The 57,671-nt window shown below is 51.5% G+C and carries 52 protein-coding genes and 4 pseudogenes (2 of these 56 running past the window's edge); 19 read left to right on the top strand and 37 right to left on the bottom strand.

Features of this window, described 5'->3' with window-relative positions; translation table 11 throughout:
* Both IAI47_RS19425 and IAI47_RS19420 read right to left on the bottom strand, forming a co-directional pair.
* Positions 1–1,130 carry the 5' portion of an autotransporter domain-containing esterase gene (locus tag IAI47_RS19425; protein WP_008924565.1) on the bottom strand. 844 nt of this gene lie to the left of the window's left edge, so 1,130 of the gene's 1,974 nt are visible here — the first part of the coding sequence; the start codon lies at positions 1,128–1,130; its stop codon lies off the left edge, out of view.
* A 206-nt stretch (positions 1,131–1,336) separates the two neighbouring features.
* On the bottom strand, positions 1,337–2,227 hold the full coding sequence (locus IAI47_RS19420) for a MurR/RpiR family transcriptional regulator (protein WP_008924564.1): 891 nt from the start codon (positions 2,225–2,227) through the stop codon (positions 1,337–1,339).
* Between the two features lie 471 nt (positions 2,228–2,698).
* Here IAI47_RS19420 and IAI47_RS19415 point away from each other — a divergent pair, with 471 nt between their 5' ends.
* Positions 2,699–4,819 (top strand): TonB-dependent siderophore receptor, encoded by a 2,121-nt coding sequence (locus IAI47_RS19415; protein ID WP_008924563.1) that lies wholly within the window; start codon positions 2,699–2,701, stop codon positions 4,817–4,819.
* 34 nt (positions 4,820–4,853) lie between these two features.
* Complete coding sequence (locus tag IAI47_RS19410; protein WP_143756056.1) at positions 4,854–5,948, top strand: ABC transporter substrate-binding protein; 1,095 nt, start codon at positions 4,854–4,856, stop codon at positions 5,946–5,948.
* Here the strand turns inward: IAI47_RS19410 and IAI47_RS19405 are convergent.
* The 11 genes from IAI47_RS19405 to IAI47_RS19355 form a co-directional block, all read right to left on the bottom strand.
* Positions 5,937–6,920 carry an XdhC family protein gene (locus tag IAI47_RS19405; protein ID WP_008924561.1) on the bottom strand — a complete coding sequence of 328 codons (984 nt, stop codon included), beginning with the start codon at positions 6,918–6,920 and terminating at the stop codon, positions 5,937–5,939. The two genes, IAI47_RS19410 and IAI47_RS19405, sit on opposite strands and share 12 nt — an antisense overlap.
* Positions 6,917–7,483 (bottom strand): NTP transferase domain-containing protein, encoded by a 567-nt coding sequence (locus IAI47_RS19400; RefSeq protein ID WP_008924560.1) that lies wholly within the window; start codon positions 7,481–7,483, stop codon positions 6,917–6,919. Before IAI47_RS19400 ends, IAI47_RS19405 begins: the two co-directional genes overlap by 4 nt.
* 95 nt (positions 7,484–7,578) lie before the next feature.
* The gene (locus tag IAI47_RS19395) at positions 7,579–9,888 is read right to left on the bottom strand and encodes a xanthine dehydrogenase family protein molybdopterin-binding subunit (RefSeq protein ID WP_008924559.1); all 2,310 of its coding nucleotides are present in this window, start codon (positions 9,886–9,888) and stop codon (positions 7,579–7,581) included.
* Positions 9,885–10,877 carry a xanthine dehydrogenase family protein subunit M gene (locus IAI47_RS19390; protein WP_003848134.1) on the bottom strand — a complete coding sequence of 331 codons (993 nt, stop codon included), beginning with the start codon at positions 10,875–10,877 and terminating at the stop codon, positions 9,885–9,887. Before IAI47_RS19390 ends, IAI47_RS19395 begins: the two co-directional genes overlap by 4 nt.
* Positions 10,874–11,362 (bottom strand): (2Fe-2S)-binding protein, encoded by a 489-nt coding sequence (locus IAI47_RS19385; RefSeq protein ID WP_008924558.1) that lies wholly within the window; start codon positions 11,360–11,362, stop codon positions 10,874–10,876. The genes IAI47_RS19390 and IAI47_RS19385 overlap by 4 nt, the downstream gene beginning before the upstream one ends.
* A 674-nt stretch (positions 11,363–12,036) precedes the next feature.
* Positions 12,037–12,600 (bottom strand): hypothetical protein, encoded by a 564-nt coding sequence (locus tag IAI47_RS19380; RefSeq protein WP_008924557.1) that lies wholly within the window; start codon positions 12,598–12,600, stop codon positions 12,037–12,039.
* Positions 12,601–12,848: 248 nt separating this feature from the next.
* Positions 12,849–13,787 carry an omptin family outer membrane protease gene (locus tag IAI47_RS19375; protein ID WP_008924556.1) on the bottom strand — a complete coding sequence of 313 codons (939 nt, stop codon included), beginning with the start codon at positions 13,785–13,787 and terminating at the stop codon, positions 12,849–12,851.
* Positions 13,788–14,326: 539 nt separating this feature from the next.
* The gene (locus IAI47_RS19370; protein WP_008924555.1) at positions 14,327–15,577 is read right to left on the bottom strand and encodes an MFS transporter; all 1,251 of its coding nucleotides are present in this window, start codon (positions 15,575–15,577) and stop codon (positions 14,327–14,329) included.
* 415 nt (positions 15,578–15,992) lie between these two features.
* A complete protein-coding gene (locus IAI47_RS19365; RefSeq protein ID WP_008924554.1) occupies positions 15,993–16,250 on the bottom strand; it encodes a YdgH/BhsA/McbA-like domain containing protein in 258 nt (85 codons plus the stop codon).
* 162 nt (positions 16,251–16,412) lie between these two features.
* The gene (locus IAI47_RS19360) at positions 16,413–17,729 is read right to left on the bottom strand and encodes an ATP-binding protein (protein ID WP_008924553.1); all 1,317 of its coding nucleotides are present in this window, start codon (positions 17,727–17,729) and stop codon (positions 16,413–16,415) included.
* Positions 17,726–18,466 carry a response regulator gene (locus IAI47_RS19355; RefSeq protein ID WP_008924552.1) on the bottom strand — a complete coding sequence of 247 codons (741 nt, stop codon included), beginning with the start codon at positions 18,464–18,466 and terminating at the stop codon, positions 17,726–17,728. Before IAI47_RS19355 ends, IAI47_RS19360 begins: the two co-directional genes overlap by 4 nt.
* 276 nt (positions 18,467–18,742) lie before the next feature.
* On the opposite strand from IAI47_RS19355, the gene IAI47_RS19350 reads away from it, so the two are divergent.
* Complete coding sequence (locus IAI47_RS19350) at positions 18,743–19,171, top strand: DUF305 domain-containing protein (RefSeq protein WP_008924551.1); 429 nt, start codon at positions 18,743–18,745, stop codon at positions 19,169–19,171.
* Positions 19,172–19,220: 49 nt separating this feature from the next.
* Positions 19,221–20,678 (top strand): YncE family protein, encoded by a 1,458-nt coding sequence (locus IAI47_RS19345; RefSeq protein WP_008924550.1) that lies wholly within the window; start codon positions 19,221–19,223, stop codon positions 20,676–20,678.
* Positions 20,679–20,728: 50 nt separating this feature from the next.
* On the opposite strand, the pseudogene IAI47_RS19340 reads toward IAI47_RS19345, so the two are convergent.
* A pseudogene (locus IAI47_RS19340) lies at positions 20,729–21,366 on the bottom strand (transposase); the annotation flags it as partial.
* Positions 21,367–21,870: 504 nt separating this feature from the next.
* Between IAI47_RS19340 and dapC the strand changes: the two are divergent.
* Entirely contained in the window at positions 21,871–23,073 is a 1,203-nt protein-coding gene (dapC, locus tag IAI47_RS19335) for a succinyldiaminopimelate transaminase (RefSeq protein ID WP_008924548.1), read from the top strand.
* 282 nt (positions 23,074–23,355) lie between these two features.
* Here dapC and IAI47_RS19330 read toward each other — a convergent pair whose 3' ends face one another.
* Positions 23,356–23,703: a hypothetical protein gene (locus IAI47_RS19330; protein WP_050540826.1), complete on the bottom strand. Its 348-nt coding sequence runs from the start codon at positions 23,701–23,703 to the stop codon at positions 23,356–23,358.
* Between the two features lie 506 nt (positions 23,704–24,209).
* Between IAI47_RS19330 and IAI47_RS22230 the strand changes: the two genes are divergently transcribed.
* Positions 24,210–24,494 (top strand): integrase core domain-containing protein, encoded by a 285-nt coding sequence (locus IAI47_RS22230; protein WP_085980543.1) that lies wholly within the window; start codon positions 24,210–24,212, stop codon positions 24,492–24,494.
* A gap of 654 nt (positions 24,495–25,148) precedes the next feature.
* Positions 25,149–25,781: a LysE family translocator gene (locus IAI47_RS19320; protein WP_008924546.1), complete on the top strand. Its 633-nt coding sequence runs from the start codon at positions 25,149–25,151 to the stop codon at positions 25,779–25,781.
* A 190-nt stretch (positions 25,782–25,971) separates the two neighbouring features.
* Here IAI47_RS19320 and IAI47_RS19315 read toward each other — a convergent pair whose 3' ends face one another.
* From IAI47_RS19315 to IAI47_RS22105, 3 genes are all read right to left on the bottom strand, one after another.
* Positions 25,972–26,142 carry a type II toxin-antitoxin system Phd/YefM family antitoxin gene (locus IAI47_RS19315; protein ID WP_008924545.1) on the bottom strand — a complete coding sequence of 57 codons (171 nt, stop codon included), beginning with the start codon at positions 26,140–26,142 and terminating at the stop codon, positions 25,972–25,974.
* Positions 26,143–26,672: 530 nt separating this feature from the next.
* The gene (locus tag IAI47_RS22225; RefSeq protein WP_008924544.1) at positions 26,673–27,251 is read right to left on the bottom strand and encodes a putative transcriptional regulator, GntR family; all 579 of its coding nucleotides are present in this window, start codon (positions 27,249–27,251) and stop codon (positions 26,673–26,675) included.
* Positions 27,248–27,379 (bottom strand): hypothetical protein, encoded by a 132-nt coding sequence (locus tag IAI47_RS22105; protein ID WP_008924543.1) that lies wholly within the window; start codon positions 27,377–27,379, stop codon positions 27,248–27,250. The genes IAI47_RS22225 and IAI47_RS22105 overlap by 4 nt, the downstream gene beginning before the upstream one ends.
* A gap of 188 nt (positions 27,380–27,567) precedes the next feature.
* Between IAI47_RS22105 and IAI47_RS19305 the strand changes: the two genes are divergently transcribed.
* Positions 27,568–28,245 (top strand): alpha/beta fold hydrolase, encoded by a 678-nt coding sequence (locus IAI47_RS19305; RefSeq protein ID WP_008924542.1) that lies wholly within the window; start codon positions 27,568–27,570, stop codon positions 28,243–28,245.
* 12 nt (positions 28,246–28,257) lie between these two features.
* Here IAI47_RS19305 and IAI47_RS19300 read toward each other — a convergent pair whose 3' ends face one another.
* The 5 genes and pseudogenes from IAI47_RS19300 to IAI47_RS19280 form a co-directional block, all read right to left on the bottom strand.
* Positions 28,258–28,737, bottom strand: a complete 480-nt coding sequence (locus IAI47_RS19300; RefSeq protein WP_255348846.1) for a LysR substrate-binding domain-containing protein — start codon at positions 28,735–28,737, stop codon at positions 28,258–28,260.
* Positions 28,738–28,780: 43 nt separating this feature from the next.
* A complete protein-coding gene (locus IAI47_RS19295) occupies positions 28,781–28,942 on the bottom strand; it encodes a hypothetical protein (protein WP_153574583.1) in 162 nt (53 codons plus the stop codon).
* An 83-nt stretch (positions 28,943–29,025) separates the two neighbouring features.
* Positions 29,026–29,289: an AzlD family protein gene (locus IAI47_RS19290; RefSeq protein ID WP_223296434.1), complete on the bottom strand. Its 264-nt coding sequence runs from the start codon at positions 29,287–29,289 to the stop codon at positions 29,026–29,028.
* 29 nt (positions 29,290–29,318) lie between these two features.
* On the bottom strand, positions 29,319–30,035 hold the full coding sequence (locus tag IAI47_RS19285; RefSeq protein WP_008924539.1) for an AzlC family ABC transporter permease: 717 nt from the start codon (positions 30,033–30,035) through the stop codon (positions 29,319–29,321).
* A gap of 85 nt (positions 30,036–30,120) precedes the next feature.
* Positions 30,121–31,416 (bottom strand): annotated as a pseudogene (locus tag IAI47_RS19280) (PLP-dependent aminotransferase family protein); the annotation flags it as partial.
* A 304-nt stretch (positions 31,417–31,720) separates the two neighbouring features.
* Between IAI47_RS19280 and IAI47_RS22220 the strand changes: the two are divergent.
* The 6 genes from IAI47_RS22220 (at position 31,721) to IAI47_RS19250 (ending at position 38,641) form a co-directional block, all read left to right on the top strand.
* Positions 31,721–32,035 carry an EamA family transporter gene (locus tag IAI47_RS22220; RefSeq protein WP_008924537.1) on the top strand — a complete coding sequence of 105 codons (315 nt, stop codon included), beginning with the start codon at positions 31,721–31,723 and terminating at the stop codon, positions 32,033–32,035.
* A 116-nt stretch (positions 32,036–32,151) separates the two neighbouring features.
* On the top strand, positions 32,152–32,916 hold the full coding sequence (locus tag IAI47_RS19270) for a S9 family peptidase (RefSeq protein ID WP_008924536.1): 765 nt from the start codon (positions 32,152–32,154) through the stop codon (positions 32,914–32,916).
* 709 nt (positions 32,917–33,625) lie between these two features.
* Positions 33,626–35,074: a xylulokinase gene (xylB, locus tag IAI47_RS19265; protein WP_008924534.1), complete on the top strand. Its 1,449-nt coding sequence runs from the start codon at positions 33,626–33,628 to the stop codon at positions 35,072–35,074.
* Positions 35,071–36,096 (top strand): ABC transporter permease, encoded by a 1,026-nt coding sequence (locus IAI47_RS19260; RefSeq protein WP_008924533.1) that lies wholly within the window; start codon positions 35,071–35,073, stop codon positions 36,094–36,096. Before xylB ends, IAI47_RS19260 begins: the two co-directional genes overlap by 4 nt.
* 34 nt (positions 36,097–36,130) lie before the next feature.
* Positions 36,131–37,111, top strand: coding sequence for a substrate-binding domain-containing protein (locus tag IAI47_RS19255; RefSeq protein WP_008924532.1), 981 nt, complete (start codon positions 36,131–36,133; stop codon positions 37,109–37,111).
* Between the two features lie 21 nt (positions 37,112–37,132).
* Complete coding sequence (locus tag IAI47_RS19250) at positions 37,133–38,641, top strand: sugar ABC transporter ATP-binding protein (RefSeq protein WP_008924531.1); 1,509 nt, start codon at positions 37,133–37,135, stop codon at positions 38,639–38,641.
* 272 nt (positions 38,642–38,913) lie between these two features.
* Here the strand turns inward: IAI47_RS19250 and hxlB are convergent, their stop codons facing one another.
* The 7 genes from hxlB to IAI47_RS19215 form a co-directional block, all read right to left on the bottom strand.
* Positions 38,914–39,474, bottom strand: coding sequence for a 6-phospho-3-hexuloisomerase (hxlB, locus tag IAI47_RS19245; protein ID WP_008924529.1), 561 nt, complete (start codon positions 39,472–39,474; stop codon positions 38,914–38,916).
* Between the two features lie 14 nt (positions 39,475–39,488).
* Positions 39,489–40,241, bottom strand: a complete 753-nt coding sequence (locus IAI47_RS19240; RefSeq protein WP_008924528.1) for an SDR family NAD(P)-dependent oxidoreductase — start codon at positions 40,239–40,241, stop codon at positions 39,489–39,491.
* Positions 40,242–40,352: 111 nt separating this feature from the next.
* Positions 40,353–40,997 carry a ribulose-phosphate 3-epimerase gene (rpe, locus tag IAI47_RS19235; protein WP_008924527.1) on the bottom strand — a complete coding sequence of 215 codons (645 nt, stop codon included), beginning with the start codon at positions 40,995–40,997 and terminating at the stop codon, positions 40,353–40,355.
* Between the two features lie 25 nt (positions 40,998–41,022).
* Positions 41,023–42,276: a PTS transporter subunit IIC gene (locus IAI47_RS19230; protein ID WP_008924526.1), complete on the bottom strand. Its 1,254-nt coding sequence runs from the start codon at positions 42,274–42,276 to the stop codon at positions 41,023–41,025.
* 24 nt (positions 42,277–42,300) lie between these two features.
* A complete protein-coding gene (locus IAI47_RS19225) occupies positions 42,301–42,594 on the bottom strand; it encodes a PTS sugar transporter subunit IIB (RefSeq protein ID WP_008924525.1) in 294 nt (97 codons plus the stop codon).
* An 18-nt stretch (positions 42,595–42,612) separates the two neighbouring features.
* Positions 42,613–43,062 (bottom strand): PTS galactitol transporter subunit IIA, encoded by a 450-nt coding sequence (gene gatA / locus IAI47_RS19220; RefSeq protein ID WP_008924524.1) that lies wholly within the window; start codon positions 43,060–43,062, stop codon positions 42,613–42,615.
* Positions 43,063–43,557: 495 nt separating this feature from the next.
* The gene (locus IAI47_RS19215) at positions 43,558–44,529 is read right to left on the bottom strand and encodes a sugar-binding transcriptional regulator (protein WP_008924523.1); all 972 of its coding nucleotides are present in this window, start codon (positions 44,527–44,529) and stop codon (positions 43,558–43,560) included.
* A gap of 314 nt (positions 44,530–44,843) precedes the next feature.
* On the opposite strand from IAI47_RS19215, the pseudogene IAI47_RS19210 reads away from it, so the two are divergent.
* A pseudogene (locus IAI47_RS19210) lies at positions 44,844–45,104 on the top strand (tyrosine-type recombinase/integrase); the annotation flags it as partial.
* Between the two features lie 135 nt (positions 45,105–45,239).
* Here the strand turns inward: IAI47_RS19210 and IAI47_RS19205 are convergent.
* The gene (locus IAI47_RS19205; protein WP_008924521.1) at positions 45,240–46,025 is read right to left on the bottom strand and encodes a transporter substrate-binding domain-containing protein; all 786 of its coding nucleotides are present in this window, start codon (positions 46,023–46,025) and stop codon (positions 45,240–45,242) included.
* Between the two features lie 827 nt (positions 46,026–46,852).
* Between IAI47_RS19205 and IAI47_RS19200 the strand changes: the two genes are divergently transcribed.
* The gene (locus tag IAI47_RS19200; RefSeq protein WP_008924520.1) at positions 46,853–47,293 is read left to right on the top strand and encodes a GNAT family N-acetyltransferase; all 441 of its coding nucleotides are present in this window, start codon (positions 46,853–46,855) and stop codon (positions 47,291–47,293) included.
* Between the two features lie 286 nt (positions 47,294–47,579).
* Entirely contained in the window at positions 47,580–48,023 is a 444-nt protein-coding gene (locus IAI47_RS19195) for an acetyltransferase (RefSeq protein ID WP_008924519.1), read from the top strand.
* Between the two features lie 20 nt (positions 48,024–48,043).
* Here IAI47_RS19195 and IAI47_RS19190 read toward each other — a convergent pair.
* Positions 48,044–48,363, bottom strand: a pseudogene (locus IAI47_RS19190) (cupin domain-containing protein); the annotation flags it as partial.
* A 133-nt stretch (positions 48,364–48,496) separates the two neighbouring features.
* Positions 48,497–48,934, bottom strand: a complete 438-nt coding sequence (locus IAI47_RS19185; protein ID WP_008924517.1) for an N-acetyltransferase — start codon at positions 48,932–48,934, stop codon at positions 48,497–48,499.
* Between the two features lie 382 nt (positions 48,935–49,316).
* Between IAI47_RS19185 and IAI47_RS19180 the strand changes: the two genes are divergently transcribed.
* A complete protein-coding gene (locus tag IAI47_RS19180; RefSeq protein WP_008924516.1) occupies positions 49,317–51,254 on the top strand; it encodes a methyl-accepting chemotaxis protein in 1,938 nt (645 codons plus the stop codon).
* Between the two features lie 200 nt (positions 51,255–51,454).
* Here the strand turns inward: IAI47_RS19180 and IAI47_RS19175 are convergent, their stop codons facing one another.
* Positions 51,455–52,003, bottom strand: a complete 549-nt coding sequence (locus tag IAI47_RS19175) for a GNAT family N-acetyltransferase (protein WP_008924515.1) — start codon at positions 52,001–52,003, stop codon at positions 51,455–51,457.
* A 272-nt stretch (positions 52,004–52,275) separates the two neighbouring features.
* Between IAI47_RS19175 and IAI47_RS19170 the strand changes: the two genes are divergently transcribed.
* A complete protein-coding gene (locus IAI47_RS19170; RefSeq protein ID WP_008924514.1) occupies positions 52,276–53,454 on the top strand; it encodes a DUF4236 domain-containing protein in 1,179 nt (392 codons plus the stop codon).
* Positions 53,455–53,673: 219 nt separating this feature from the next.
* Here the strand turns inward: IAI47_RS19170 and IAI47_RS19165 are convergent, their stop codons facing one another.
* The 3 genes from IAI47_RS19165 to IAI47_RS19155 form a co-directional block, all read right to left on the bottom strand.
* Positions 53,674–54,309 carry a DUF2268 domain-containing protein gene (locus IAI47_RS19165; protein ID WP_033742887.1) on the bottom strand — a complete coding sequence of 212 codons (636 nt, stop codon included), beginning with the start codon at positions 54,307–54,309 and terminating at the stop codon, positions 53,674–53,676.
* 184 nt (positions 54,310–54,493) lie between these two features.
* Positions 54,494–56,134: a methyl-accepting chemotaxis protein gene (locus IAI47_RS19160; protein WP_008924512.1), complete on the bottom strand. Its 1,641-nt coding sequence runs from the start codon at positions 56,132–56,134 to the stop codon at positions 54,494–54,496.
* A 989-nt stretch (positions 56,135–57,123) separates the two neighbouring features.
* A protein-coding gene (locus tag IAI47_RS19155) for an O-methyltransferase (RefSeq protein ID WP_008924511.1) crosses the window boundary here: on the bottom strand, positions 57,124–57,671 show its 3' portion. The gene runs 136 nt beyond the window's last position; only the last 548 of its 684 coding nucleotides appear in the window; the start codon falls outside the window, past its right edge — the gene reads right to left on this strand; its stop codon occupies positions 57,124–57,126.

The following is a 57,671-nucleotide window of genomic DNA, read 5'->3' as shown; positions in this document are numbered from 1 at the left end:
CGCTGCTGCTGCAGATGACCGTCGAGCGTGTTATGCGCATCGCCCACCAGCATCGACGGTGCCTGAGCTAGCGCCGCCACCTGCAGCGGCGCATTCAGCACCGACTTAATATAATCGGCGATCAGCGCATGCACTGCCGGGCTGGGATGCAGCCGGTCGGCGAACAGATATTGCTGTGACTGAGAAAATCCAGGCGTCGAGGAGGTGCAGTCCATTGATGAGACACCTGGCGGGCAAGCCATGCCCGCCGTATTGCTGAGTCCATACAGACGCGGATTATCAATCACCTCATTAAACAGGCCATTGATATCCACCCGCGCGATGTTCCCGCGTGCTGTCAGCAGACCCTGCTCTTCAGCCTGATTGTAACGATCGGTCAGTGTCGCAGCCTCCTGACTCAGTAATTGCCAGGCAGCAATCAGCTGTTGCGCAAGAGCATCCCGGATAAGTGGAATCGAAGAGACCTGTCCTGCCGCCTCGTTTAGCGCGGTTTCAATCGCCTGCTCTCTTGCGGCCCGGTCAGGCGTGGTGGTGGTGCTCAGCGACTGAAACAGCGCCGCCGTCGCGGGTTGCGCAGCCGGGCCAAGTACCTGCAATATCGCCTGCAACAAAGCAGGCGTTGCTCCCACATTCGGCACCGTCGGCACAATCACCGTTCCGGCCCCGGCATTCAGCAACCGGCTGACCTGTGAGGCCGCTGCACTGGCACTGTTATCCACAATCTGCTGTGCAGCCAGCGGCGCCAGGGCTGCTGCCGCCAGATCATTACCACCAATCCAGTGAATGTAGAGACCGTTCGGGTCAGCCCGTCCCCCACGCGCCGCAAGATAGCTATCAAGTTGATCCTGGGTATTAAACAGCGGATTGATCGCCGGCACTGCAACCGCGCCACCCTCGGCATAGTTGTTACCACCCAGGGATGAGGGACGCAGGGTATCGCCCAGCGACTGCGCCAGAATCTCGTCATAAAGCGGATGAGTCGCGCCATCGTAGGTAAAGCGGCCTACGTTGCCGCCATCACTCAGGCTATCGCCAAACACGGTGAGATCGCTCCATGCCGCAGCAGGTAACGGGGACAACAGGCTCAGGGTCGCACAGCAGAAAAGGTATTGCGCGTGAAGGGGTTTCATCAGCAGCTCCGCACAAATCAAAATTTTGAGAAAAAAAGCGTCGTAACCGCACCCACTGGCGCAGCAAGCTGTAAGCGTAGTCGTCTCAGAAAATGGGCGGCAGAAAAGACGCGATCGCGGTCGCAAAGCCGAAAAATTTGGCTTAAAGATGAGCCGGAAAATCCGGTTAACCTGAAAGGCATACCGCTTCGGCTCAGTAGTGATGACTACTTTTTGCTGACGGGTTTCAACCCGCGATTGAGTTCCTGTAAACGCTTCATAGTTTTCACCGTGCGCTGCGGCAGCGTGGAAGCCACCGACAGGATTAGCATCTCCAGGCAAACCATAATCGTGCCGTGCAGGGGAATGCGTCCCTTCTCACCGCCACGGGGCACATTGATCACTACATCCGCTTCTCTCGCAAAAAAGGAGTCGGTGGCATTAGTCAGCAGAATAACCGGGATGTCGAGCCGCTTTGCTTCTCGCACCACGGCCGTGCCTTCGCGGTGTGCAGACTGCTGGGCCATCATCACCAGCACATCGCCGCGCTGAAGCGCCAGCATTTGTTCTGCCAGTGCAATACCGGCGCGATTCAGGGAGAAGGCGGGGAGACCAATACGGTTTAGCAGCCGCACGCTGTAGTCCGCAAGAATCCCAGAGGCATTAATGCCAAAGATAGCGACTTCCCGCGCTTCGCCCAGCAGCGCGACGGCATCCGCTACCGCCACCCGATTATGCGGTTGCGACAGCACCTCACAGGCATAACGATGACCATCCAGCACAAAGTCGATGGCGCTGTTCACATCGCTGGTCACCTCACTGACGGTGGTGATCATCTTATCTTCTGAAGTCAGCGAGGGACCAAACCAGGCCTTAAGCGTCTGTTTGAGGTCGCGCAGACCGCTAAAACCCAGAGCCTGAATAGCGCGGATCACAGTGGCATCAGAGGTGTGATTCGCTACGGCGATCTCAAGCGCGGTGCTCTCCAGTACCGTTTCCCGCTGTTGATCGATATAGCGCGCTACGGCCAGCAGACGCGGAGAAAGCTGTTTTTCGCGGGCACGAAGGCGTTCAGCGACCACATCCACTCTGTTTTTAACGGGTCTGTTCTGTTTCATGCTGCTCCTGCTGCTGACCTTACAAATCTGTAATGCTCACTCCCGGCCTGATCCAGGCGTGACAATTTCAGGCCTCAAAAATGTAGTGAAAGCCTCATTACGCTTTACATTTCACCTGAAAAAGCCAGGGTTTAAACACTACTCCTACATCCCATAACGAATAAATAATCATTATTATCAATGATATAAAATCATATCTGAACTGTTTTTTTATAAAAAGTGACGCGATAAAAATGTAGTAAAAACTCTTCAAATTTTGTTTACTACTACATTACCTGATGTTTGAATGATTCTCAATTACAGATGAGAAGTGTTGTCGTCCGGGCAACGTCATGATGTCTGAACGCTGATGTGCTTCTCCTCTGCTTAAAGCGCTGCATATTGCAGACCACCTCCAGGGAAGCCCTGCATGACCGACAGCCATCAGGGCGTATTAGCTTCAGAAACTGCCAGTAACAGACACGAAAAAAAATGAAAAACAAAGACACACGATATCCGGCCCGACACCCTGCTCTGGTCATGGCGATTTTCGGCAGCATTATGCTGCCACAGGTCAGTGCAGCAACCGACAGCGCACCGGATATGACCGTGACCGCGGATGCCAGTCCAGAGGGAAATTACAGCGCCAGCGAGACCAGCGTTGCCAGCAAAATGCCCACCGCGCGACTCGATGAGGTGCAGTCGGTCAGCGTGGTCACGCAGCAGCAACTGGAGGATTTTCAGGCCAGCTCACTGGCAGATGCGATGCGCTTTGTCAGTGGCGTCTCGGAGGCGAACACGCTGGCAGGCACCGAAGATGGCTTTGTACGGCGCGGTTTTGGCAGCAACGCCGATGGGTCGATTTACCGGGATGGTATCCGCAGCAGCCAGGGTCTCAATTTTGATGCGACGACTGAAAGGGTTGAGGTGCTGAAAGGTTCCTCTTCCCTGCTGTATGGCATTCAGAATCCGGGTGGCGTTATCAATGTGGTCAGTAAAAAGCCGCAGTATAACTGGCACTCCAGCGTCACCGGACGGTATGCCAGTGAGGGTGGCGGTGCTGGCACGGTGGATGTCACCGGTCCGTTGGGCAACGGTTTTGCCTTCCGGCTAATCGCCGAAAAGCAGAATCAGGATTACTGGCGCAACTTTGGCAGTGAAGAGCACACACTACTTGCGCCATCGCTGCAGTGGTTCGGCGAGCAGGCCAGCTTTCTGATCAGCTATGCGGACTATCGCTATGATATTCCCTACGATCGCGGCACCGCGTTTATCGACGGCAAGCCGATTGATATTGGCTACAAAGATCGTCTGGATGATAAAGCTAACCATGCCTGGGGCCATAACAGAACCCTGAATGCCCATTATGACTGGCAGTTTAATGATGAGTGGCGCACCCGGTTAACGCTTGGCTGGAACCAGCGGCAATATGATAATAATGAAGTGCGCGTAACGGCGGTGAATGCCACCAGCGGCGTGGTGACACGTCGGGCCGATGCCAATCGCGGGTTTAACCACAAAACCAAATATGTAAGCTGGGATCTGATGGGCAACCCGGAAATCCTGGGGATGCAGCACGCGCTGGTGGCGGGCACCGACTATGAGATGAACCAGACTTATCGTGCTCATCAGTATCAGGGCAAGGTCAATCGCCAGTTCAATTACTTCAATCCCGACTATGACATGCTGTCGCCGGTCACAGACGCCAGCACAGAGAACACCGCTGCGGCTAATAACCTGAACCGTATCCATAGCCGGTCGCTTTACGCTAAAGACAGCATTTCACTGACACAGGACTGGATTGTGGTACTGGGTGGTCGTTATCAGCATTATGAGCAGCGTGCCTCTCGTGGCTTCAATCCGCAGATTGAAACCCTGAACGATGAGGGCAATAAGTTTCTGCCGCAGGCGGGAGTCATCTACAAACTTACCCCTGACCTCTCTTTCTACACCAGCGTCAGCAAATCTTTCACGCCTTCAACGGATGTGGATGATGAGGGTAACGTCGGCAAACCTGAGCAGGGAACCAGCTGGGAAGTGGGCAGCAAATGGCAGCTGTCGCCGAAACTCCTCGCCACCGTGGCGCTCTACCGTATCGATGAAAGGTCGATGTCGCTGAATATTAATGGCAGCACGCGAGCCATTGATAAAGCCCGTTCGACCGGTGCTGAGTTTGAGCTGAATGGCGAAATTGCGCCTGGCTGGGATTTGAGTGCGAACTACAGCTATGATCAGGCAGAAATTGTCAGTGACCGGGTTAATCCGGATAACAACGGTAACCGTCTGCAGAATGCCCCGCGTCATGCCGGTGCGCTTTACCTGAGTCATGAAATGCAGGTCAGCGGCCTGCCCGGCTCGCTGCGGCTCGGCGGCGGTGCGCGATATGTCGGCAGTCGTGCAGGCGATCCCGACAACAGCTTCACCCTGCCCGACTACGTGGTGGCTGACAGCTTCGTCGCATGGAAAAACCGCCTGTTCGGCGAAAAAACGGAGCTGCGTCTGAACATTAATAACCTGTTTAACCAGCACTATTACACCTCAAGCGGCGGCAATCTGCGCGTCCGTGAAGGCGAAACCCGCAATCTGATGGTACAGGCCCGTGTTGAATTTTAAATCACTTCGTTCTGCATTGCTGATGCTCGGCGTGATGCTGGTCAGCGCGGGCGTACACGCCCGCACGCTGACCGATATTACCGGTCGCCAGGTTACCATTCCTGACCATCCGCAGCGTATTGTGCTGGGTGAAAGCCGGATGCTCTACAGCGTTGCGCTGCTGACACCCGGCAATCCTCTGCAAAATATCGCTGGCTGGCCGCAGGATCTGAAAAAGTATGATCCTCAGACGTGGCAGATTTTTGCCCGCCAGTTCCCGCAGATGGACGCTATTCCGGTACTGGGCCTGGATGGCGTTAATGACATGAATCCCGAACAGGTTATCGCGCTAAAGCCTGACGTGGTCATCCTGCCACAGCTGGCACGCGGCAGTGAAAGCGGCCTGGTACTGGAGAAAATGCTCGCGGCGGCGAATATCCCGGTGGTGAAGATCGATCTGCGGGTTGATTTGCTAAAAAATACTGAGCGCAGCATCATGCTACTGGGCGAAGTACTGAATCAACCCCAGCGTGCGGCTGACTTTAATCGCTTCTACCGCAGCCACATGCAGCGCATTGCGAGTCGTCTGGCGGGTTATCACGGCCCGAAGCCATCCGTGCTGTTGCAGTTGCACCTGGGACGGCGCAGTGAATGTTGTGTCACCTCGGTAAACGGCAATCTGGGTGAGCTTCTGACGTTTGCGGGTGGCAAAAATATAGCCAGTGAGCAGATCAAAGGTGTGTTCGGGCGGCTGAGTGAGGAAAGTGTGATCGCTGCTCAGCCGGATTACTACTTTGCTACCGGCACTGGCAGCGCAGATGAAGTGGGTGCGTTAAAACTTGGCCCCGCTGTCACCGCAGCGCAGACCCGACAGAGCCTGCTGGCACTGACAGGTAAGCAGAATGCCCTGAAGCAGCTCACCGCACTGCGCGACGGTCATGCCGGTGCTATCTGGCACAACTTTTACCTCAGTCCCTGGCACGTAGTAGCAACCGAATTCTTTGCGACCACGCTCTACCCGCAGCTGTTTCATGACGTCGATCCTGAACAGACACTACGGCAGCTGTTCCGTGATTTCCTGCCAATCCCCTATTCGGGCAGCTACCTCTACAGACTGGCACCCGAAGTGAAACCGGAATCAGGCCGCTGACAGTCCGCGATTTTTTACCCGAACGATATCTGCCATCACCGACAACGCAATTTCCGCCGGCGTTTTGCTGCCGATGGGCAGACCAATGGGCGCATGGATGCGGTCCAGTTCCGTCCGATCCAGACCGGCGATCTGCTGGAGTCGCGCGCGCCGTTTCTCGCTGTTTTTCACCGAGCCCATAATACCGATATAGAACGCGGGTGTGGCAATCGCTTCCATCATCGTCAGGTCATCAATGCGCGGATCGTGGGTCAGTGCCACAATTGCCACCGCAGCGTGCGCCCCGTTCAGCTCCAGCCATCGCGCCGGATGCTGTGACACCAGCGTCACATTGTCCGCGCCGCTGAAGTGGCTCTCCAGCTCTGAGAGCATCTCCGGGCGGTGCTCACAGACCCGCACATGAAAACCCAGGATCTGCCCAAGCCGGATGCACTCATAGGCTACGGTTGAGTAGCCCGCGATCAGCAATTCCGGTATCGCGCCAACAGGCAGCAACATCTGCGCCTCGCTGGCATCCAGCTCAGGCAGCACACGATCGCTGGCGATAACTTCCCATTGTGCGCGTTCACCAGGCCGTATCATTTTTACCATCGGCTGTTGCCCGCTCAATGCGCGTTGCATTGCCGTCAGCAATGCCAGCGTAGCGTCATCAGGCGGCAAATATTCAATGGCGATCTCCAGACTACCGCCGCACGGCAAATTAACGTCAGGCCGAATTCCGCCCTCACCATAGCGCACACGCTGACTGCTGGCTCGATAAGCACCCGCCGCCAGTTGCGCCAGAAAATCCTCTTCTATGCAGCCGCCCGACAGTGAGCCGCAGTACGCTCCGGCTTCATTGACTGCCATCAGCGTGCCCGGCGCGCGCGGCGAAGAGCCATAGGTACGCAGCACCGTACAGAGCCAGACATTCAGACCTGCCTGGCAACTACTCAATGCCGCATTAATCACGCGTTGATCCAGCGTTATCATGAAAATTCCTTTATTAACTGCAGATCAGCGGGGAGATCGATATCGCACAGGCAACCGCGATCCTGAAGTGGCAGCCTGACCGCCTGTGACTTCACCATCGCCTGCGGACCGGCATCGCCCTGCAACACGCTCAGCATGGGATAGCATTGCTGCTGAAAACCGACCGGATGGCCTGGCCTGCCGTCAATCCACGGCCTGACGATCATCGCATCCCCCAGCGCGGCGCTGACGGCGCGATAGCTTTCCGCCGTGACAAATGGCATGTCGCCCAGCGCAATCAGCCAGCCGTCGTAGTCGCGGCTGGCGTGAACACCGGCAGCGATCGATTCGCCCAGTCCGCCGCTGTTACACAGCACTAAAGTTGCCTGCGTGCAGAGCGTGTGAATTGCCGATGCGTCGGGGCGCGTGACGACGAACAGGTCAAGCCCGCTGGCAGCGGCATGCTCCAGTGTATGTTGCAACACCGGTTTGCCTTCCAGATCAGCCAGAAGCTTATGCTCGCCTGCCTGCTGGCGAAAACGGCGACTCAGCCCGGCGGCCAGTACGACCAGCGCTATCCTCACTCTCTTTCTCCGCTCAGCGTGCAAAACGGGCGCAGGCTCCAGCCCACGCCCGTAAAATGACAATTCGACCGGCTGTCAGCCGGTCAGAATCAGGCTCAGATAATTTTGTCGAGCGTAATCGGCAGGTCGCGAACGCGCTTGCCCGTAGCATGGAACACCGCATTGCTGATCGCTGCTGCCACGCCGACGATACCCAGTTCACCCACGGGTTTACCGCCCATCGTAGTCGCCTCGAAATCGGGCTCGCCCACATTGATGGTGGTAATGTCAGGAATATCGCCATTGACCGGCACCAGATAATCCGCCAGGTTGTTATTGATTACCCGGCCATTACGCGGATCGATGATGCCCTCTTCCATCAGTGCCTGGCCGACACCCATGATCATGCCGCCAATCCACTGACTGCGCGCCAGTTTAGGGTTGTAGAGACGGCCGCTGTCGAGTGCCGCGACCATCCGTTTTACCCGAATCGTGCCAAAGTCTTCATCAACCCGCACTTCAACAAAATGCGCGCTCCAGCTTTGAGCAGAGAATTTTTCAGGACGGGTACCATCATTGAGGTTGCGGACCATCTTATCGCGCTCACTTTCTGACATATCATCCGGGAAGGTCCCGCCTTTCACCGTGAGACTCTCCGACGGTGCCAGGCTCGCCAGCTGCGCGAATGAGACGGCCAGGTTGCTGTGCTGAGTATGCTGCACGCCGTCGCCTTTCAGGGTGAGCTGAGAAGCCGGTGTCCCTTTCAGCGGCGACTGAGCCAGCTCGCTTGCCAGCTTCAGTAACTGGTCGCGCATGCGTTTAGCGGTGTCGTCCACTGCGGCAGTCACGTTGCCGGCCAGCTGCGAACCGCCCGCTACGCCTGTACGCGGCAACTCGGTATCTCCCAGTTGCACCTCAATGGTGCCGGAGGCCACGCCCAGAATGTCGGCAGCAGTCTGCGCCAGAATGGTATAGGTTCCGGTGCCGATATCCGCACCACCGCACTGCACCACAAATTTGCCCTGCGGCGTCAGGATGATTTTCGCTTCTGCGGGCAGCTTATTGACCGGATAGGTGCCGGAGGCCATACCCCAGCCAATCAGCTCACGCCCCTCACGCATTGAACGCGGCGTCATAATCCGCTGGTCCCAGCCAAAGGCTTCAGCCCCTTTCTGATAGGCTTCTTTCAGTCGGCGTGAACTCCACGGCAGATCGAGCTGATAATCTTTGTCTGCCCAGTTGCGCAGACGCAGTTCCAGCGGATCGATGTTCAGGGCATAAGCCATCTCATCCATCGCCACTTCCAGTCCAAAGGCGCTGGGGTTTTCGCCTGGCGCGCGCATCCATCCCGGTGTAACGGTGTTGATCGGCCTGATCTGATGTTGAGTGGAGACGTTCTCCACCGCATACATACGCGCTGTAACTTTGCTGCAGTTCTCGGCAAATTCGTCGATCAGTGACGTTTCACTGAAGCTGCGCTGGATAATCGCCTGGATTTTGCCGTCACGCGAGGCACCCAGCTCCAGCTGCTGAGAGGTAGCAGCACGTCCGCCGAGACCCGTAAAGGTCTGCGGACGGGTCAGCGACACCTTGATCGGGCGGTTAAGCGCCCGCGATGCCACACTCGCCAGCGCGACGTGGGTATAGGGCACTGGCTTTGAACCAAATCCGCCGCCGACATAAGGCGAGATGATGCGCACGTCTTCAACCTCAATGCCCAGCCACTCGGCGATCTCCACCTGTGCGCCCGCGACCCACTGGCTTGGCTCCCAGACAGTGATGCGTCCATCCTGCCACTGCGCCACACAGGCGTGCGGTTCCATTGGCATATTGTATTCGCGCGGCGTGGTGTAGCGCTGACTCAGACGCACCTCAGCCTGCTGCATCGCTGCCTGCGCATCGCCCATGTTGATATCCTGCTTCGAGACCGGTTTCGGCTCTACGCCCTCATCAGTTGCAAAAATCAGCGCGGGTGAGGTTTCATACTCAATTTCAACCAGCGAGGCGGCATAGGTCGCCTGCTCGAAGGTCTCTGCCACCACCAGACCGATATTCTGCCCGTTGTGAATAATCACATCGTCCTGAATCGGGGTGTAGGTTGACTGCGCCGCGCCCCCATCTGCAATGGCAGTAGGTTTGTTGATCTTCAGGCTGTTCAGATGGGTATAAACCGCCACCACACCCGACGCCTGCTGCGCCTTGTCGGTTGACATGCGGCTGATACGACCGCTGGCAACGGTAGACTGGATCACCACGCCATAAAGCGGATTTTCCGGCTGATGTTCAACCGCATAACGCGCTTCACCGGTGACTTTCACTTTGCCGTCGCCCCGCGTGCGAGCGGCGCCCAGCCCTTCAATCGGGTTGTCTGCAGCTGAGTTCGCCTTCACTGCATCCTGAGGCGCGTGGTCGTTTACGTCACTCATGCGATTTCTCCTGCTGCCATCAGCGCGCGTGCAATGACACGCGGCGCCAGTTTTGCTTTATAGGCGTTGTGTGCCAGCGCCTGCGCTTCCTGGGTAATCAGTTCTGCGGCCCGGAACACTGTCTCTTCATTAAACGGCTGGCCTTCCAGTGCCTGCTCCACGGACCTGACGCGCCAGGGTTTGGTCGCCACGCCGCCCAGTGCGATATGCACCTGACGCATCACGCCGTTCTCCAGCGTAAAGCCTGCGGCGGCACTGGCTGCAGCAAACTCATAGGAGCTGCGGTCGCGGACTTTAAGGTAGTGAGAGTGCCGAAGAGAGTCGGTTTGCGGCACTTCAATCGCCACAATAATTTCGTCATCACGCAGATCGTGCTCACGATCAGGCGTGTCACCTGGCAGCAGGAAGAAATCATCCATTGCGATGCGGCGGGTTTCGCCCTGCTGATTCTGCAGGACCACAATGGCGTCAAATGCCACCAGTGCGACCGCCAGATCGCCGGGATAAACCGCAATGCAACTGTCGCTGGCACCCAGAATGGCATGATTGCTGTTAACGCCATCCAGTGCGGCACAGCCAGAACCCGGATTGCGTTTGTTACAGGCAGTAAAGGTCGCCGGATCGCGGTAATAGGCGCAACGGGTACGCTGACGTAAATTGCCGCCCAGCGTCGCCATATTACGAATCTGAGGAGACGCAGCCTGCCACAGGCTGCCGTAGATTGCCGGTGCATTCTGCTCGCAGTCGTGATGATCGGCCAACTGACTCATCGTGACCAGCGCACCGGCCGTAATTTTATCGTCGTCAAACTGCAGATTTTTAAGCTCGCTTAATCCGCTGATACCAATTAACTGGGGTGGCGTGAAGACGCCACACTTCATCAGATCGAGCTGCGTGGTGCCGCCCGCCAGCAACTGACTGCCTGACTGCTGTTTAAGGGATGCGGCGTCCTGAGGCGTCTGCGCGATTTTCCAGCTGAATTCATTCATGCGGACTCCTTCGCCATCTCAGCAGCGGCCTGTTTAATCGCATCGACGATGTGCGGATAAGCCCCGCAACGGCAGAGATTGCCGCTCATATATTCACGGATCTCATCATCTGAACCGGCGTGGCCCTCTTTGATACAGGCGACAGCGGACATAATCTGGCCCGGCGTGCAGTAGCCACACTGGAAGGCATCATTTTCCATAAAGCAGCGCTGAACCGGATGCAATTCACCTTCGGTGGAGGCCAGGCCTTCAATGCTGGTGACTTCAGCGCCGTTTGCCTGCACCGCCAGCGTCAGGCAACTCAGCACCCGCTGACCATTAATCAGCACCGTGCAGGCACCGCATTGTCCCTGGTCGCACCCTTTTTTAGTACCGGTCAGGTTAAGATGCTCGCGCAGTGCATCGAGCAGGGTGACTCGCGGATCGACCTGCATCTGCTGCGACTGGCCATTGACCTGCATTGTTAGCGATATTTGTTCCGACATTGTCTGCTTCCCATTGTTGTGGGCTAAAAGATGGTTTTTATTGGTATTTTTATGACGGGAGTGAAATCGGGGAAATGGTGATAACCCTAATCTTTACACGCGTATCTCTGCTTTTAGGTTTAGCAGCTTTTTGGCGATTCGGGGAAGATCAGGGTAAAAGACAGCGTTATCTGAGGTGAAAAGAAGATCAAAGCGTTATAAAAGTTAAAACATAACGATTTCATCTCTATGATTTTATGGGCTTTAAATTCTAACTTGCTGCTATGTGTCGTTCAGAAGACTTCTGGAACTGCCTTGTTAACTTTCCCAAAAAGTTAAACACTCAGGAATTGCCTGAATCGACAATCCTGTTTAAGCCAGAATCCGCTGACGGAATATGCAACGTTGAGTATGCTACGAGATGGCCATTTTCTCGGTTCAGTGAGGCAATGAGGTGCCTGAACGCCTGGCACACACATCAGGCTCCTCTTCTGGCCCCCTGGTGGCTTAGAGTATTTGTGGTGGGATAAAATGGGTCATTACCAGTATGAAAAACGAAATGTACACGCGTCATCTCAAGGTTATCCATATTATCTGTTAAGCGTGCAGAAATGCTCTATCCTTTCGGATAGTAATACTACAGGCTGATTACTCACCATTTCGTTGACGTAAAAGAATCACAGACTTTTTTCTGATTAGCTTCCACCGATAAGATGTTGACAACGATTTCTGGCGTCCCAGTTATATTGAGGATTTTTTATAAAATCAGAAGCAATTTTGGCACGGTCTGAATTAACCGTGATGACATAATCAGCCGAAATTTCCCGGACACCATATTCAGTATCAATAAAGTAGTGTTTTCCTGGCTGCGGAATAAATGGCACCCATTGAGAGAGTAAATACGTTTCCTGATGCTTAGTTTTTTTTCCTTTTTCGTCATAATCGCTTTTAATCGTATTGAGTTGCTGAAGAGCCATAAGCCTGCCCGGTTTTACCTTGCCAGTCATAACGTGACCTGCAGAGGGTATTAAATTTGACTCCAGTTGATAGCGCTCAGTTCTGTCATAACAACTGCCTTTCTTCTCATAGACAGAAAGATAAAATGTGCCCACAAATCCTTTAGGATTTATGGCCACTACGGTCGCTGCATCTTTACCTTCGTAATTTTTATAATCGAGGGGAAGAAGCGTAGAACAACCCACCAGAATTATAGCAGGGCATATTAACACTATTCTCTTAAATTTCTTGATGGCATGCATTTATTTTATCTTCCTGATATTCAGATTCTGGACGCCTGCCGCGAGTAAAAAACTAAAGGTATTTATAAAAAAATCTACTAATCGCGCAATTAAACGTAATCGCAGACTGAGTGAGTTTAAATTTTACTCAGCCAGCTATTTTTAGCCATAAAAGCCATGCAGACAGTCTCTATATGATGGCCTTATTATCAGGACGATTAAAAAGCCCGAAAGAGCTTTTTAATCGTTTTATGGCGTGTAAAGCCGAATCAGAATCGGTATTGCAGACCCGCGGTGATTGTGTAGTTTTTATTCGAGATACCCGCGGCATCTCCACCAATTGATGCTGAATCACCGGAGAATCGGTCAATAATCTCTGTGCTGCCTTTGCCTTCTTCATATTTGCTGTAAGTAAATTCGGCAAAAATTTTGGCGTCAGGTGTCACATAATATCCTGCGTCGACTGATGCGCCGTAGTACCGGGAATTAGTCGCTTTCTCGCGAAAGGTGAGATCGCGCATGTAGTGCTCGTCGTTATCGTGTGCACGGACCCAGTCACTGAATTTAAATAATGCGTTAAATTCGAAGTCGTTAATACGATACTGGCCCGCAAGACCAACGTAAGGCATTGAAAAACGCTGGCTGTAGCCAATGCCACGTTCACCTCTCGGGAAATCACCCGTCGATGCGCCGTTATCGTAATTGTAAGAACCACCAAAGGCGGTCCAGCTGAAACGGGTTTCCTGATAACCAGCCGTCAGCCCGGCCTTGTAGTTATCGCCTTGTAACACCCAGCCCTTAACATTGAGATCGTATTCGTTGGCGTAATTAACATCCGTGCGGGGATGAGATGAATGGTCTGTCCAGGCTGACTGATTGTCATCAAGCCAGTCATAGTCATCCATATGACCGGAACCGGACGCCAGGGAAGTCCAGCCTCGCGCATTCAGCGTCAGAAATGAGTATGCATCCCAGGATAGTTCGCCTTTCAGAATAGCCACATTCTTTATTTTCCAGTCCAGTTTGCTGACTTTGCGGCCTGTTTCTGTGTCGTAAACCAACTCATGAGATTTGCCACTCAGCATCCCGGCTGACGTCGAGACAGTAAAACTTTCCGGAGAAAAATTCGGTGAAAACCGATCTGAATCTGCGCAGACTCCGCCTGACAACGTCGCCATCATCATCACTGCAACGGTACTTTTTTTCATTTTAATCCCATCTCCTTGAAGGTAATCCTTGTACAGCAGCGCCATTCTTCTCATTCAATGGCAGCTGCACTTCTATACTCACCTGTGGGGCAGAAGCCCCGAAAAAACGAAATCCTGCGCGATGGTGCATGTGAAGTCGGAGATTTGTTAACAACTCACATTATCGCTCGCAGGTTTGAACAGTTAAGGCAAATTCCTTAATCGGCATGTCATCAGGAAACATTAATTATTTTTGCCATTTCGCACTTTTCTGGCGGCCTGGGTTATGGCCAAGCTGCGGAAGCCAGGTTCATCAGGCGTTCATGCCGAAAAACGTCATTCACAATGCTGTCTCCTGACCTCCCGCCAAAAGAGTGATTAATGATCGGCCAGGCGGCTTGATTCTCAGCGTTACCGTTCAGGTTGGGACACTGCTGAAGAGCGAATCTTGATATAAAGCGCAATTAGGATTCCCTGTTTCCATGCTTCTCTTACGGCAGACTATTAAATTGCAGTAGCCTCTGAAAGCCACGTATTCCCGGCGCCCTGCTCGCCTTCTATCAGGCATCCTTAAGGCGCGCGAGCATGCGGTTTCTGTAAGCGTAGATGATTGCGCAGAGTAAAAGGCTGAGCAACGCAGTACAGATAAAAACGCCCGCCCCGGTCATCGCCAGCATTATCCCACCGATCAAGGGTCCGACAGCGATCCCTAGCGTCGACAACATTGAGGCGCCAAGATATGCACCGCGATGCTCTGGTGGTGCCAGCTGATCAAGTAAAATGTTCAGATTTGGCATCAGAATCGCTTCGCCCACACTAAAGACACTGGTCACAGTAAGCCAAAGCCATATCTCCGTTGAGCGTGTACTAAAAAAGCAGATCTGAGATAGCGCGAAAATAAACCCACCAAGAAGAATGCGCTTCGGCAGGGAAACGGTAGCCAGAAACCGCATGATGAACGTCTGGAAGACCAGAACGGTGCAGGCATTTGTCACCAGTATCAGGGTAATCAGCTTAATGGCGGCGTCGCTATTCAGTAACAGGAGATACTGCGGCAGAATAGCTTCGTAATGGATAAAAACAACACTGCATAAAATGCTGCACAGCAGCCCCGCAATATAAATGTTATCCCTCGCGATGATACCGATAACCTGATGCAGTTTAACCGTTACCCCGTCTCCATCCTGCTCCTTCACAAGTTTTCCTGCGGGGATAAACAGCAGCACATAAATGAAAAAGGGAATATAGGTAAGTCCGGTTATTAAAAAGGTGCCCTTTTGCGATGTCAGGCCAAATGCAATTCCGACCAGCGGGCCGAATACCGCTGCGACGTTGATAAGGTAATAGCGCATTTGCAGGGCAAGCGCACGACGACGACGATCCACCAGCAAATCACTCATCAGTGCGCGCAGCGGCGGATCAACCCACGCAAAGGAGACGCCGATAGTCATCAGGCCAATAATAAACAACCCCATCCCGGCGGCCTGCGCCAGAAGACTATACCCCAGCGCTGAAAACCCGCAGCCCAGCAGCAGAATAACGCGTCGCCCCAGCCTGTCTGAAATCTGCCCGCCGTACATGCCGAGCACCACCGAGAACAGCGCACTGCTGGTCATTGCCACACCAATGGCGATCGGCGACATATGATAATTCTGCGTCATGATGACGGCGATAAACGGCCATGCCATGAAATAACTAAAGCGTATAACCAGCGTAAAAAAGAGCAGTGCATGAACTGTCGCCGGAAAAGATTTCAGCGTCCGGAATAATCCTGTTTCCGTACATTCCTCAGCCGCAGGTCTGGTCGTCATAAAATATCCTTATTTTGTTTCTGTGAGTACTACGCAACGCAGTGTGCATAAAGCTTTAATACTAATAAGATTATTCTCCAGGACACGCAATCCAAATGTTAACTGATTGTTTATTTCCCCAGCTTATAGGGTAAAGGCTCCTGTTCGGAGAGCAATGTAAGGAAAAAAGTAATGCAGGGAATTAAATGCGGACATTACTGCTGGTCATGAAGGTGACCCGTTACCGAAGCCGTTCTGGTGAGCGCGTTGGCTGGCTTTAAGCGTTTAAATGTGGAGAAGAAATGAAAAACAGGGTGGCCAAAAATAGCCTGGGCGGGATTCAAAACTCATATTGCGGATAGCATTAAACGATTCGCGCAGTAAGCGCAACGCGGCGCTGATATCCACTGAATTGCGTTACTGCGCATCAACATGTTTATTTGTAAATATCAGCGGTGCCAAACAGGACGTTATTGCCTCCCGCCGCCACGATACGGTAGCTGCTTGCTCCCGCCGCCTGCGCTTTTGCTGCCAGATTGTCTTTTAATTCGGAAAGCGAAGTTGAGCCGCTGCTGTCAGAGACGCTACCGATAAGGGTCTTACCTTGTGGCATGGTGGTTTCCATTGCAGCAAAGCTGGATACAGAAACAGAGCCCAGAATTACAGCGGCCAGAATCATTTTTACGTTTTTCATATGTCACCTCAGAAAGTGGAATTCGCCAGGGGAAGCAAACGCTAAACTGTTGCTGCCCGATGTGAGAATTACACCATCGCAATGTATCGGTAACATATCGACCAGGGGTGAAAAGTGTACCGGAATTTCGCTCTTTGCCGTTATTACACACTGCGATACAAATCAGTGAAGGGTATCCGGCAATGTCACCGTCACCCGCAAACCGCCGTGTCGGCGGTTCGTCAGTGTCAGCTCACCGCTTAATGACGCCACCAGCTGCTGGGCAATGGCTAAACCCAGCCCGGTTCCACCGGTGGCCCGGTTACGCGAGTGCTCGATGCGATAAAAAGGCTGCATCACCGCATACATCTCTTCCGGTGGGATGCCGGGGCCGCGATCCAGCACCGCTATAGTGATTTGACCTGCATCCTGTTCCACCACCACTTCTGCGCTGCCCGCGAACTTCAGCGCATTATCGATCAGATTACTGAGCGTTCTGCGCAGCGCGTGCGGTCTGGTACTAAACGACCCGTGAAGTTTTCCCTGCAGCGTTACCTGCTGCCCCGTGTCCTGATAATCGCAGACCAGGCTGTCTATAAAAGCATGCGGCTGTATGCGGCACGGTTTTTCATCGCTGCTTTCACTGGTGCGCGCATAGGCCACGCCTTCGCGAATCAGCCGGGTCATCTCCTCCAGATCCTGCAGCAGTTTGCTCCTGACGTCTGTCTCACTCATCATTTCTGAACGTAGCCGGATACGGGTTATCGGCGTTTGCAGATCGTGGGAGATCGCCGCAAGAATTTGCATGCGCTCTTTGAGATAGGCACTCATTCGCTGCTGCATGGCATTAAAAGCCCGTGCCGCATTGCGCACTTCAACCGGCCCCTCTTCCGACAGGCGCACCGTTTTATTTGAATCGGGATGCAACTGTTCTGCAGCCCGTGTCAGATCTGCCAGAGGCCTGACCGCGCTGCGCACCGCAAACCAGGCGGAGCCAAACAGCAGCACAAACTGCGCAACGAGTACAATCGGTAACCAGCGGGCAAAAGGCATATTACGCGGGGCCAGATCAATGCTGAGCGGGCTGCCATCACGTAAACGCAGATGCGCCATCATCTGAGCACTGTTATCAGGATTAACGCTGAAGCTCAGGGGATAGCGCGGGCCAAGCGCCCGCGTCAATGCGCTGGCCGTGTCCTGCAGGCGTTTTGTCTTTGGCGGCTGGCCCAATGGCGTAGCGTGCATCAGATAATGATGATTACTGCGATCGAGACGTGTTGCCCATGCAGCGCGTTCACTGGCAGGAAGGCGATCGAGAATCGCAACGCTGGTGGCCACGTCATATTCCAGATTGCCCATCATCATGGCTTTGGCACTTTGCGCCCGCTCCAGCAGCAGCAGTCCCAGAGTTAATCCATTCGCCAGCAGTAACCCAAGCAGCAGGATCAGCATCAGCCGCGAGGCCAGGCGTTTAGGCCACCATTGCATCAAACGTTTCACGCGTTGGCCTCACGCAGTTCCACCGGCATCGCAAATACATAGCCCTCGCTGCGCACCGTTTTGATATAAAAAGGTTCGCGGGCATCATCGTTTAAGCGTTGACGCAAACGGCTGACCAGCAAATCAATGGAGCGCTCGAATAACTCGGCGTCTCGGCCCTGCGTCAGATTCAGCAACTGATCGCGATTAAGCACACGTTGTGGATGATCAACAAATACCCGCAGCAGGCGATACTCCGCGCCGCTGAGTGCCACCATCACGCCCTCTTTGTCCACCAGGTTACGCGACGTGGTATCCAGCACCCATTCGCCAAATGCCACAATTCGCGCCGCTTCTGAAATAACAAGATTGGGCGGCATCATGCGCGTACGGCGTAAGACGGCTTTTATTCTGGCAAGCAGTTCACGCGGGACGAACGGTTTGACCAGATAATCATCGGCGCCCATTTCGAGCCCGATGATGCGGTCAGTCTCTTCGCTTCGCGCTGTTAACATCAGCACTGGCGTGCCTTTATGTTTTCCACTGCGCAGTTCACGACAAAGCGTAAGGCCGTCATCGCCCGGCATCATCACATCCAGCACAATCAAATCAACCGGCATGTTATCGAGAAAGCTACGCATTTGCCGCCCGTCGGCAACCTCTGTCGTACGCAGACCGTTCTTTTTCAGGTATTCCGCAATCAGGCTACGAATTTCACGATCGTCATCCACGATCAAAATGTGATCGACATGTTCCACAGCGTAATCCTTATTTTCAGAGGGTGTGCAAACCGCTGTCAGCTTATCGCAGTTATATCGTTAGCGTTGCGGGCTTTGTACCGGAGTGTATCTCCCTTCCTCATCGATCCTGCGTCACCATCATGACGGGCGCGGCATTTGGCCAGAAACATTCCGTCATCCTGCTACATAAAAATACAAATCTCTTTCTCCGGGAAACAGTACCGATACAGGGCTTTGCTTTTATAGGCCAATGAAAGGCCAGTCCGGCCTTTGCTATCCGGTAAAGGGCTTGCTATGAACCGTACTCTTCGCTGTTTCCTGATTGCTAATAGCCTGCTGGTTTTGAGCCAGAGTGCAGGCGCACATGATCACCCCAGTGCCAATGCAACTGCCGTTCTTCAGGAGCAAGGCTTCTGGAAAGAAAATGAACAGGCTATGGACACCATGATGTCTCGCATGGCTATCGATCCTACCGGCAATGTTGATGAAGACTTTGTTGCCATGATGACACCGCACCATCAGGGCGCCATGGATATGGCCGTGGCTGAGTTGCGATACGGCAAAAACGAGCAGCTCAGGCGTATTGCGCAGGAGATCATTGTGACCCAGCAACAGGAGATCGTCGCGATGTATCAGGCGCTGGGTAAACCTCTGCCTCCGGCCGCACCCGCTCCCGATCAAGTCCAGCCAGATTCTGCGCCTGCGGCTCCGCAGGGAAACTAAGCCAAACCCTGTGGCCTTTGAAACAACCGACAGTAAAAAGGGATACACCATGACAAGACCATTTGTATGCTCAATCCTTGCGGCAACAGTGGCGCTGGCGTCGTCGTTCGCCTGGGCGGGACAAGCGCCTTATGCTGCCTCTGCAGCGGACATCAGCGTGAGTCATCATGACCGCGTTTACGCAGCAGAGCAGTTCTCCAACACCGTTTCTGTTACCGACCCCGCCAGCAATACCCTGCTCGGGGTGATTAAACTGGGTGATGCGCAACCGGCCAACCTTAGTCCACTCTATAAAGGCCAGGTGCTGGTACATGGACTAGGTTTTTCGCCAGATGGCAAAACCCTTGCTGTTGTTTCAATTGGTTCCAACTCTGTCAGCCTGATTGATACCGCGACCAACGCAGTGAAGCATGTGACTTATGTGGGTCGATCACCGCATGAAGCGTTCTTTACTCCCGATGGCAAAGAAATCTGGGTCACCGTACGCGGTGAAAATTATATTGCGGTACTGGATGGCAACAGCGGGGAAGAGAAAACGCGTATTACCGTGCCTGGCGGTCCGGGCATGCAGATTTTCTCACCGGACGGTCAATACGGTTACGTTTGCTCCTCCTTCAACCCCGAAACCGTGGTGGTGGACGCAAAAGCGCATAAAATTATCGGCAGCATTAAACAGGTCAGTCCGTTCTGTCCCAATATAGCCGCCACGCCTGATGGCCGGCAGGTCTGGTTCACGCTCAAAGATGTCGGTAAAGTGCAGGTGTTCGATGCGCGCCCACCGTTTACACTGCTGAAAACCATCGACAGCGGTCCGATTACTAACCACGTCAATATCGTGCATAACGCTAAAGGCACCTTTGCTTACGTCACTATTGGTGGCCTGAACAAAGTAAACGTTTACCGTACCGATGATTTCCGTCAGGTCGCAACCATTCCGGTAGGCAATCTGCCACACGGCGTCTGGCCATCGGGTGACGGAAGTCGTGTTTATGTCGGTCTGGAAAACGCTGACGCCCTGACGGCGATTGATACCCTGAGCAATAAAGTGATCGCGACCATTCCAATTGGTCAGGCACCGCAGGCGGTGGTCTATGTGCCCAATGCCGTGCCGCAGGGCGATGGTAAGCAGAACCTGGTGCCGTTGGGCCTGGCAGGTAAGGCAGCACACCTGACACTGAAAGAGGTAAATGCTGCGCAAGGGGCGCAGCCTGCAACCACGCTGACCCTGTTCGATCAGGGGTTGACCCAGGTGTTGCAGGCATCTGCAACCGGGCTGGAACCAAAGCAGGCCTATCTGCTGGCGCTGTCGTCTGATGCTGAAGGAAAAGGTGAGCTGGAGCCACTGGCACAATTTATGACCAACCCGGCCGGTGCAGCGATCGTTAATGCCGTCGGTCCGATTCGTCAGGTGGTGAATAGCCATCATGCAGATGAACGACGTTATCTGGTGATTGTAAAAGGCACCGCCGATCAGCACGGTAAGCCTGTGCAGATTCAGGTGCGTTAATCCTCTCTTTGCTGCTGTCAGCCAGGTCTCAATGGGGATCTGGCTTTTTTATCGTTGCGGCAGTCAACAGACCAGCTCTGGTTCAGCGCTTCAGGTGTGGTCAGCGGCGATGGGCTACGTACCGGCAGACGATTTTTGCCTTTGCGACGAAAATTCAGTTTCAGCAGGCAGTAAATGCGGTGGATCCGCTTATGGTTCCACTGATATCCCTGCCGCTTCAGAACCTGAAAAAGCTTCGGGAAGCCGTATCGTGGATATCTTTCAGCCGCCGTCTGCAACGCGAAATAACGGGATCGTCAGCGTGCTGTCAGGACGGTAGTAGTAAACCGTTCTGCTCAGGTTCAGAGTCCTGCAGGCCTGACGGGTACTCCGTCCGAATGTCGTTATCAGATGCGTCACCCGCTCACGCTTAAAGGCTGGCTTCAGAGCTTTTTTTCGATAACGTCTTTCTGTGCCCGATTTTCAAGACTGAGGTCGGCAAACAGCTGCTTAAGCCGTCGGTTCACGTCCACAGGATCTTTTATCTTTTAATATCAGATGCTTCCATGCCACCCTATTTAGACTTCCAGTTATAGTATGTCGCTTCAGAGATCCCGGCCTCCCGGCAGACGTCTTTCACTGTTCGTGCGGCTTCAACCGACTTCATTACCGTGATGATCTGATGCTCAGTAAAACGGGCTTTACGCATAGCGATCTCCTTCGCTGGCGAAATGAGTATGCCGGAAGGTCTTTAAATGTGAATGGCACGATTATGCGGGATACTTACACTATCTAATACTGGAGGCAGAGCAGAATATTTGATTGCAGAATGTAAATAGCATAATGCTCGATTTTGGGTTGTTGAGTAGAGAATCGCCGAAAAAACACCACGATTAAGGACGGATTTTCAGTTTACATGCCTGAATAGAAAAGTATTGCAAAAAATATATATTATTATATTACAAGAACATATATCAATTTATAAAGCATGAAGGCACTCTAAATCTATTCTGTTTATATTCAGTTTATAAGATCTGAGCAAAATTTATACCGTGCCGCGCTCAAGCAAAAGAAGAGACTTCATAATTATCAAGACCCATTCAGACAAATCAGATAAGTAGAACGATCATGATACAGAGTGGTCTTTGATAAGGATTTGCGGCTTGCGTCACGATATTTCTCTCAACTCAGAAATGCTGGAGTGTTGACCGATATGAACCCTGCGCTGAAACAACTTCACCCCTACCCGTTTGAAAAACTTCGAGCCTTACTTGCTGGAATTCAACCTGATAAAAATCTTACGCCTATATCACTGTCGATCGGAGAGCCTAAACATTCGGCCCCGGAAATGGTCAAACAAATGCTTATTTCCAGTCTCGATAAAATGTCGGTGTATCCCGCAACTCTGGGTATCCCTGAATTGCGCGAGGCAATCATAAACTGGTGTGAAAGGAGGTTTGGCGTCCCAAAGGGATGGCTTGATGCCAGTCGTCATGTTCTACCGGTAAACGGAACACGAGAAGCATTATTTGCCTTTACCCAGGCAGTTGTTGAACCTAATGTCGAAGGTTTGGTGGTCAGCCCAAACCCTTTCTATCAGATATATGAAGGTGCTGCGATCCTGGCGGGGGCGGCTCCGCATTACCTGCCATGCCTTGAGAGTAACGGTTTCATTCCTGACTTTGAGGCTGTTTCAGCGGATATCTGGACACGTTGTCAAATTGTATTCCTGTGTTCCCCAGGCAATCCTACCGGTGCACTTATCCCTCTTGAAACGCTAAAATCACTCATTAGCCTTGCGGATAAATACGATTTTATTATTGCAGCCGATGAATGTTACAGCGAATTGTACTTTGACGAGTTGTCGCCCCCTCCGGGTTTACTGACCGCATGCGCAGAGATGGGCCGTATCGATTTTAAGCGCTGTGTTGTTTTCCACAGTCTTTCAAAACGATCGAACCTGCCAGGCCTTCGGTCTGGATTTGTGGCTGGTGATGCAGAGATTCTCAAATCATTTTTGCTCTATCGCACATATCATGGCTGCGCAATGCCGGTGCATAGCCAGCTCGCAAGCGCCACGGCCTGGCGGGATGAGGCACATGTTCGCGACAACCGTTCTCTTTATCGGGAAAAGTTTGATGCGGTTCTTGAAATTCTGACCCCTGTTCTTAAGGTGAAGAAGCCTGACGGAGGCTTTTATCTTTGGGCCGAAGTCCCTGATGACGATACCGACTTTTGCCGGCAACTCTTTAGTCATACAAATGTTACAGTCATCCCAGGCTCATATCTTTCCCGGGAGGTTGACGGCATCAATCCGGGCGCAGGCTGGATTCGAATGGCATTAGTTGCACCTGTTGCAGAGTGTGTGGAGGCGGCCACACGAATAAGGGATTTTCTGTCTACCTATCGTAGGTAAACGGTTACAGCATTTATGATAAACGCTAACCAGCCGGTGGTCTCAGATCATCTTCGACTTTGTTAACACCGGCTATTCTTAATTTTATCTGGTCAGGTTTTCATGCATACGGCGATCCATGCCAGCTGCAAGCTTTACTCCGCTTCACCGCGTGCCGTCGCATTAATCTGACTAAAAAGCCCCTTCGTCCAGGATGCATGACGTGCTTCGCATCCGATGAGAGTTGCTTTGACCCGCCCCAAATCACGAAAATTGCAGGCAGTAAGGAAAGATGTTATTCAGTTAAGACTTTTTTGCTAAACGATCTTTTTTGGGCGCTGCGCTTTGAGCGCAAAAATAACTGATTATTTTTGTCTTAAAGGCGGGGTCCGTCCTGTCGCCATATGCCTCACTTTTAATGCGCTCACGAAACTTACCTGCTAATTTCTCTGCGTTGATACCTCTTGCCGGGGCTCTCTCAGTGACATCAGGCAGAGCGTTGTGATCGCTGATAGAGAGTTCGCTTACTGATGGAAAGACTGAAGTGACCTCCTCAGGCGTTGAGGACGCCTGAAACGCACAGGTAACCCTGGCCGCAGACAGCCCTTCTACAGCAGCAAAATTTGACTGATTCATATCCGCAGGATGCATCAGCTTTAATCGTTAACCGGGTTCACGCAGCGTATGCTCTATGGCCGTCTGAATGTCAGTGGCTAGCTGTCTTGCATCAGAATGAGATAACCGAAACGCGAATTCACCATGGATATCGCCGGGAATACGTGATGCTCAGGCGGGAAGGCTGTCGCAATAACCACAAACGGATCTACCGGCTTTTCAGCGAGCAGGCGCTGTTACTGCGCCTCAAACGTCCACGGCGCAATAAATCCGCGCAGCGCCGGCAGCCACAGCCTCAGGGGCTGTATTCGAATCACGTCTGGGGCATGGAATTTGTCTCGGACGTGCTGTTTGACAGGCGACGACTGCGCCTGCTAAAGGTTATCGACCTTTACACCGACGAATGCCTGGGATCTGCGTCGGGCAGAATCTGCGTTCAACAGAAGTGGCAGAAATGCTGAACAGCATAACGCTCAGGCGTCCTTTGCCGCAGTAGCTAAAAACCGATAGTAGTTCTGCATTTCAGGAAAAATGCTGGACAGATGGGTGTACGAAAGTGGGAAAAGGATCGACTTTCACGCCCGGGAGCACCCTCGGACAACGCTACAGTCGAGTCCTTCAACGGCTGGTTGCGTCAGGAATGCCTGAATGATAACTGGCTCATGTCTCTGGAGGATGCACTGCACAAGATCGAGTCCTGGCGCATACTCTTTAACAAGAGACGTCCCCATTCTGCAGTGGGCTGTATGCCCCCTCCGAATTTGCCCAAAAATCTGCTGGTTGCCAGAATATGCAGCCATAATGAAGCCGGTTATTCCCGATTATGAATGGATCATATACGGGGTCAGAGTCACTTATGAAGACGTTACTAAAATCGGTGTATATAAATCAACGGGGAGCAGGTCAACAATGAATCTTCTCACTTTCTTATATATCCACTTTAGTTTTTAACTGTCACGAAAAATTCATTATAAAAGCATAATTCTGACTTTAATTTAGAATAAACAAAAACTAAATGAATGCAAAAAAAATAGCGTGGGATTTATTTTTAAGAACTTTTACCCTTGTAAAAAAACAACCGGGCGCTTGAGAATAATTTTCCAAATAAGGCCTACATTCAATCAGGATGGTTTTCAATATGTATTTTATGTTTTAATGAGGTTTGTGAAGAATAATTATCCCGCTCGTTAACTAAGACTAATGATTAGCAAAATTAACTACTATCACTTTCTCGGGGAGTTGGTATTACATCTCCTGTTATAATGAAAATGTACTTTACCTGCATAGTTAATCGTGATAAAAACAATCATTAGCCACTTCTCTAAAATCACTTAAAGCCAGCGTTAATAAGTGAAAAAAATTATTTTTTAAATGTTTAATCATGGCATAACGCTGTGCCTGTATTATATAAACCCTATTGTATCAGCAGCCTGTAATGATGACTATTTAGTTAAATGATTTTCCACACCTGGAGATGAAACATGCCTGATCATACTCATTTTATAGCTTTTGGTTTGATTGCACTTGCAATGGTGTTAACTCCTGGCCCAAACATGATTTATCTGATCTCTCGGTCTGTATGCCAGGGAAGACAAGCCGGGCTGATATCTTTAGGTGGTATCGCTTTTGCGTTTGTTTTATATATACTCTGTGCGGCATTAGGAATAACAGCTTTTCTGTTTGCCATTCCTTATGCATATGATCTACTTCGTTTTTCCGGAGTTGCTTATCTTTTATATCTGGCCTGGCAATCAGTTAAACCTGGAGGCAGGTCTACTTTCGCTGTTACAAATTTACCCATAGATTCCTCAAAGAAACTCTTTATCATGGGTTTCATTACTAATGTATTAAATCCTAAAGTTGCCATTATGTATTTATCTTTATTGCCACAATTTATCCAGCCAGCGCACGGGAGTGTACTGACTCAGTCTCTGGAACTCGGAAGCATACAGATTTCTATCAGCATGGTAGTCAATGCTACTATTGTGATGATGGCAGGAACTTTAGCCAAATTTCTTTCAAGCCGACCTGCATGGCTTAAAGCGCAACGCTGGATAATGGGTACTGTGCTTGCAGGATTGGCAGTGAGAATTGCTCTGGAATCAAAAAAATAAAAAATTATGCGTTTGTGGCGATTCTGTTCAGCGTCCGGCTACTGCCGATTTGGGGCTTCTTCGTATCGCGACAGTCATTGAGATCGTCGGCGCAATCTGTAGTGAACTTAATATTACACTTTAACAAACTCGCCGCGCTCCGCCTGTTTCATTGACTCATTAATATGCGCAGCGTTCGCCGGGTTGCTAACTAAAGAGATACACCGTTTCTATCAGTCAGTGCTTCATACTCTTCCGCATCAACCATCATAACATCAGGTGCCTCGCGGCGCAAAATGCGCACAGGCTCAGCGTCGTCGGTGACCCGCTTCATCGTATCTGCGAAATGTTTACGGGCATCGGTAAAATTGATTGAATGCATGTTATTAACTCCCATCAGTTAAACAGCAATATGCAACCTGTACTCAAGTAACTACAATTTAAAATTTGCCCGATTTCTTGTCAGGACGACGCCCTTGCTACGGAAAGATTAAGGAGGGAGCCAGGAAGTCTGATCTTTAAAATTCTTATGACATCAATTAAGTCTGTCGGTCCTCAGCTGGGAATGCATATGCTTGTCGTGCTACGCAGCCATAAATGCTACTCCTTTATGGGTGTGGAGCCGGTTGAGAATCGCTGAGGCACGTCGGTACGTCGTCGTCCCCGCATGTCGAAATAGGTTCGTGACCTGATACCTACAGATTAGTACATCCCGATGTTAGCAACGTCCATTCCTGGTTTAAACCGAACTAACGCCAAGCCAATGTCCGCTAATAGCGAAAGGCGGACACTGGCAATTTTGCTCTCATAAAAGTGACTATAGAAACAGTTGAGATTCAAATAACGAGAATAAGGAAATTCACGACGTTCTTATGAGTAACTTTTATTTTTAAAGGAGGTCGTCAACCTGTGTCATAAAAACTTCTCTGCAGTCGCTTTAGCAATGCAGATGGCAATTACCGTAAGTGCGAGTCTGAGCGTCTCTTTTTCGGGCCAGGAGGGGGCTAGCCGGAGCTGGGCATCGTAATCGTCACGCCCATAGGGATAACACGAGCCCGGTCTGGCAAATCGCACACCTGCCACAGCGGCTAGCTGGACGATGCGACTGGCAGTGCCGGGAAGTACATGCAGGCTGACAAAATATTCCCCTTCAGGACGGGACCATGATACGTGCTGCTGGCAGCCTAAAACCGAAGAAAAAATGGCATCAACAAGTTCAAACCTGGGCCTGAGAACCTGACGATGCTGTTCCATCAGAGCCCGTATATTCCCTGGGCTCTTAAGAAAACGGGCCTGCCGAAGCTGGTTGACCTTATCAGGACCGACACTCCTGACGGATGCATGCCTGAGCCACCATGTCTTATTGGTGCCAGACGCCCCTATAAATGCAACGCCGGCACCCGGGAGAGTCATTTTTGATGTTGAGGCATAAATCGGTACACGGTCAGGATTCCCATGACGCACGCAGTCATCATAAATACTCGCTATCATGCGATCGTTTTCTGCAAGCGGATGCACACAATATGCATTATCTCAGAAAATCCGGAAATCAGGCGCTGCCGGGGATCCAGTTTCTCCTGCTCAGCAGGTATGGGCTTCAGCGTGCCAGAAAGGTTCATGTATTATCCTGCAGAGCATCAAAAAAACGACTGTGTAAGAATCAGAAAGAGAGTTCAAATCGATAATTTATAGGCGCTTATTCAGTTGCTGAATAATGCTGAGTATCCCGGGCTGCCAACCTTGACGAAACCTTATGCCATCAGCAGGATGGCATTCCGGACATAAAAAATGAGGAATGGTTCAGGATATGACACCTCTCGTACTGATCCCCGGGTTCATGCTTGATGAAACTTTGTGGGATGACTTCATCGACGTTTATCCGCCCGGTCAGACGTTCTGCCGCGTCAGCCTTGGTCAGGAAGAAAGTATTGCCGGGATGGCTGCCAGGATCGTCGCGTCGCTTCCTGAGCGTTTTGTACTGGCAGGGTTCTCGCTGGGAGGATATGTTGCCCGCGCTATAGCCGAAACGGCTCCGGAAAAAGTTGCCGGCCTGGTCCTTATTGCCACTTCACTGCGTGAAGACTCATACCGGCAACGAGAACGGCTGGATGCTGCTGTGCTTTCGGGTGAGTTCAGGGGGATAAGTCCTGCCGCTATCAGGCATTCGCTTCATCCGAAATTTCATGATGATACAGCTCTGCTGGGGCGTATTCGCGAAATGGGAAAACGCCTTGGCCCGGAAGTATTCAGAGCCCAGTCCCTGCTGAAACGCGGAGGAATAACCGTCAGGGAACTGACCTGTCCGGTGCTGATTATTGCAGCCGGAGAAGACAGGCTCAGAAGCCTCAGTGAGGCGGCTGAACTTTCTGAACTTTTCCGGTGTCCGGCAGAAATCATTGAAGGCAGCGGGCACATGATACCGCTTGAGAAACCCAGGGAACTGGCTCAGATGATTTCAAACTGGATTAGCCTTAATGGCCTGTAATTACCTTAAAAGTCAGATTACCCTGCAAACCCTGTATATCTGCTCCCTCAGCCACAGGTGTGCCGCATTGTTCTCGTCACGCTTATGCCAGTAGAGGTTCCAGCTAACAGGCTGGGCTTCAAAGCGTAGTTCTATCCTCTGAAGCCCGGAAAAAAGAGGTGTGGATGCCATCTTTTCTGACACTACCGAGATGAGGTCGGTTTTCACTAATACAAAAGGCAGCGTCAGCCAGTGCGATGTCGTGACGGCAATCTTTCGGCTGAAACGCTGACCTGACAGTATATTGTCCACAAAGCGAACATCCGCAGAACTCGTTGCAACGTGCAGATGACTGGCGCTAAGAAACTCAGACAGTGTCAGCGGTGCATCAGATAGCGGATGGTTCTGGCGCATTATACAGTTGAGCCTGTCGGTGATAACGGGGTCGCTGACAATTCCAGACGTGTGACGGAGTCGAGAGCTGACTACACAATCCAGGTCGCCGTCTTCCAGGGCAGGAATTGTTTTATCGACAGGTGTGTACTCAATATTAATTTTATACCCGGGGCTGACCTGTCACGATAGACAACAAATCAGGTAGCAGCATCAGGCCCAGCAAATCTGCCATACGGCCCGAGAATGACTGCGTACTTTTTGCCTGTACGAAGGTCACTTCAGACATCATCAGTCGCTCCGCTTCCTTCAGGATCTTCGTCACGCCAACGCTGATTTCCACCGCCCGCGGCGTAGAATAGTCCGCAGATTCATCATTTGAAACCGGTAGAGAGAGGGCCAGGAAATTCAGGATATTATTAGCTGAAGAATGCCCAGCGTCGCGACGGAAATAATCAGTGTTGGTAACATCGACAGCCTGATGGCACAGCCTGCCGCAACGATCAATGCAATGATTTGTGCCGGATTTCCGGAAGCAAAATAAGGGGCAATAGCAGAAATCATCACGCATCCCGGCGCACTTTCCAGCACGCTGCGCGTGCCGGGACTCAGGCTACGGTTCCTCAATATAAGATAACCCAGGATGCGCGTCAGATAGGTGACCACTGCCATACCCAGAATTGTCATGCATGCAGCCAGTGTCATTTTACTTTCACTCCCCGTACCCATGCTGAAAATATGCCGCTGAACGTCCCCGCCAGCACATAGGTATGGCCAGGTACCAGACGATAACAGACTGCGGCCACCGTCAGGCTGATAAGCCAGGGGATGGCAGCGTCCAGGCCTTTCCACATGCTACGCAGGAGGACGATAAAGGTGGCAGGAAAAGCAATAGCAAAACCGTACTGCTCAATGTTTCCAAGCACGGGGCCCGCAAGGAAACCCGTGACTGAAAATCCAACCCAGACGGGATAAAACGGAAAGCTGGCCCCCAGGTAATAAGCCATGGTAAACGACTGCTCAGGCGGTAAAGTGGCAGCGTTTTTTAGCATTTTCGCATAGGTGACCGCCCAGCCCTCATCGGCCATAAAAAATAAGGCAGGTAATATCTGACGACGGGGAAGATGCTTGATATAGGGCGTCAGGGCTGCCCCCATTATGATGTGGCGACTGTTAATCAGGAACGTCAGCAGAATAATGGTCAGCACCGGCAAGGGCTCGTGCCAGAGCTGTATAGCGGCAAATTCCGATCCTCCAGCAAAATTCAGCGCCGTCATGAAGCCTGTTTCGGGCAGGGTCAGGCCCGATCGGGAAGCCTGAGCCCCCAGAATAATTGCGTAAGGCGCAATTGCCATGAGCAAAGGAGACGCATCCTTAACACCCTGCAGGAAGGAATCGCTTCTCGTTATGCTGTTCATATTATTTTTCCGTAATGGATTAGTTGAGCCATGCGGGCCAGGCAATCTGAAAAGCCTGATACCGGCGGGCCTTCTGGTTTTCTGTTTACTTCATTTCGTTCAGCTGATGAGCGGCCAGGGCACCCAACCGCGATATGGCCATGCGGTGCCTGTCCGTCAGTTCAAAACACGCCGCCATACGGAAACAGTGATTGAATGCCCGGCTTCCGGAGCACAGAAGGCCTGGCATACATAGTATTTTTTCATCCAGGGCGGCATGAAATAGAGCCAGCGTGTCGGCACCTTCCGGCAGCTCAATCCATAAAATAAAGCCTGCCTGCGGGCGGCTGACACGAGTGCCCGCTGGAAAATAATCTGCAATACAGGCTCTTACAGCATCAATCTGTCGTTCATATAATCGCCTGAGGTGGCGCAGGTGCAGGTCATATCCGCCGTTCTCAAGGAATATCCCCAGGCTTTCACTCAATAATCCGGACTCAGCGACAGTGGAGGTAAACTTCATCTGCCTGGCGACATCGCGAAAGCGTCCGGCTTCCAGCCAGCCAATGCGAAAGTCTGGCGCAACCGTTTTGGTATAGCTTGCACACACCATCACCCAGCCATCACGATCAAAGGCACGAATGTTGGGTATGCAGGTATCGCCAAACTGCAGTTCGGCATATATGACATCCTCTATTACGGCGAACTGCCGGGTTTCAGCCATGCGGGCCAGGCGCTGACGATTTTCTGAAGGCATGACAAAGCCAAGTGGATTGTGGCCACTGGGTATCGTAATCACCGCGGAGATTTTTCGCTGCTCTGCAAGAGATTCAAGGGTATCCAGGCACATTCCGCTCTGAGGATGGGTAGGCAGATTCACAATACGACGGCCAAGATCCTCCAGCATAGGGTACAGGTTGTAAAAAGTAGGTGATTCAACGGCAACGGTATCACCGGGAAGGGTTGACGCCCGGACGGCCAGGCTAATGGCCTCCATGGTGCCGTGAGTGATGATTACGTCATCGGGAGAGAGGATCATGCCGGTGTGCAGACCGCGTCGGGCAATCTGTGAGCGCAGGCGGGGGGAGCCGGGCGGCATGGCGTAAGTTGTGCTGAACCCGGATGCTGAGCGCAGCAGCTGGGCTGTGATTTTTTTCAGCCGGCCGGCAGGATAAAACCTATCGCCAGACGGGCACGCAAGCGCAAGATCAATACAATCCCCGCGCAGCTGATTTTCCAGAATAACGGATAGCAGCCGGTTCAGACCGGATAAAGGCACCGCGCTTTCTCTGCTGTTCACCGAACTTTCCTGCAGGTGGCAGAGTTCAGGCAGGCTGTCGCGGACATAATAGCCGGATTGAGGTCGTGCGGAGATCAGCCCGCGATCCTCCAGAAGCCGGTAAAGGGATGCTCATTGAAGGTGACCAGGTCATTACATAATTTACCGTCCTGCCTCCCCTTATTTCTGACCACTCAAGGAACGCCTATGTACAGCCGGGTAGCACTGGCGATGGTGGCTTTTGCGGCTAATTCAGTATTGTGCCGCCTTGCACTTCATCAGCAGCACATCGATCCCGTCAGCTTCAGCGCACTCAGGATCGCTGGCGGTGCGTTGATACCAGGTCTCATGCTCCTGGGTTCCCGCACGCGGCGCTCACTGTATTACCGGAAAAAAGGTCAGGCAGGCAACCGCCGGCAACTTTCTGATGGCTGCGCCCCTGGCCGCCTTGTTCATACTGCTGAACAGGCATGGTGTGCATGCGGACAGCGCCGGTATTCTGCTGGCGCTGACTTCAGGCGCCATCATCCCTGCCCTTGCCTGCGTACTCTGGTATTCGGTCCTGCCCTCCCTTTCCTCCACGATGGCCTCCGCTGTTCAGCTGAGCGTGCCCTGCCTGGCTGTGCTGGGTGGCGTCCTGTTCATGGGAGACCCCCTGGATCTGCACATCATCGTGTCTGCCGTGATTATTCTGGGCGGCATTAGCCTGATTAGTGGTGCCGAAAAGTTCCACAGGTCGTGAGTCTGTGCTGCCATCGCAGCCGTGCAGCTCATCCATTAAAAGGGCGACTAAAGCAAAGAAAGATTCTTCACGCGGACTTGTCCCGCGGTCACATAAGAGCTTGAGGGAAATAACCCATGAAAAGAGAGAAATTTCTGTTTGAGAATGACGAAGGGCAAAAACTTGCTGCCCTGCTTGAAATGCCTGACAACGTCCGGGCGTTTGCCCTGTTCGCACACTGTTTTACCTGTGGCAAAGATCTGAAAGCGGCATCCCGTATTGCCAGGATACTGACGCAGCATGGCATCGCGGTTCTCCGGTTTGATTTTACCGGACTGGGCGGCAGCGATGGAGACTTTTCAAATACCAATTTCAGCTCGAATGTTGCAGACCTCCGGTCGGCGGCTGCACACCTCAGGGATAACTTTCAGGCGCCGTCTCTTCTTATTGGCCACAGTCTGGGAGGATCAGCCATTCTGTCCGTTGCGGGCGATATTCCGGAAGCAAGGGCCGTCGTTACGATTGGATCGCCCGGAGAAATCTCCCATGTAAAACGGCTGTTTGAGGATGATCTTTACGCCATTGAAAAGCTGGGCGCCTATCCGGTCAGGCTTGCCGGCCGAACCTTCGTTATCCGCCAGCAGCTGGTTGATGACATTCAGCAGCAAAAAGTAGCGGAGAAAGTTTTCAGAATGAACAAGCCCCTTCTTGTCTTTCACGCGCCGGAAGATGATACGGTTCTGATTGAGCAGGCTGAGCACATATTCAGATCGGCGCGGCATCCGAAAAGCTTCATTTCCCTGCACGGTGCCGATCACCTCCTGTCGGACAATAAAGATGCCGACTATGTCGGGGAATGCATCGTGGCCTGGAGCTCACGCTATCTTGACATAACGCCCTGATGGAACGGCAGAAGATCCGCCCTGTTCGTTCTCTCTTTACAGGATTTAGTCACGTCCGCGCCTGAAACTGGTGGCTCAGCACACTGAATATTTAACGGCTGCATGCCATTGTCAGCAGGCGCATTACTCACCATGAGCCCCCTCCGGACAGTTGGGTATATCCAGGCCCGGAATGCCGGGTCAGCATCCGGTGTACATTTTGCAGAACGCGTTACCCCTCCGGTGCACGTTATAAGACTGCAGAAACAGGACGCGGCCCAGCCACGGGTTCCGGCGCGCCCACACGGCCTACCGGCTTTTATCCACCTCGTCAGTATCCTCTCCTCCCCTGAACCCCTCGCAGATCGTCGTATGAAAAACACCGGCGAAAACAGCCTTACGTGTCCACCTGGTGACAGGGCGTAAAACGCCTGGACATTTGATAACGCCAGGATGGCAGAGCGCCGCCTGACGAAGAATTTCCCCGCTTCAGGGGAGCACCCGATAAGGCCATCTGATGCAAAAGTGAGAGCTGCGTAACGTTCCCATATTTCGCTGATTGACGGGGGAATTAGTATCAGCATTGTCACTACATTAACAAACGAGCAAAACAAAGTGATCATATGAGCAAAAAAGCAGGACCACGCATTCTCCCTGCTCAGTTGCTTTCCGTCTGATTAGGCTTTCGTTCAGCTCTGCCATTTCTCAGAAATCATTCAGAGGTAATTCAATGAAGCGGGACCTTGTTGCAGGCATCGACTCATCCACCCAGTCGTGTACCGTCATGCTGCGCAGTCTTGAAAATGGCGAAGTGATTGCCCTGGCACGTCGGCCGCACCCTCCGACGACACCGCCCTGCAGCGAGCAGGACCCGGAAGCCTGGTGGGATGCCCTTGTGACCGCGCTGGGCGAACTGAAAGCGTGGTGGCCCCGGATTGCAGGACTCGCTGTCGGTGGCCAGGGGCATGGCCTCGTCATGCTTGATGACGACGACACGCCCCTGCGCCCGGCCAAACTCTGGAATGACACGGAATCGGCCCCACAGGCTCGCGCGTTGTGCCGGCAAATTATGCCCGAAGAGTGGGCACGTCTCACCGGCTCTGTACCGGGGCCTGCGATGACCATTTCAAAGCTGGCCTGGACTCATCAGCACCATCCCGGCGTCCTGCAGAAATGCCGCCGCATCATGCTGCCGTTTGACTATCTGGTATACCGCCTGAGCGGCAGTTTTGTGTGTGAACGTGGCGGGGCTTCGGGCACTGGCTATTTCAATCCTTTCTCAGACCGCTGGGAGCCGCAGCTGGCGGCCGCAGTTCAGGGTGACATCGACTGGCTTTCACGCTGGCCCGCTGTGATTCCGTCACATCATCCGGCGGGAGTAGTCAGGAAAATCAGCGGACTGGAAGCGCTGGCCGGTGCCATTGTGGGGGTCGGAACCGGCGATAACATGTCCGCTGCGCTGGGCATGAACCTGAAACCCGGTGATACAGGTATATCAATCGGTACCAGCGGGACGTTATACGGCATTACCGCCACGGGCATAGCCGACAGCAGTGGCACCATCAATGGTTATGCGGATGCGGCGGGTCGCTTTATCCCCATGATTACTACGCTTAACGCCGCGAAAGTGACCGATGCGTTTCGCAAATTATTGTGCGTAACGCCGGATGAGTTCGACGAACTCGCGCTGGGATCGCCACCCGGCGCAAACGGACTTCAGCTTGTTCCCTGGCTCGACGGCGAGCGAACACCCATTTTTCCTGATGCAACCGGACACATGCGTGGATTGCGCACTACCACAACACGACAGGACATGGCCCGTGCGGCCACGGAAGGCGTGCTGTGCGGCCTGCTGGCCGGCGGCCGGATGCTGAAAAAGCATGGCTTCAGTGATGAGGGGCGCCTCGTTCTTACCGGCGGTGGGGCGAAGTCACGGGCCTATCGTCAGGTTCTGGCTGACCTGACGGGGAAACCCGTCTGGGTGTCTCCGGTGGGAGAAACAGCCGCCGCAGGAGCGGCCATTCAGGCTGCCGCCGCTGTCCTGGGAATCACTAATGCCGAAATGGCCGATCGCTGGAGTCAGCCGCTGGAGAAGGTGGCCGACCCCCGGCAGGATGCGCGCCATGTTCTGGACGCTTACGTTAACTATGCCAATGAATTATCAGGAGAGCTGCAATGAGTTCTGTCACGACCCCTGCCAAAATCAAGCCCCCAAAACAGCCTCTCAGAGTACCTGCTGAAGCGGGTATCGCGGTGGTTTTTCTGCTGGTGATGCTGGGTGGTTTCATCGCCACGCCAAACTTTCTGACCGTTTCAAATATGATGGTTCTGCTGCTCAACGGCGCGGTGATTGGGTTTCTGTGCCTGGGGCAGTCCTTCGTACTGCTGACGGGCGGTATCGACCTCTCCTGTGGCTCAATCGTGGCCATGACCTGCGTGGTTGCAGCATTGCTGATGGAAAAATTTGGTATTCCCTGGCCGCTCGCAGTGCCTATGGTTCTGGCGGTGGGTGCCCTGAGCGGCCTGATTAACGGCCTCATCATCGAACGCACCGGTGTGCCCCCCTTTATTGTGACCTTTGCAATGATGGGCGTGGCGGCCTCCATTCCGCAGATCATTACCGGTGCCGAATCTATCCGCGTGACGCAAATCGGTTACAGCCTTATCGGCCAGTCAAAACCCCTGGGGATACCGTTCCCTGTCATTGCGCTGCTGCTGGCCATCGTGATTGGCGTCATTTTTCTACGGCGAACCATCACCGGCACCCATATCTATGCAGTTGGCGGCAATGCGGATGCAGCACGTTTATCCGGCATCAGCATTCCGCGCATCACACTGCTGGTTTATGCAATTTCCGGACTCTGCGCCGCCTGTGGTGGGCTGATATACGGATCGCGTCTGATGACCGGATATCCGACAGCAGGCCGCGGCGATGAACTGTTCTTCTCCATTGCGGGGGCCGTCGTCGGGGGTGTCAGCCTGTTTGGCGGCACAGGGAGTATCATCGGCGCGATGATTGGCGCCATGCTGATTGCCGCCATATCGAACCTGATGAACGTGCTGAACGTCAGCGCCTACTGGCAGCCGCTGGTTATCGGGCTGATCATCCTGTTCGGCGTTACCTTTGACACGCTCCGGACCTCGAAAAAAATTGCTATCCCCTGGCTAAAGGTCAGGAAACCCCGAAAGACACAACAATAATGCTCTCTGCCCTACACCTTTTCCGGAGATGACCATGAAAATCCGTACCACCTTATCCGCCTGCGCAGCGGTCGTTGCCCTGTCCTGCCTGCTGTCAGGCTGTAACCGCGATGATGCAGAATCAACAGCCGGCCCCGGCAAAAAAACGCTGGGCGTGACGCTGCCTAATCTTACCAATCCTTATTACGTGGCCATGAAAAAAAGCTTTGAAGACAGTGCGGCTGCCCAGGGTATGAACGTAAAAATTTCGATTGCGGATAACGACGACGCTAAACAACTGTCGCAGGTTCAGAACTTCATTGAACAGAAAGTGGATGCGGTGGCGGTGAATTGTGTCTCCTCCGGACCCTGCGTTTCCATCATCAGCCAGCTTAATCAGGCAAAAATACCGGCGTTTGCCGTGAATATCCTTCCCGACCCCGCAGGGCTGAAGCAACAGGGCGTGGTCCTGGTTCAGGGAGTGCAGACCGATCAGCGGGAAGGCGGCAGGCTGATAGGTCAGCAGTTGCTGAAAGATATCGGTGAAAACAGCCCGGCCACGGTGGGTATTGTGGGAGAACCTACCTCCATTGCCGCGAACGCGCGCGACGAAGGCTTCAAAGAAGCCGTAGCCTCCAAAAAAAATATTAAGTTTGTTGCCCTGGTCAATGGCAAGGTCGAAGAAACAACCTCCCTTAAGGTGACGACCGAGATGCTTCAGGGGAGGCCGGAAATTGATGTGGTGTACTCAGATACTGAACCTTCCGCTCTGGGATCGCTGGCAGCTATTCAGCAGCTGGGGGTCAGTAACAGGGTGAAGCTGTATGCGTTTGTGGATAAGGAGGGTGTTAAAGCCGTTCAGGACAACAGCATCCTGAAAGCCGGTGCAATTCAGGAGCCGGTTAAACTGGCTCAACTGCTGGTCGAAAATGCCCGGAAAAGCCTGAGCGGTGAGCAGGTTCCGGCCATGATCAATAATCCGCCACTGCTGGTCACTAAAGATAATGCGGCTTCCGTGATGGGCTCAGCGTACTGATCCGGTAAAAGGTGAAGAAAAATGAATTATGTGGCGAAGCAGGTAAAGATAGGGTTTTCGGGGGTTCAGGTCCTTCACGGCGTGGATTTCAGCGTCAGACCTGGCGAGATCCATGGCCTTTTTGGCCATAATGGCGCAGGTAAGTCTACGCTGCTCAAAATACTGGCCGGTGTGAACTCGCCGGACAGCGGGGAGCTGACTATCGGGGATGAACCGGTTCATCTGGCCTCACCCCGCGATGCACTGAACAGTGGTATCGCCTGTGTCTATCAGGAACTCCGGCTCATTCCCGGCATGAGTGTCTGGCAGAACCTTTTCCTCGGGCGTGAGCGGCGGAAAGGAAACGGTTTTATTGATGACGACAGCATGATCGCGCATACCGAAAGCGTGCTGAGAGAGTATCACCTGAGCTTCAGCGCGACTGAGCTGGTGAGAAACCTGTCACATCCTGACAAGCAGATGCTGGAAGTGGTGTCTAACCTCGATCGTGAGGCGCGGTTTCTGTTTCTCGATGAACCCACGACCGCACTGGAAGGTGCGCAGGCAGAGGCGTTACTGCAGGCGGTACAGCGCATCGCGCGTGAAAAGCAGATTGGAGTCGTGCTGGTTTCTCACAAGTTAGACGAGGTGCTTGGCGTCTGTGATGAAGCAACCGTCATGTGCGGTGGCCGCGTGATCTATAACGAAGGTAAAGCAACGCTGAGCAAAAGCGCCATTATCGACGCTATTGTCGGCGACGCGAATGCCTATCAGGCGGCGGCTAACAGCCGCGGCCTGATCCGGGGGGCGCTGGGCAAACCCTGGCTTACCGTAAGTAATCTGCAGACCGACCGCCTAAAGGGGGTAAATCTTGAGGCCTATCGCGGCGAGATCCTGGGGATTTACGGACTGGCCGGTGCCGGCCGGACGCGCCTGTGCCAGACGCTGTTTGGGCTTGAAACCGTAACCGGCGGTGAAATACGTCTGGGGCATAAAGTTTATCACCCCACCTCCCCCGCCAGGGCCATTGCACAGGGGATTGCCTACCTCACCGAGGAACGTAAAAAAGACGGCTTTATTCCTCAGATGTCGAGCTATGCCAATGCCACTCTGCCTGTCCTGAAAAAATTTCGTGCCGGTGGCTTTGTCAGCCACGGCGCCGCCCGCCAGGCGGCGGCGGCGCTGCTGAGTAAAATGAATACGCTAGGTTCGCTGGATGGGCCGATTAAGTCCCTCTCCGGTGGAAATCAGCAGAAGGTACTGCTCGCCCGGGTGATTGCCCAGAATGCTAACCTGGTACTGCTGGATGAGCCGACCAAGGGGGTTGATATCGGAGCCAAAGCCGATATCTACCGCATTATCCATCAGCTGGCGGACAGAGGTTGCTGCGTCATTGTGGTCTCAAGCGAGGAAGAGGAGCTGCTGGACGTGGCCGATAACATTACGGTGTTCCGCCACGGCAGGTGCGATGGTGTGATCGTGCCCGCGCGTGATCTTAAACCTGCCGACCTGCGTAAAGCCGCCTGGGAACACTCAGAAACGGCTGCTTAACCTGCTGCGGTAAATGGCCGCCAGCCTGGCGTTCAACACACCTTTCTTAGCGTTACACCAGGCCCCTGCCACATAACCCAGGCCGGGGCCTGCCTCAAAGCACTGACGGCAGTAAGTGGGCTTTTGGGCAGTATCACATCCGTTCATGTTACTGATACTCCCTGCCTGGCAACGTTTCCAGATACCCTCCAGGGGCGATACTTCTGGCAGATTATCTCTTTTTCAGGGATGTCATAAACAAATGAACGCTTCCGGGGAAGCGCTCTGGGCTATTACTCAAAATCAGCGTGCCGTTCAAACATCGTTTCGCTGGTTTCTCCCATCTGCTTCATCAGCTCAAGTACGATGGCGTCATAAGTGATGAAGCAGAGCTGTTCAAAGGCCGACCCCATCGGCTGTGAAAACTGCCCCGCCTGATTGGCATGTCCCGTTTTCACGGTACCTGGCAAGACCAGTACGCATCCGGCCAACTGACCAATCGTCGACTCTTTTTTCAGGGTAACCAGCGCAACCTCAACGCCTCTTTCTGTGGCCGTCTGCGCAAGACTTCTAAGACTTACCGTTTCACCGCTGCCGGAACCAATGATCAACAGGTCACCCGGGCGTGAATGCGGAGCGGAAATTTCCCCCACAACGCTTACCGATAACCCCAGGTGCATCAGACGATTAGCGAATGCCCGTATGGCTATTCCGCTGCGTCCGGCTCCCTGCAGAAAAATGTGGTTTGCGCTGCGGATCCGGTCAATGAGCTGCAACGCCTGCCCGTTATCGATATCCTGTGCATTGCGCTCCAGCTCCCTGAGAATGCTGATCGTGTTTTCCTGAACGCCCATGCCCTATCCTCCCGTCAGGCTACCGTACGGCCGCCATCCATAAGGATGGTCTGACCCTGAATGTAAGAGTTCGACTTATCTGCAAGAAAAACGGCCAGATTCGCCACGTCATCAACGGTACCCAGGCGACGGACCGGAATTTTCTCCAGCACGGCGTCCAGATCGGCCTGCGTAGGGTAGTTAACACGCATCATTTCGCCAGTGTCGATCAGGCGTGGCGCAATGGCATTAACGTTAACGCCTCGGGGGCCAAGTTCTTTCGCCAGGCCGCGTATCAGGCCTTCACCGCCGGCTTTACTTGCCGGATAACTCACGCCGCCGCCGGTTCCGGACAATGCTGATCCCGATGAGATATAGACAATGGCACCCTGGTTAGTCAGAAAGTCATTATAAAACGCTTTAACCGTATTAAATAAACCGCTCAGGTTAATGGAAAGCGTTTTATTCCACTCCTCGAATGTAATATCGCTGACTTTATTGGCAAATGCGACGCCTGCATTCAGGACCAGAATATCGATACGGCCAAACGTGGCGAAAACGGTATTACGCGCATCTACCATCGCCTGAGGATCGGCTACATCCGTTTTGATGAACAGCGACGTCACGTTTTCCGATGTCAGTTCTTCGGCGGTCTGACGGCCGTTAACGTCGTTGTAGTCGGCGATGACCGTGTGCGCTCCGCGCGCGGCAAACTGTTTTGCGATGCCTTTACCGATCCCGTGTGCGCCACCTGTGATTAACACGACTTTCCCTTTAAAATTACTCATCAGTCTTTTCTCCTGAAACCTCGCCTGGGCGGGAGAAGACGCTCACCCAGCCCGGATAATATGAATGCTGTTAATTAATATGTCGGTGCCCTGTTAACAGAAACTTCGCTTTCAGAGCATGGCAGTTTTTAATTCCCGGTAGCTTGATGCAGGGTCCTCGTTAAATAACGCCCCGCCAACCACGATTAAATCAGCCCCGGCTTCCTTAACTTTACTCGCAAGGGTCAGATTAATGCCGCCATCGACCTCAATCTGAATATTCCGTTGCGCAATCATTTTTCGGGTGTTACTGATTTTCTCCAGGCTTTTTTCGATAAAAGTCTGCCCCGGCTGGCCCGGATTAATCGTCATAATAAGGATGTAATCAATGTCGTCCAGCAGATAGCTCAGCACACCTTCAGGTGTGCCTGGATTGATGACCACTCCCGCTTTTCGACCGGCTTTACGGATCTTCTGCAGAATATAATGTACGTGTGGCGTTGATTCATAATGCACGGAAATCATTTCCGCGCCGGTACCGATGACGGCATCAATATGCTTTTCCGGATCGGCCAGCATCATATGGACGTCAAACTTCATCCTGCTGGCTTTTTTCATCGCCGTGATTTGGTTAGGCCCGAACGCGATATTACTTACGTATGTCCCGTCCATTAAATCAACGTGCAGTATTTCTGTATTTTCTTCTTCTAAAAACCGGATCTCATCCTGCAGGCGTAGGATGTTTGCACCGAAAATTGAAGGTAAAATCTGTGCCATGGTAAGCGAACCTCATCTCTTGGGATCAATGGAATACCGTGCTCAGCCAGTACGTCAGGACTTCCCAGGGGCCGGTTAATACAAAGTCGGTTCCCTGACCCTGTAAGCCCACACCTGCACCATGAAGGAACCGGGTCGCGCCCGGCGCCACATACCCGCCGAGATACATCACGACGATAGTGAAGAGCAGGGTTGTGATAACTGAACGCACGACGTTCCCTTTGCAGGCCATGACAGTCATGGTCGTCATATAGATAATTGACATCAGAACACCGATGGGGAAAATCATGACCCCCGGCAGAACCAGTGCACAGAGCATGGTCAGCGGGATGGTAATGACGGTAACGGTGACGGTTGCCGGATCGCCTAGTGCCAGTGCACAGTCCATACCGATGTTCAGCTCAGCATCCTTCCCCATCTGTCGCTGCATGATTTCTTTGGCGCTTTTGCCAATCGGCGACAGGCCTTCCATCAGGACGCCAACCACCTTGGGCAGCAGGACCATTACGGCGGCCACGCCCATCGCCATAGGCACTACGGTAGTCACCGGCTGTTTCGTGAGAAGCCCCAGCAGACAGCCGACAATGACGCCAATAATCGCGGGTTCACCGAAAACGCCCAGTCGTTTCTGCACGCCCTCCAGATCCAGATCTATTCTGTTCAGGCCCGGAATAAGGTCGATGATTTTATTGACTATAAGCGCAAAGGGCAGCGTCCAGCCTGTATGGATCACGGTGGTACAGGTTGTGCCTTCCAGGCCATAATATTTCTGCCAGCGGGGGGCAATCAGATCGCCGATGAACAGTGCCATAACGCTGAGTGCCACTGCCACGCCAAAACCGATCATGAAACTGTCGAATACAAAGTACGCCAGCGCGCCCGGAACCAGGAAATGCATGTAGTTCCAGATATCGACGTTCAGGGTCCGGGTCAGCTTAAGCCGGACCAGAAGCAGGTTCAGAATGATACCGACCGGCACGACCAGCGCAGCAAACGGTGCCACCCAGGCCGCCGCGCCCACGGCAGGCCAGCCGATGTCAGCCACGGTAAAACCGCTTCCGATTTTCGAATAATACGCAATAGCCGGCTGCAGGGAAGTGCTCAGAAGATTGACGACTAAGCCTAAACCTATAAAACCGATACCTACGGTTATACCTGATTTAATGGCGGCACCCACTTTCATCCGGAAAACCAGGCCCAGAATAAAGATGACAAGCGGCAGGATAGCGGTTGCGCCCATGCCTGTTATTGTCAGCATTATATGTTTTAACGTTTCCATCCTGACACCCTCGGTATGCTGTTATTATTTCCCGGCAAGCTCAGTTAACAATTCACCCAGTTTTTTGCGTAAGGTACTTTCATTAATTCCGGTGATAAAACCTGCCACGCTCATGTGGGGCTTACCGATTTCGCCTTTATAATTATTTGTGGTTAAAACAATATCGGCATGCTGTAATTCAGAGGGGAGCTCTGACATGCTGCATTTGTTAATTTTGTACTGAGAAATACCATATTCAGCACACACAGATTTAACCTCGTCGGCCGCCAGGGTTGACGTGGCCACCCCACTTCCGCAGGCTACAAGAATATTAATCATCATTTTTCTCCGGGGTTGTTATTGCATAATTTTTGAAATAAATAACGCTTTCGCCTTTCCGGACGGCAGCTCCAGCAACTGCTGGTAAAACTCCCCATCCTGCAGATTATTAAACAGGGCCCTGAGCAGCTGCAGCTGATCCGCAGGTTCGGTCACGACCAGATTGATAACCAGTCTGACAGGCAGTCTGTCATCGCCATCAGCCTGATGAACCTCAACAGATTCAGGCAGGCGGATAATGTAAATGGACGGCCTGCGGGCATGACTGCTGTCACAGTGCGGGATTGCCACTGAATAACCTTCCAGCAGAATACCTGTCGGATACATGGCCTCACGCTCACGCAGCGCGTCCAGATACGTCGCTTTTACTGTCCCTTCTGCATGCTGGCGCTGATGAATATGCTGCAGCACCTCGTCGTAATTTCTGAACGCCGCGCCGTCTGCCACGTCTACCGCTACTGTCGTCATTATACCTCCCCGCATCACGCCATTGCTCACATGAGCGATAAATTTAAATCATATGAGCAATTTATAGCACAACGCCGTCACGCAAAAACGTGCAGAGCGCAAAATTCAAAGGCCGATCACAATAAACCACAAAAGAGCAAAATAAAAAAAGCTCATATGAGCAAAATAAAGTTAAAAGATTGCCTTAAAAATTATTCTTATTTATTTAAAAACAGATAGTTAAATATAATGTGTGTCAGAAGTAGAGGTCTGCACTCCGGTAGTGCAATTACTGCAGATAGAACACACCGTCACGCCGTTCAGCACGCGTGGCATACCGCGGGCCGTCAGAATGAAAATGAATCCGTGAGGTCATCGGGCAAACGGCAGGGCAAAAAAGTTGGCGTTGCAGGAAGCGCCCGGATGATGAGGAAAAAGGGGGAAATGACGCGGCGTAATGGAAAAGCATGACCAGGACGCCTGCGGCGCCCTTAATGAAAGCCGGTTAAGTCGTAATCATGAGGCGTTAGCGAGCTTCACTGCCGTATCAAAATCCGTGATCAGCACATCAAGCAGGCCAGATTTTAGCGACGCCACGATGCCTTCATATTTCTGCTCTCCTCCTGCTACGCCAATCACGGTTTTGGTATTACGCAGCTGCTCTGTTGAAATCCCGAACCCCAGCCGGCTCATCGGACTGTCAAGGATCTCTCCTTTGCTGTTAACGAGCGTTATGCAGACGTCAGCCGCAATATCATCCCGGAAAAGTGGCGCCTGCCATTCTTCCGGAAAAATATCACACAGGCTTGACGATCCCGTTTTCCAGGCACCAATGCCCGTGATCACGACATCCAGCCGGGAATAATACTGCTGGGTGTCCATCACGGCCGGATCGCTGGCCAGCTTTTCTGCCAGGCTTTCATCATCCACCCACATTGGAACATACATAGGATGCGCCTTTCCCTGCGAGATGGTCGACAGCCTGTGGATGAGATCAATCGGTCCCTGGCTGAATTCTATACCGGGATGCACACCTGACAGCTGCACAACATCCAGCGCCGGCAGGCTGGTCAGTTGGTTCACAGTGCTGGATAATACCCGTCCCCAGGCAATGCCGACCGTCATTCCTGCGGTGAGGTAGTTGCTGAGATAACTGGCCGTAATGCCACCCAGCTTCTCATTGAGCTGCTCCTGACTTGCCCAGGATTCAGATACCGAAAGCACAACCGCGTTCTGCAGGCCGTATTTCTGGCAGAGACTGTGCGCAATTTCCTCATCCAGCATCTGCTGCTTCGGAAACAGAAACTTCACATACTCCTGCTGAATCGCCTCATCAATCAGACGGGCAGCCTTGAACCGCGAAATCTCCAGCTCCTCAGCAATTTCTGTTTTCGTTTTCATTTCCACGAAATAACGCCGCACAACGAGCGAATAGATGTAGCGGGGATCGTAACCGGACCAGCGGCTGTTCTTGATACGTTTAGGCATAGCGAATTCCGTTTTAGTCAAAAGTAAATCTCATTCAGGATAACCTGACATCCCTGCATTTTATTCAGAAGAGTATCGTTTTATGCGCTCATATGGTATCTGATGTGCTTTGCATTTTCCTACAGTGTGACTGCTGGCACGCAAACTGTGACCGGCGTGGTGAGATGTTCTTTGCCGTCATACAGCGACGCTTGATATACGCATAGTCCTGCGAAAGGCGGGCCTGGAGACCAGCATGAAAGCGAAAGCCAGGCAGATCCGTTACCAGGCCGGGCGATCTGCTGTCGTTCATGTCGCTGTTAAAGGACTCCGTACAGGCCGCGAGCGCAGCCGCTGGTGATGGAGTCACGTTTTCCGTGCCGCTGACGCCGCATACTTTCCGCCACAGCTACGCCATGCACATGCTCTTTGCGGGCATTCCGCTGAAAGCGCTGCAGAATCTGATGGTTCATAAGAGCATGAAGTCCACCGAGGTCTATACAAAGGTGTTTGCGCTCGACTTGGTGGCCCGGCACCGGGAGCAGTTTCATATGCCGGGCAATGAGGCGGTAGCAATGCTCATAAAAACAATCTGAGAAGTGGTCATTAGCCGGGCGGGTTCAGTTCAAAGCAGTTATGGCTTTGTACGCACAGGAGTATCAGGTACTTATCCTGCGCGGCCACAGGTTATTTTTGCTTTACGGCAGCGGCATATTTTCAGGGAGCAGCTTCTATGGATTTTTTACACTCAAATCCTGATTGTCGAAATAGCGTTTCTGCAGGACGGAATAGGTGCCGTTGCGGATAATGTTTTCGAGACCCTTATTGAGCAGCCGCTTCGTGCTGCTGTCACCCTGACGGATGCCGTAAGCAGATCCCCTGCTGAACAGATCCGCATCCGTCACTTCCGGCCCTTTCAGTTCAAAATCAATGCCCTGGGGCGTCCGAAGAAAGCCATATGTCAGCGCAACGGAAGGTACCAGGGCCCCCTCCACCCGGCCGGCATAAAGGTCCTCGTATATAGCCTCAAGGTCAGGATAGTTTTTTACAAACACACCTGCAGGCCGCCAGTATTTATCCGCATACGCTTCCTGAATGCTGCCCTGCTGTACGGCAATATTTTTTCCCCTAAGGCTTTGCGTCTCAGGCAGAAGATGAATTTCCTTTCTGGCTACCAGACGGGTTGGTAAATGAAATACGTAACGGCTGAAGTCGATAGCGTCCTGTCTTTTCCTGGTGACACCGAGTGGCAGTATCACATCCACTTTTCTGGCCAGCAGCGCCGGAATTTGTGCATCGAAAGTATTGACGACATAGATGCATCTGACGTTAACGGATTTACATACAGCCTTCGTGACGTCAATTTCAAACCCCCCCGGCTCCCCGTTCTTTTCCCTGTACTGAAACGGGGGATTAGTCAGATCGGCCCCGATGCGAAGAGCGTCACGGACGGCGGAGGCTGCCGGAAAGCTCACAAATATGATGATGGCCGTCAGCAGGCCTGTTTTTTTATGCATGGTAATGTCTCTCGCTTTTCTTTTGTGTCAGGAAAATGATTTATCCTGCAGACACCATGTGAACGGCGTAGCACTGATGCTGCGCAGATTAGTCCTGCTGTTGCGCCTTATACCTCCAGTATCAGGCCGTATATCCGGCCGGCGGGTCAGCTGTACCAGGAAAATGAGCTCCATTCAGGAAACACAAGCCGTTATCCCATACCACCGCCGGAGGACAGGCTGCACCCCGAGACGCAGAATATTCAGGATTGCTGCTAAGAAACAATGCCGGGTAACGACTGGCTGTATCCCGGTTGAAAACAGGCTGGTTATGCGCACAAGAATACGGACCACCAACTCAGTTTCATCAAGTGGCATTCGTAAGAGCGTCCTAAGGGAGCCGCTATCGCGGATGCACTCAGCTATTGCAGGCCCTGAACCCTGTACATTCTTTTTCATAAAAACCCCGCCCCCCCTCTCCAGTAACATGTCTTCTACTGGTAAATGATGCCTCGCCTTATCGCCTGTCAATTTGTGCATAAATGGCATGCGCCTATTACGTGCAGATGACAGTTCCCCGAGCGATACGGAACTCAATCAACCGGCAGAAACGTTACTGCACATAAGCAGTGAAGAAAGAAAGTGACCTGCTCCCCGAAAACTAACATGCCATGATGCAGGCAACGTCCGCTTTTGGCATAAAGCGGACTAACTTGATGTAAAGTCCGCTATGAGCGAGAAGCGGACATGACGTGCGGTATTGAGCTCGCCCAAGGTTCTATGCTTCTGTAAAGGACAGGATTATATCACTCTCAAAATTTATCGATTTTATAGGTGGAATAAGACTAATGAATATCAATATAAGACCAGCTCAATTATCTGATGTTGAAAGTATTTTTACTATCAGAACGTCTGTTGTCGAAAATCACCTGAGCCGTGAAGAGATGCAGGAGATGGGCATAACCGAAAGTACCGTGAGCAATATGATCGAAGAGAGTCGTTGCGCATGGGTTGCGACAGATAATGATAAAGCAGTGGGCTTTTCGATGATTTTAAGGGAAAAAGGCTCTCTTTTTGGTCTCTTTGTCCTTCCTGATTATGAAGGCAGAGGCATTGGTCGCAGACTTACAGAGATTGCGGAACAGGCGTTGTTCAAACATCACGAAGTTGCCTGGCTGGAAACCGATAAAAACAGCCGTGCGGCTAAATTCTACCTGCACCTTGGCTGGGGTAATATGACAACGTTAGATGGCGCTTATATTCGATTAGAGAAACAACGTGGTAGTTGACCTTATACGGCTCTCTTTAAGTGCCTCATCAGGCATAGCGCAGATATGTCAGCATAGTGAGGTCCGCTAAGAGCGAGAAGCGGAAGTTCGATGTGAAAAAGCTTAGGAGCATTGTCGTTGATGATGATAAAGGGAATCGTACTAACCAGCGTATTAGCACTTCTCATCACGATGATAAGTCATAGAAATTAAACTACTATTGTGAATTTTATTTCACCTTAGTAAATTTAAGTGAGCTATTTTCGTACGTTATTACTCAAAATAAAGCTCACGTTAAGGTTGAAAAATGTTGGATATCAGAATGTCACGACCATCTGAAGCGTCAGAAATCATACAAATCTGGAAGAGTTCGGTGGATGCTACCCACGACTTTCTGACAGCTCATGACAGACAAGAAATCGAAAAAGAAGTTGTCGGTTTTTTCTCAGAAACTCCTGTATGGGTTGCAACAAATCATGATGACCAACTATTTGGATTTATGTTTTTGCATGAGGGCCATTTGGAGGCACTTTTTGTAGCTGCCTCTGCTCGCGGACTTGGCGTCGGAAAACGGTTGATCTTACATGCTCTGGCGCTGCATCCAGAGTTAAGCATCGATGTAAATGAACAAAACCAGCAGGCCGTCGGATTTTATCAACATATGGGGTTTCAGGTCTCAGGGCGTTCCGAGCGGGATAATCAGGGAAGGCCATACCCCCTTTTGCGTTTAAGAATGGCTAATAAGATGTAACAATTGTGACACAGAAACTATTATTGATTTTTTTGGCTAAAAGCCACGATGTAAGAGCAGCTCTGCTCATTATCCGGATTGCTCATTCGGTACTCGCTTGCAAAGGTAGGGGCTATACAGTCACCGGCATGTAGATGATGTGTCTGATGATTGACATGAAAATCAAGGTAGCCATTCAGCATCCAAACGTTTGCCCGGAAAGATGCTCATTTGCAGAAGCGGGTATCGTCAGCTCACCCATCGCAGGAATTTCAACTTTGATCAATTCCGGGCATGCCCCCGCAAGAGACAAAGACCAGCGGATGATGCCTGACTGCTCATCCGTCCAATGCTGATGCTGATGCTGATAATTGAAACTAACCATATACGCACCTGTGGCGCTAAGGTATGAGCTGGCAACCTTAACGTCCGCTTTTGGCACAAAGCGGACTGATGCAGAGATCAATGTCCGCTATGAGCGAAAAGCAGACCTTTTATAAAGCCTTTTTCATAAAAATACGGCTTGTTCCTTCGGGTTTGCAGTCTATACGTCCAAATTCTTCCCAACCGTGCTTTTTGTAGAACTCAGGGGCCTGAAAGCTAATTGTGTATAAGAATGCTGCAGTACAGCCTCTTCTTCTTCCTTCCTTCTCGAAGTGTGAGAGGATTTCTGTACCAATCCCCTTACTCCGAAACTCCGGTGGTAGATAGAAGAGATCTATAAAAAGTAGACCCAACGAAGAACGCCCCTGCATTCCCCCTAGAACTTCACCGCTAGTCTTTGATTTTAATAATACAGATAATGGCAGGCGATCACTCATTCCCGTCATTAAATCATTGAAATTGTTAAGACCTTCTTCAATCGGGATTAATTGCTCGGCGTTAGGATTTGCGCAGATCTCTAAATTTATCCCTTCAAAAATATCATTCATTTAAAATGTCCTTATAGATTAAAGTGCTGTTTAAATATACAGCCATTAGGTGCAATCACAAGAGGTTTGTCGTTTATGGTTTGCGTTTAAGCCGCATGATCAACTTCCGCTTTTGGCACAAAGCGGACATGAATCATGTATAAAACTCGTTAAGAGAGAAATTGATATTAACAATCTTTCCTACCTCTTATGAGGTAATTAGTAACATCAGCATGGGCTAATTACTGGGTGACAGGTTAGACCTTGTTGCAATTCAACCTAAACATTCCCTTTCTTACGCCTGCTATAAAGTTAATGAACAGTTAACCGATAATGATGATTAAGATGCTTTCAATCTGCATTATTTTTGTTCTTATAATAATTAATTCAGCAGGATGTAAAAATGAGTAATATTCTTAACAATATTAATCTTACCGCTAAGTTTGCAATTCTGGGCTTGTTTTGCCTTGTTCTTTTTTCAGTTCCTACCGTGCTTTTTGTGTCAGAAGGTAATAAATATATTCAGGACAAGCAGAAAGAAGTAACAGGAGTGCCTGCTGAAAACAAAATCCTTGCCCTGTTGAATCTGATACAGCGCCATCGCGCTGAAACAGCCCTCGCTATTGCGCAAAAAAATCCTGCCACCTCATCGCGTCTAAGTGTTAGAGATGACATTGTTACTATCACCGATGTCATCAAGAAAGAGATGGCGCAGACAGAAGGCAGTGCGGGTTTAATCGATAAAATTAATGGGGTGCGTGCACAGTGGGACGCGCTGCAGCAGGACATTGATGCTTCGAAACTGGATCAAACGGCCAGCCTTGACGCACATGCGCAACTCATCCGCAAACTTCTTAACACAAACCGCGACGTGCTGGATTTTTACGGTCTGTCGCTTGATTCAGATATCAGTACGTACCGCCTGATTACCAGCAATTTCTCATCATTGCCTGAGCTTACCGAAAGTCTGGGTAAAATTCGTGCGTTCGGGACTTCACTGCTTGCCAGGAAAGAAGCCGTTAGTGAGGCTGACTCTGTCCGTATGGAATCATTAATCAGCACGGGTGCCTATAATCTGGATATGTTTGCTCAGGACTCAGAGAAGCTTTTTTCGTCTGATACAGGGCTGAAGCAGAAATTCAGTGCCGATGCCGACGGGGCCGTACAGGAAGCCCAAAATGCCCTGAAAACTGCAGGTGAGTTATTTATTAGCCGCAGTATGACGAATCAGAGTCCTCAGGACTATGCCGCACTTTTTACCAGCGCGATTAACAGATTCAGCACCTACGCGATTGCGGGCGGTAATGAACTGAATGACATGCTGAACCAGCAGATTACGGACCACCGGCATGCACAGTATGGTTTGCTGAGCGTTCTTCTCTTTATGGTCCTGCTTTCTGTCGTTTTCGCATTGATTATTATCCGTTCTGTAACACGACCTATCGGTGCCGCGTCCAAGCTTGCGCTTGAAGTGGCAGAAGGCGATCTGACCGCATCTTTTTCCGTGACAGGACGCAATGAAACAGCCGGTCTGCTTAAGGCATTACTGCAGATGAGTCAGCGCCTGACGGTGACGGTAGAAAACATTAAAAGTAATGCTGTCACCATTGCCACCTCATCTGAGGAGATTGCCCGCGGTAACGGCGATCTTTCTGCGAGGACGGAAGAACAGGCTGCATCGCTGGCTGAAACAGCCGCCAGTATGGAACAACTCTCTTCGATCATCGGCAACAATGCTGAAAACACCCGCCATGCTGCAGAAATGGCCAGCTCGGCTACCAGCGCGGCATTGCGTGGCGGTCAGGCAATGGAATCAGTGCTGGGTTCCATGGAGAAAATCAGCAGCAGTGCAGGGCAGATTAAGGAAATCATTTCTGTCATTGATGGGATTGCGTTTCAGACGAATATTCTCGCGTTAAACGCGGCTGTTGAAGCTGCCCGGGCCGGTGAGCACGGTAAGGGCTTTGCGGTTGTTGCGGCGGAAGTCAGATCGCTGGCACAGCGCTCGGCTGGCGCGGCGAAAGAAATTAAAGGACTGATCGAACAGTCTGTGGAGAATGCTGAGCAGGGCATTTCGATGGCCCGGGATGCAGGTGAAAAAGTGAAGGAGAGTATGGATGCGATTGAACAGACAGCACAGCTGGTGAGAGAGATTTCATCTTCTTCAGAAGAGCAGAGTGCAGGCGTATCGCAGATAAATATTGCCGTTACTCAGATGGATCAGGTCACACAGCAGAATGCCGTGCTCGTTGAAGAATCAGCATCGTCTGCTGATGAACTTGCAAGTCGAGCCGCTAATCTGAGGGACGCGGTTAGCGTGTTCCGCACAAACGCTGGTTAAAATTTCTGTTAAGTGCTTTTTATATGTCTGTAAACGGCGTGCTGCCAGGCGCATTTCTTAGGCCTGTCATCTCAGTAACAGTATTCCATAAGCCATCCTACGGGATGGCTTAATTCCTTCCTTACGTAACGTTGGCACAAAGCGGACATACGTGCTGCAAGGTCCGCTATGAGCGAGAAGCGGACTTTGTATTACTGGTATCATTGAACTCTTAGAGCATTCCACTCATCGCGGGTGATTTCCCAAAGCTCAGAATCCAGAAGGCCGCTGACATACTCCTTCTTAACAGTTTTGATAAGCCGCATTCCGCTAGTGACCGAAATACGCTGAGAGCGGCTGTTAAGGGCTGCTTTAGGTGCGCGTAACACCGGCTTATTCAACACATTGAACCAGTAATCTGTAGCCGCAATACTAGCCTCACGCATATAACCCTGACCCTGATATTCCGGTGCGAGCCAGAATCCGCGATTGTTGTCTTCTTCGTCGTAAAGACAGATCAAGCCCATGACTTTATCTGGTATCTCACGATTTCTGATAGTCCAGAACCATGCAATTCCTTTCGCCATGTCAGGCAGAGCAACGTTATTGACGTAATTCTCTGCACCATTCTCTGGATAAGGCCAGGGGACCGATGCCACCATATAGCGGACTATTTCCCAGCGGGGATAAAGCGTCTGGATCTGCTTAGCATCTTCGGCGACTAATGGTTTTAAAAGCAACTGATCTGTTGTAAGTGTGGGGGTTAGCATAGGCAATCATCCTTACTGGTTAATAAATTCCTGATCAGATTTTGTTTACCTTACGAAAAATATGCGCATACCGTCATCTGTTACATCATGCAAAGATGGTATTACGGCTTCAGCGTCCGCTTCTGGCAGCAAAGTGAAATGCGGCAGGCTAAGGTCCGCTATGAGCGAAGAGCGGACATTAATCTCCTGCAAATGCCTTATTTTTTATATTGGTGATCACTTCCTTTAACACACCCACATGTTAGGATTATTCCTAATACATAGGAGGGTTTATGGGATTAAGTTTTAGGAAGCGCCTAAAAATTGCGCCAGGCCTGTATCTAAACGTGTCCTCGGGCGGCACTAGCTGGTCAGTAGGTGTACCGGGTGCAACACTCAATTTTGGGGGAAAGAGAGGAGCAAGAGCCACTGTTGGTATTCCAGGTTCTGGCATTTCATATAGCCATAAAATCGGTGGAAAAAAACCAAGCTCTCAGGATGACTCGATCTCTCCAACTGTTTTTTTTGAATCCGAACATTCTCCTCCTCCCTTTTTTGAACATATTGACCTTTCAGTGACTCCTGTGGTGAGCGCCGACATTGATACCATTGGTGAAATGGGAATGTCAGATCTCGCGGATATGATCAATCAGGCAGAAACAACACGTCAGGAAATTTCTAAACAACTCAGAGAATTAAAGAATAAGAAGCAAAAGCTCGACAATAAGGCCAGTTTCTACAGCATGATTATCCTGCGAAGCCTATTTAGCAAAAAGCTTGGTAAGCTTCGAGACCAGGTACACTCCACTGCCGAGTATATTGAGAGCGGGCAGGCTGCCCTAGAAAGCACGGGCTTAATATTTAACTGGGGAGGAGACGAGAAAATTCTTGCGCATTATCGCGCGCTCACTCAGTCATTCGGGACTGTATCTCGAAGCAAGAAGATCTGGGACATACTGTCATATCGTGAAACAGACAAGGTCAGGCAGCGCACTCAGGCGGATAAAGAGGTTTCACGTGAAGATGTACGGTTCAGTATGGGGCGACCAAACTGTCTTCCAGCTTCCCAAAATGACGAGTTCAAAATGGTTCCGCATCTGGAAAACCGCAATGGGGGGGATGTTTATATTTTCCCTGGTTTTCTGCTAATCGAAAACGAATCCCGGTTCGCAGTAGTTTCAATTTCCGACGTGGAGTTAGACTTTGCGCGAACACGGTTTGCTGAAACCGAAAGCGTTCCGTCAGATAGCAAAGTTGAAGGTAACACGTGGCGGTACGCGAACAAAAATGGTGGGCCAGACAGGCGCTTTAATGATAATCATCCGATCCCTTGGGCCATCTACGGAATCTTGTCGATTCGTTTCAGGAACGTGCTTCATGAGGAGTACATGATATCGAATGAAGAGGCAGCGAGGCAGTTTGCAAAGCATCTTCTTAATCTTATTGAACATACAAAACTTAGTACCCTTTGATCAGTACGCTGTTCAGTAATGACTATGAAATATACTTTGAGCCGGGAATTTGCAGTGGGGACCCGTTCCCTTGGCATTAGCATGCTAATGTAATTTTAACGTCCGCTGTTGGCACAAAGCGGATGGAGTCAGATGAACGTCCGCTATGAGCGATAAGCGGACCATGAGATTTTCGCTTATAAGTTGAATAAAAGCTTAAGAGAAATAAAAGTATGTACTTCATATAAAAGCCTTTAACTCCTCAGCATTTATGTTCGCCAGCATTGATGCTTTCAAGTTTGGGGATGATGCGAGATACCTGGATATCAGGTTGAAACCTGCCGTATAACCCAGCCACCTTGGTAAATCTCCAGTTCCGAAAAACCAGGCATTATGGTCATAATCAGTACGATGCCAGTTTTCAAGCATGAGTGGATAGTAGGGCTTAACAGTATCAGTCATGAGGCTTTCCCAGGGCTCAGATTTACCACCAAAAAGCTCAAGAGAAAAATGCCCGGCAAGTCCTTCAGAGACTAGTACTTCGCCCAGCGTTGAGCCGTATCCCGGTCCTGCCCACCTCGCAGCATGGTGAAGTTCATGAGCAAACATACGTTCAAGGGAGTTCTCAACGTTTTTGCAGAATGCAGGATTTTCCGGATCGACTGTTATATAAATAACTCCAGCTTCAGGACAAAAACCGACATGCCCTTTCTCAGGGATAACAAACTTCCCGGACTTAACTATGACGTCTACTGAAGGAGTCGGCATCAACCTTGTGACCTGGACGTAGGTATCGGTCAGGTTAGTTCTCAGCCATTTACTGTGAACAGTGAGTTTTTCCTGAGCATTCAGAATATGGATGGTTATTTGAGACATGTCAGTCTTACCCAGAAACATTAGTAATATGCGGATACTAACAGACATATAGGGCATGTCATGTTGCTGCTCAGCAAGTGGCCGACCAATGATCACTAATGTCCGCTTCTGGCACAAAGCGGACGTTCTTAAGAGTCAATACGGAAAAGGAGTGAGGCTGCGCTTTGCAGGACGCAGCCAGATATCAGAAGGTAGTCCAGTTTCCGTCTGTATCAGCAGGCGCTTCTTTCTTCACTGTGGCTGGTACAGATGCGATTACATGCCGGGTGGCTGCAGGATGTGAGACTGCAGCAAGCGTGAACACTGACACCGACTGCAGCAGCAGTGATGCCTGTTCGCGCAGACTCTGTGAGGCTGACGCCGATTCTTCGACCAGCGACGCGTTCTGCTGCGTCATACTATCCATCCCGGTTACGGCAATGCCTACCTGCTCTATACCGCGGGCCTGTTCGGCACTTGCAGCGGTAATTTCCTCAACGGTGTCACTTAACTGACCGACTGATGACACTATATCCGCCATCGTAGTCACAGACCGGCTCGCCAGGGTACTGCCTGCACTTACGCTTGCCGAGTTTGCCTCAATCAGCTGACGGATTTCACCGGCGGCCGTGGCGCTGCGGCTGGCCAGCGTGCGCACCTCACCGGCGACGACGGCAAAGCCACGTCCCTGTTCGCCTGCACGCGCCGCCTCTACCGCCGCATTAAGGGCCAGTATGTTGGTCTGGAAAGCAATACTGTCAATCACTGACGTGATATCGGCAATTCGGCCTGAGCTTTCGCCAATAGATTTCATTGTTCCGGAAATGTCGGAAGTCACCTCACTGCCCTGGCGGGCGACCTCCCTCACGTTAACGGCAAGCTGTGCTGCCTGACGGGCATTGTCGGCATTGTTTTTGACAGTGACGCTGAGCTCGCTCATGGTAGCAGCGGTCTGCTCCAGTGCACTGGCCTGCTCCTCGGTGCGCTGAGACAGGTCTGTGTTCCCATGCGCAATCTGCAGGCTGGCTGCGGCAACGCTTTCGGCGTTCCGGCGTACTGCGCTGACCGTCTGCGCCAGCGAGTCCTGCATCTCAGCAACTGCGGTGAGCAGCATGCCGGTTTCATCCCGTCCGCTGACAGGGACGGCCTGACTCAGGTCTCCGCGTGCGATACGTTGTGCGGCAGCAAGCGTGATGCTCAGCGGACGGGTAATACTGCGGGTGATCAGCCAGGCAGCGGCCGCTGCAAGCAGAACGGCGATAGCACTCAGTGAGGTCAGCAGAATGGTGGCCGCATGCTGTTCATCTTCAGCAGCAATACGCGCCGTTTGCATCTGTTGTTCCTGAAAAGATACCAGGTCTGCAATAGTTTTCAGGTAGTCAACCTGGGTCTGGTAGCGCGGACCAAGAAGAAGTTGCGCGGCCTCTTCCCGCTTACCTGCCATTCCCAGCGCGACAACATCATCAGAAAAAGCAAGATACTGACTGCCGGTGCTCCTGATTTGCGCAATGAGTTCCCGGCTTTTTGGTGCCTTCAGCAGAGCGTCAACCTGATCAACCGTAGCGGTAATTTTATCATGTACCCTGTCATAATCTTTTTTAAAGACGGCTTTACGGTCAGGTGCATCCGCCAGGACAACGTTACGGACCAGCCGGCTAAGGTCAGTTGAATAGTAACGCAGATTGGTTGCAGTTGAGGCCTTCTGGTAGCGGCTGCCTGCAAGCGTATCCGCCGTCTCTCCGAGGGATTGAATGCGGGTAAATCCGGTAAAAGCAACGATGACCAAAAGGAGAAGGATGAAGGCAAACGCAGCGCCAAGCCGCGTGCCGATTCTGATGTTGTTCATAATGTTCCTGGCTGAAATAACGTTTATTTAATAGAGCTTTACATGTGGGTTAACGCTAATTTTTTATTTTTTTTGTAGGGTCATTCATAGGCAGTTGTGGGCCATTGCTGTATGCGGCTTGTGTAAAATGTCGGACTACAGGGAATGCATATCGATGCACTTACCTGTTCATAGTTTGATAATTTTTTTTTGATTAAAACCAGCGTTTCTCCGGCAGATCTGGTGACAGAAATAAAAAATCCCGGCTCAGGGGAGGCAAAGCCGGGAACCACTTCTAAAAGGACAAACGCTGTCAGTGACAGAGGCAATCATACCGACAGGCATAGCTTTTATCGGTTCGCTTATCAGAAACTTTATTTCTTATGAAAGATTACGGCTGAATGAGAGTATGCATCTCCTTTGGGAAAGGATGAGAGCTTCTACCGGAATCTTTATTTCCATGATATGCAACTCTATTGATGTTCGCTTTGAGTGAAAATCGGACGCAGGCCATTTATATATCTTCGTTTTTCTCGTTGACCTGCCCAGACGTATATACCATTAATTCAGAGATTCATCAGCATGCTCGGAGGTTGCATATGTTGGTATATAACGTTTTTGGGCGACATCTTGGCGTTCAACGTTAGAATGATCGGTGGCTGGTGTTTCGTGCTGACCTGACGGAAAGGAAGTTTTCCTGGCTTTATGACGTCGCTATTCCAGATGATATGACAGAAGGTGAGATTGCTGGCTGGCTAAGTGATATTTTTCATGAAGCCTCAACCGAGCGTCATCCAAATGTGGAACGAATCGAATAACGATTTGATGAATAGCTTTACTCTGAGTCCGCTTCTGGCACAAAGCGGACATGTGCAACAAACAATGTTCGTTATGAGAGAAAAGCGAACGTTTTGTATATAACTTTTAGACACCATAAACAGTACAGTTTTTATTTATCGTTCAGAAACAGTGAATGAACATTTGAGGTCAGTGCGTTTTCCTGAATACCATCATAGGGTTTTAACGATAGCTATAACGAAACCATCCCATCCTTTTTCACCAACAGTCTGAACTGCCGTCGCTTCAAGGCGTTCATCCTCAGAAATCATCCCGACAAATTTTCGCAGGCCCAAAACGTTAGGATCCTCACTCGTGGAGTCAATGACATTGCCACCGCGCACTGTGTTATCTCCTACGATAACAGTGCCTGGTTTCGACAGTCTGATAGCCCATTCAAGGTAGTGGGGGTTATTCACTTTATCGGCATCGATAAAAATCAGGTCAAAAGGAGCATCAAGCGTGGGTAAGACCTCAAGCGCAGCTCCCCTGTGCAACGTGACGCGCTCAGCCAGCCCCGCTTTATTAATGTTCTGGCTGGCCACTTCTGCATGATGCTCGTTGAATTCAATTGTCGTGATGCTTCCATGTGGTGGGAGAGCTTTGGCCATCCATATGGTGCTATACCCCCCAAGCGTTCCTATTTCAAGAACCCGAACAGCACGTGACATTTGCATGAAAATAGCCAGCATTTTTCCCTGCAAAGAGGATACGTCATGCG

The sequence above is a fragment of the Pantoea sp. MT58 genome (genome assembly GCF_014495885.1).
Lineage (GTDB): Bacteria > Pseudomonadota > Gammaproteobacteria > Enterobacterales > Enterobacteriaceae > Pantoea > Pantoea eucalypti.
The sequence above is the reverse complement of the archived record's forward strand: the minus strand, read 5'-3'. Positions and strand labels throughout refer to the sequence as shown.

Bases quoted from the DNA above. Each gene is read 5' to 3' on its own strand.
- IAI47_RS19420 (WP_008924564.1), bottom strand. From the start codon at position 2,227: ATGAAACAGAACAGACCCGTTAAAAACAGAGTGGATGTGGTCGCTGAA.
- IAI47_RS19415 (WP_008924563.1), top strand. From the start codon at position 2,699: ATGAAAAACAAAGACACACGATATCCGGCCCGACACCCTGCTCTGGTC.
- IAI47_RS19410 (WP_143756056.1), top strand. From the start codon at position 4,854: ATGCTGGTCAGCGCGGGCGTACACGCCCGCACGCTGACCGATATTACC.
- IAI47_RS19405 (WP_008924561.1), bottom strand. From the start codon at position 6,920: ATGATAACGCTGGATCAACGCGTGATTAATGCGGCATTGAGTAGTTGC.
- IAI47_RS19395 (WP_008924559.1), bottom strand. From the start codon at position 9,888: ATGAGTGACGTAAACGACCACGCGCCTCAGGATGCAGTGAAGGCGAAC.
- IAI47_RS19390 (WP_003848134.1), bottom strand. From the start codon at position 10,877: ATGAATGAATTCAGCTGGAAAATCGCGCAGACGCCTCAGGACGCCGCA.
- IAI47_RS19385 (WP_008924558.1), bottom strand. From the start codon at position 11,362: ATGTCGGAACAAATATCGCTAACAATGCAGGTCAATGGCCAGTCGCAG.
- IAI47_RS19380 (WP_008924557.1), bottom strand. From the start codon at position 12,600: ATGCATGCCATCAAGAAATTTAAGAGAATAGTGTTAATATGCCCTGCT.
- IAI47_RS19375 (WP_008924556.1), bottom strand. From the start codon at position 13,787: ATGAAAAAAAGTACCGTTGCAGTGATGATGATGGCGACGTTGTCAGGC.
- IAI47_RS19370 (WP_008924555.1), bottom strand. From the start codon at position 15,577: ATGACGACCAGACCTGCGGCTGAGGAATGTACGGAAACAGGATTATTC.
- IAI47_RS19365 (WP_008924554.1), bottom strand. From the start codon at position 16,250: ATGAAAAACGTAAAAATGATTCTGGCCGCTGTAATTCTGGGCTCTGTT.
- IAI47_RS19350 (WP_008924551.1), top strand. From the start codon at position 18,743: ATGAACCGTACTCTTCGCTGTTTCCTGATTGCTAATAGCCTGCTGGTT.
- IAI47_RS19345 (WP_008924550.1), top strand. From the start codon at position 19,221: ATGACAAGACCATTTGTATGCTCAATCCTTGCGGCAACAGTGGCGCTG.
- dapC (WP_008924548.1), top strand. From the start codon at position 21,871: ATGAACCCTGCGCTGAAACAACTTCACCCCTACCCGTTTGAAAAACTT.
- IAI47_RS19330 (WP_050540826.1), bottom strand. From the start codon at position 23,703: ATGCATCCTGCGGATATGAATCAGTCAAATTTTGCTGCTGTAGAAGGG.
- IAI47_RS22230 (WP_085980543.1), top strand. From the start codon at position 24,210: ATGGGTGTACGAAAGTGGGAAAAGGATCGACTTTCACGCCCGGGAGCA.
- IAI47_RS19320 (WP_008924546.1), top strand. From the start codon at position 25,149: ATGCCTGATCATACTCATTTTATAGCTTTTGGTTTGATTGCACTTGCA.
- IAI47_RS19315 (WP_008924545.1), bottom strand. From the start codon at position 26,142: ATGCATTCAATCAATTTTACCGATGCCCGTAAACATTTCGCAGATACG.
- IAI47_RS22225 (WP_008924544.1), bottom strand. From the start codon at position 27,251: ATGATAGCGAGTATTTATGATGACTGCGTGCGTCATGGGAATCCTGAC.
- IAI47_RS22105 (WP_008924543.1), bottom strand. From the start codon at position 27,379: ATGAACCTTTCTGGCACGCTGAAGCCCATACCTGCTGAGCAGGAGAAA.
- IAI47_RS19305 (WP_008924542.1), top strand. From the start codon at position 27,568: ATGACACCTCTCGTACTGATCCCCGGGTTCATGCTTGATGAAACTTTG.
- IAI47_RS19290 (WP_223296434.1), bottom strand. From the start codon at position 29,289: ATGGCAGTGGTCACCTATCTGACGCGCATCCTGGGTTATCTTATATTG.
- IAI47_RS19285 (WP_008924539.1), bottom strand. From the start codon at position 30,035: ATGAACAGCATAACGAGAAGCGATTCCTTCCTGCAGGGTGTTAAGGAT.
- IAI47_RS22220 (WP_008924537.1), top strand. From the start codon at position 31,721: ATGGCTGCGCCCCTGGCCGCCTTGTTCATACTGCTGAACAGGCATGGT.
- IAI47_RS19270 (WP_008924536.1), top strand. From the start codon at position 32,152: ATGAAAAGAGAGAAATTTCTGTTTGAGAATGACGAAGGGCAAAAACTT.
- xylB (WP_008924534.1), top strand. From the start codon at position 33,626: ATGAAGCGGGACCTTGTTGCAGGCATCGACTCATCCACCCAGTCGTGT.
- IAI47_RS19260 (WP_008924533.1), top strand. From the start codon at position 35,071: ATGAGTTCTGTCACGACCCCTGCCAAAATCAAGCCCCCAAAACAGCCT.
- IAI47_RS19255 (WP_008924532.1), top strand. From the start codon at position 36,131: ATGAAAATCCGTACCACCTTATCCGCCTGCGCAGCGGTCGTTGCCCTG.
- IAI47_RS19250 (WP_008924531.1), top strand. From the start codon at position 37,133: ATGAATTATGTGGCGAAGCAGGTAAAGATAGGGTTTTCGGGGGTTCAG.
- hxlB (WP_008924529.1), bottom strand. From the start codon at position 39,474: ATGGGCGTTCAGGAAAACACGATCAGCATTCTCAGGGAGCTGGAGCGC.
- IAI47_RS19240 (WP_008924528.1), bottom strand. From the start codon at position 40,241: ATGAGTAATTTTAAAGGGAAAGTCGTGTTAATCACAGGTGGCGCACAC.
- rpe (WP_008924527.1), bottom strand. From the start codon at position 40,997: ATGGCACAGATTTTACCTTCAATTTTCGGTGCAAACATCCTACGCCTG.
- IAI47_RS19230 (WP_008924526.1), bottom strand. From the start codon at position 42,276: ATGGAAACGTTAAAACATATAATGCTGACAATAACAGGCATGGGCGCA.
- IAI47_RS19225 (WP_008924525.1), bottom strand. From the start codon at position 42,594: ATGATTAATATTCTTGTAGCCTGCGGAAGTGGGGTGGCCACGTCAACC.
- gatA (WP_008924524.1), bottom strand. From the start codon at position 43,062: ATGACGACAGTAGCGGTAGACGTGGCAGACGGCGCGGCGTTCAGAAAT.
- IAI47_RS19215 (WP_008924523.1), bottom strand. From the start codon at position 44,529: ATGCCTAAACGTATCAAGAACAGCCGCTGGTCCGGTTACGATCCCCGC.
- IAI47_RS19205 (WP_008924521.1), bottom strand. From the start codon at position 46,025: ATGCATAAAAAAACAGGCCTGCTGACGGCCATCATCATATTTGTGAGC.
- IAI47_RS19200 (WP_008924520.1), top strand. From the start codon at position 46,853: ATGAATATCAATATAAGACCAGCTCAATTATCTGATGTTGAAAGTATT.
- IAI47_RS19195 (WP_008924519.1), top strand. From the start codon at position 47,580: ATGTTGGATATCAGAATGTCACGACCATCTGAAGCGTCAGAAATCATA.
- IAI47_RS19185 (WP_008924517.1), bottom strand. From the start codon at position 48,934: ATGAATGATATTTTTGAAGGGATAAATTTAGAGATCTGCGCAAATCCT.
- IAI47_RS19180 (WP_008924516.1), top strand. From the start codon at position 49,317: ATGAGTAATATTCTTAACAATATTAATCTTACCGCTAAGTTTGCAATT.
- IAI47_RS19175 (WP_008924515.1), bottom strand. From the start codon at position 52,003: ATGCTAACCCCCACACTTACAACAGATCAGTTGCTTTTAAAACCATTA.
- IAI47_RS19170 (WP_008924514.1), top strand. From the start codon at position 52,276: ATGGGATTAAGTTTTAGGAAGCGCCTAAAAATTGCGCCAGGCCTGTAT.
- IAI47_RS19165 (WP_033742887.1), bottom strand. From the start codon at position 54,309: ATGTCTCAAATAACCATCCATATTCTGAATGCTCAGGAAAAACTCACT.
- IAI47_RS19160 (WP_008924512.1), bottom strand. From the start codon at position 56,134: ATGAACAACATCAGAATCGGCACGCGGCTTGGCGCTGCGTTTGCCTTC.